The sequence below is a fragment of the Mesorhizobium sp. B2-1-3 genome (assembly GCF_006442495.1).
Taxonomy (GTDB): Bacteria; Pseudomonadota; Alphaproteobacteria; order Rhizobiales; family Rhizobiaceae; genus Mesorhizobium.
On record NZ_VFWL01000018.1, the window covers coordinates 1 to 54,830 of the forward strand.

Consider the following 54,830-nt stretch of genomic DNA (forward strand, 5'->3'; position numbering starts at 1 on the left):
GGGTGGAAGCAAGGGGTCAAGTCGTGACGGTGCGATGGAGATCGAAACCGGGCTGATACCCAGTTCAGTCAACGCAACAAACCCTACGCAGGTAAGATCTTTCAAAATTTTCGAAGGCAAGGGATGTCGCCGCGACTACGCACGGTTTTGCCCGACGAAACCGATGGGTAAATGCGACCTTGAAAGCCAGATCGAACGGCTTTCACCTGCGTGCAGAGATTTCGTCGAGAAGCATCGGTGAAGTTGCGTGGCTATTATGCTAATGTAGCTATCTCTCATTCGATGCGTCAGTCTGACGATAGGTCCTCAGCTGACCGTCTGTCGAGCATGGCCGCGGGAAATAAACATCCCTGACCGGAGCCGGTTGCGGGGCCTGTAGCTGGAGGGCCGTCGACGGGCCATGAGGAGAAAAAGGGCGAGAAACCGGGATCGCGACGCAAATCCTATGTCCGACAATCGGAACATTGCCGCTGCGATCGAGGCTTGCTACGACGCCGCGTTCGAGTTTAGGCAGTGGCCCGCAGCGCTTCAAATGCTGGCCCACTCCCTAGGAGCCACAAGTTGCGTTATCCGCACCTGCGATCCAACTCACCCGTTTCGTAGCGATCAGCGATCGCCGACCGCGCTCAGACCCGATTCGACCGAACATGCCGAATTCGCCGCCCTTTGGATCGAAAGAATCGAAGGTGCTCCCGATCCGCATGAACGTAGACCGCGCAAGAGGTTGGCAAAACTGACAGACAGCTTCGTTGTCGAGGATGAGATCACCACTCGTGATGAGCGCGAGGTTCTCCCTTATTACCAAGAAATCGCGCGTCCAGGCGACCGGGAATGGTGGGCTGCAATAGACTTCATGGTGAAGGATCGAAGGTGGATGCTCTCGATGTTTCGTGACGCTCATAAGGGGCCATTCTACCGGAATGAAGCCGAGGATTTCTTGGCGATCGTTCCGTCGATGGTTCGCATCATCAGTGCTGCGGAAAAGGTTTGGGAAACGGCAGTCGAACCGAACCTGGCCATTCTGGATAGGATGGGAAGCGCAGCGCTGTTGCTGAATTGCCGAGGCCGCGTCACCCGCTACAATAAACACGCGGAAGCTCTGCTTGGTACTGGCCTCGTTATCCACGGTGGTCGTCTCCGGGCGGCAGATCGGCCCAGTGATTCACGCTTGCAGAAATTGATCGCAGGCGTGGTCAGCCAATGCGGCGACTTGAGCGACGGGGAGCCCGTTTTGATTGCCCGCGAGGGTTCGCCATGGCTTCTTGCTGAAGCCATGGCGATGACCTCGTTCGTCCATGACCTCTTTAACGGCGGAGACGCGCTCCTCTATTTTACCGATCTTGTGGCCGAACCGGCGCTACCCAAGCAACTGATAAGGCACGCCTTTCAACTAACAGCAGCCGAAACGCGGCTGGCCTGCCGCCTTGCCGATGGCCGAGGTATCGGCGCGGCAAGCTCTGCCCTGGGAATTGGCCGTGAAACCGCCAGAACCCAGCTCCGTGCAATATTCTCGAAAACAAGCACCGGAAGTCAGGCGGAACTCGCGAAGCTCTTGTCCCGATACCAAGGGTCCTCCACGCATTGAAGTCGCGGTGTCACCCGTTCGGGTGAAGCCCTGACGGTCCAAGGGTTGCATTCTGCGCTGAATCGGGGCCGTGGCACTTCACAACAACAGGCGCCGGTCTCGATCCGATACGTCTCAAGCGGGGCGGGCGGTCAGACGATATTTGGTTTTTGCAACGGCGCGTGCCTGAATCCCTCTGGTGTCCGACTAGTGCCTTCGGGCCGAAGAGGTGAGCAGAAAACATCGCGTCCGCTATTACATTAGCAGTAGGAAATATATTGCCAAACGGCGGCGCGAGGCGGATCATCAACGCCCGCACCTCCGATCGAGAATTGGAAAGACAGGGCTGATCGGAGCTTGCCGATCGTACCGAACGCCAGGAGGTTCAGATGAAACTGCGTGCTTGCCTGCCAAGTGCAGGATGGACAGCTATTGCCTTAATGAGTTTCGGCACAGGTGCTGCCATTGCTTACGCCGCGGACAGTCCGTTGCAGTCGCAGCTTGCGGCGCCAAGAGTATCGTTGCCGGGGGAACTCGACATCACACACTGCGTCGCTCTGGCCGCTGCCGGCCAATCACTGGCCCCGCAAGACTTGAAGGCCTACGAGGAGGCCCAGCCGCCATTGTGGGATGACCTGGGCTCCCTGAGCTATCCGATCAGCACAAAGAGCGCCGATGCCCAAAAATACTTTGACCAGGGGCTGCGGTTCGCCACCAACTTCAACCACGCGGAGGCGCGACGCGCCTTCCGCAAGGCACAAAGCCTCGATCCCGACTGTGCGATGTGCTTCCTCGGCGAGGCACTGGTCCTGGGCCCGAACATCAACGTGCCGATGGATCCCACCGCAAATGCACCAGCGATCACTGCTCTTCGAAAGGCGCAGGCGCTTTCATCCGGTGCCACCGAGAAGGAGCGGGGACTGATCGAGGCGGTCGCCACGCGGTATTCCGAAGATCCCAAGGCCGATCGAAACACCCTGAACGCCGCCTTCGCCGATGCAACTGCGGCGCTTTCCGACAAATATCCTGACGATCTCGAGCTCGCTGTGCTGGCCGCAGAGGCCGGCATGGACACGCAGCCTTGGGACTATTGGCAGCCGGGCGGCAAGGAACCCAAGGGCCGCACCGCCGACCTCCAGAGGCGGCTGGAAGGCGTTCTCGCCAGGAAGCCCGACAATCCGATGGCGATTCACCTCTACATTCATCTTGTTGAGGCCTCGGATCGTCCGGAGCGCGCCGAGCCCTACGCGGACCGGCTAGCAGCGCTGATGCCGGGGGCCGGACACATCGTCCATATGCCGAGCCACATCTACTATCGCGTCGGCCGCTACACGGATTCACTGAAGTCCAACGAAGCTGCCTCGAAAGTGGACGAGACCTATCTCGCCGAAACCGGCGCTACCGGTGTCTATCCGCTCGGCTACTATTCCCACAACGTGCACTTCGTATTGGTTTCGGCCCAGCTCCTCGGTGACTCGAAGACGGTGCTTGCAGAGGCTGAGAAGCTGGACAAGTTTCTGACTAACGAGGTGGCCACGGCAATACCGATCGTGCAGCCGGTGAAGGCAGCTCCGTATTTCGCCTGGGCGCAATATGCCGAACCGGATGCGATCCTGGCTAAGACCGAGCCGGCCGGCGCGCCGCCTTACATCACATCGATGTGGCACTATGCGCGCGGCGTCGCCCTGGCCGAGAAGAAGGACGCCTCGGGCGCGCGAGTCGAGGCGGACGCCATCCACAAGATCGCTCAGGAAACCGACTGGTCGGTGCACGATGCCTGGGGAATCCCGGCATTGTCGGTCCTGCAAGTGGCCGAAGATGTCGTACGTGCCCGCGCTGCGCAGGCCGAGAATGACGTCGGCGGCTCGATAGCCTTCTGGAAGAAAGCGGTCGAAACGGAGGACACGATCCCCTACATGGAGCCTCCGTACTGGTATTATCCCGTGCGGCAGTCCCTCGGTGCCGCCCTCCTCAAGAACGGTCAGCCGGCGGACGCGGCGAAGGAGTTTGTGGCGGCGCTCCACCGCGCACGCAGCAGCGCCTGGGCACTGTTCGGGCTGCAGCAGGCGGCGGAGGCCCAAGGCGATACTGCCGCCGCAACGAAAGCCGCGGACGAACTTTCCAAAGCCTGGAAGGGCGATCCGGGCATGCTGACGCTGGAACGGCTCTGAACCTCATCCCGGACGGGACCGCTGCGGTCCGTCGACCGGGCTCCAACCAATCACCCAATTTCCGATTTGTCGGAACGTCTGCAAGCGCTTTTCTGACGTTATTCGAACGGTAGAAATCCGCATGCAGGTTCCGTACAGATGACCGATGCGACCCCAGTGATCGGCTCTGGTTTCAGTCCGATTCAGGTCCGACAGTATCCGGCTTAAGCAGCAAAACGTGGTGATCCCGACAGGAATCGAACCTGTGACCTACAGATTAGGAATCTGCCGCTCTATCCTACTGAGCTACGGGACCACGCGGCCCGACACATAGCCGCTTCCGATCGTTTCGCCAAGGGGCGGGCCGAACACAATCGGCCGGCCCCTGCCGCCGCCAGGCCTCAGGCGGCGAGCGCGGTTTCGGCCAGCTTCACCCAGTAGCTCATGCCGTGCGGGATGGCCTCGTCGTTGAAGTCATAGGCCGGGTTGTGAAGGCCGGCGGTGTCGCCATTGCCAATGAAAATGAAGGCGCCGGGCCTGGCTTCCAGCATGTAGGAGAAGTCCTCGCCGCCCATCACCGGCTGGATGCCGCGATGGACATGAGCGTCGCCGGCGACGTTTGCCGCGATATCGCTGGCAAAGACCGTCTCTTCCGCATGGTTGAAGGTTACGGGGTAGTTCGCCTGGTAATCGACCTCGATCTTGGCTCCGAAGGCCGTGGCCAGTCCGTCGCAGATGCTGCGGATGCGCTCTTCCGATTTCTTGGCGATTTCCTTGCGCAAGGTGCGCACCGTGCCTGCGATCTCGGCCGATTCCGGGATGATGTTGTAGGCGTCGCCGGCATGGAATTTGGTCACCGACACCACCACGGCTTCGACCGGGTCGGTGCTGCGCGAGGCGATCGTCTGCAGGGCACCAACCAGCTGGCTGGTGATGACGATCGGATCGATCGTGCCGTGCGGCATCGCCGCATGGCCGCCGCGGCCCTTCACGGTGATGGTGAATTCCGCGGTCGCCGCCATGATCGGGCCCGGCCGGATGGCGAACTGGCCGACCGGCAGGCCCGGCATGTTGTGCATGCCGAACACTTTCGCGATGTCGAAACGCTCCATCATGCCGTCCTTGACCATCTCGTTGCCGCCACCGCCGCCTTCTTCGGCCGGCTGGAAGATGACCGCCACCGAACCGGCGAAATTGCGCGTCTCGGCGAGATATTTCGCCGCACCCAAAAGCATCGCCGTATGGCCGTCATGGCCGCAGGCATGCATCTTGCCGGGAACGGTCGAGGCATAGGGCTTGCCGGTGATCTCGTTAAGCGGCAGCGCGTCCATGTCGGCGCGCAGGCCGATGGTGGCGCCTTCGCCCTGGCGGCCGCGAATGATGCCCACGACGCCGGTCTTGCCCAGCCCCGTCACCACATCGTCGCAGCCGAAGGCCTTCAGCTTCTCGGTGACGAAGGCGGCTGTCTTGAAGACGTCGAAATTCAGTTCCGGGGTCTGGTGCAGATATCGTCGCCAGCCGGCAACCTCGTCCTGCATTTCGGCGGCACGGTTCAGGATTGGCATGATGGTTCCATCTCGCTGTTGGGGCAGGTCCGCTGCCTTGCAATTGTGATCGTCAGGCACTTTGCCATGTTGACGTCACATAGAGTAAATAGCACCGCAACAATGCGGTCCGTTTTTGAGGGCGGACTCATTTTGCTGGCGATCGCGTAAATCTTACGGAGCCAGGGGCGACTACGGCAAGAGGCGATTTCGGATTCGATCATGCGGCACAGGCATTTCCTCAAACTATTCTGCGCGGGCGCCGTGGCGTTCTCGGCGCTGGCCGGGCCGGCGCTGGCCAATCCGGTCGTGCTGTTCGACCTGAACAGCGGCAAGATCCTCCAGCATCAGGACGCGTTCAAGCGCTGGTACCCGGCATCGCTGAGCAAGCTGATGACGGCCTATGTGACCTTCCGGGCGATAGCGGCCGGCGAGGTCCGGCTCGATTCGCCGATCAAGGTAACGAAACATTCCGCCGCCGAGCCGCCGAGCAAGATGGGCTTCAAGCCAGGCTCGGTGATGCGGCTCGACAATGCGCTGAAGATGATGCTGGTCAAGTCGGCAAACGACATCGCCATGGCCGTCGGCGAGAATGTCGGGGGATCGCAGGCAGCCTTTGCCGAGCGCATGAACGCCGAAGCGGTCCGGCTCGGCATGAACGGAACGCATTTCGTCAATCCGAACGGGCTTTATTCGCCGGACCAGTACACCACAGCGCGCGACCTGGCCGTGCTGGTGACGGCGATCCGCCGCGAGTTTCCGCAATATGCGCCGTGGTTCTCGATCGAGGGGCTTGCGGTCGGCAAGAGGGCGATCCCCAACTACAACCTGTTGATCGGCCGCTATCCCGGGGCCGACGGCATGAAGACGGGCTTCGTCTGCCCCTCCGGCTTCAACATGATCGGTTCGGCGACCCGCAACGGCCGCACGCTGGTGGCGGTGGTGCTCGGCGAGAAGTCGGCGATCACCCGTGCCGAGGCCGCGGCCAAACTGCTCGACCAGGGTTTCGATACGCCTGCCGCCGGCTCGGCCACCATTGCCACGCTGGCGCCCTACGGCGACACCATCTCGCCCAACGACATGCGGGACGAGGTCTGCAAGAAGAAGGCGCCGGCGGAGCAGTCCGAGGCGCCGCCCGCCGTCGCCAAGAACGTGCCGAAATCGCCCTACCAGGAAAAGCTCGACCATGTGCCGACGCTGGTTGCCGTCGGGCTTGGCGGCGCGACCGGCCCGACCCCGCTGGCCATGCTCGCCCAGGGCAGCCAGGAATATGCCGACGTGCCTATTCCGACCTGGCGGCCGGACAGACCGGCGCCCGGCGCCGGCCCGACGGTGGCGGGCTCGGCTGCGCAGGGCGACCAACCCGTCAAGGTTGCGAACTAGGCAATGAGCGGTTTTCCCATCCCTGTTTCCGTGCTGACCGGTTTTCTCGGCGCCGGCAAGACGACGCTGCTCAACCGGCTCCTGAAGGACCCGGCGCTGGCCGACACGGCCGTCATCATCAACGAATATGGCGAAGTGGCGATCGATCACCTGCTGGTGGAACAGGCGTCCGATGGCATCATCCAGCTTTCGGACGGCTGCCTTTGCTGCACGGTACGCGGCGAACTGGTCGACACGCTGGCCGATCTGGTCGACCGGCTGCAGACCGGCCGCATCGCCCGCCTTGCCCGCGTCATCGTCGAGACCACCGGCCTTGCCGATCCGGCACCGGTGCTGCAATCGATCATGGCGCATCCGGCACTGGTCCAGGCTTTCCGGCTCGACGGCGTCATCACCTTGGTCGACGCGGCCAACGGCGATGCCACGCTCGACGCCCATGTCGAGGCGGTCAAGCAGGTCGCCGTCGCCGACCGCATCGTGCTCTCCAAAACCGACCTGGTCGCTGGTCCGGATGGACCGGAAGCGCTGCGGACGCGGCTGCGGCAGATCAATCCGGGCGCCGAACTGCTGGCTGTCGACGATGCGAAAACGAGCGTCGCAGCGCTGTTCGACTGCGGCCTCTATAACCCGGCGACCAAATCCGCCGATGTGCGGCGCTGGCTCGGCGAAGAAGCGATGCATAACCATGATCATCATGATCATCATGATCATGACGGGCATGACCACGGGCATGACCACGGGCACGGCCACGACCACGGGCACCGGCATGATCAGCGCATTCGCACCCACTCCCTGGTGCATGACGGCCCGGTGCCGTTCTCGGCCATCGAGATGTTCCTCGATCTTTTGCGCTCCACGCATGGCGAGCGCCTGCTGCGAATGAAGGGCGTCATCGAACTCGAGGAAGATCCGTCGCGGCCGCTGGTGGTGCATGGCGTGCAGAAAATCCTGCATCCGCCGGCTCGATTGCCGTCCTGGCCGGACGGCCAGCGCGGCACCCGGCTGGTGCTGATCACGCTCGACATGCCCGAAGACTATGTAAGGCGACTGTTTGCCGCCTTCACCAACCGGCCCTCGATCGACACGCCCGACCGCGCGGCGCTGGAGAACAATCCCCTGGCGATCGCGGGACGCTGACCTTTACGACAGCTATTCGCCGCGCTCGACCAGGAAGCGGTGACCGCCTGATATGGCGGATGTCTTTACGAGATGATGACCAGAGTCGGCGCAGAACGCCGGAATGTCGATAACGGCGAGCGGATCGGTCGTTTCCAGCCAGAGCCGGCTGCGGGGCCGCATCCCGGCCAGCCGCTTCTTCGCCTTCAGCACCGGCAAAGGGCAGTTCAGCCCCTTCAGATCGTAGACGGTGACGTCGGTCACGGCGAAAAATGTCAGCCGCCGAACATGCCGAGCAGCTTGTTCTTCAGCCTCGTCACGCGGCTCTCGTCGGCACTTGCGGCCTGCGTTTCGGCCGGCGGTGCGGGCTCGGCCGGCGCTTCGATCGTCGCGGTGGCGACAGGGGCTTCCTTGGCGGTCTTGGCCGCTTCCTTTTCGGCCAGCGCCTGCGCCTTGGCGGCTTCCTTTTCGGCCAGCGCTTGCGCCTTGGCCTGCTTGGCAGCTTCTATCGCGGCCAGCCGCTGCTCCTCGGCTTTTTGCTTCGCGGCCTTTTCGGCATCGAGCGCGGCCATCTTGCGGCCGGCGGGCGAATCGATGCGGCCCATGCGCGCCGTCTCGGTGACCGAGCCGTCCGAGTTGAGCGATGGCGGGTCGATCGGCACGCGCTCGCCGCGCGCACGGCGCTTGGACCAGTCGGAGACGATGCTGGCTTCCTTGATGCCGGCGATGGTGGGCTTGGGCGCCGGCGTGCTTGCCTTGAGGGCGCCGTTGAACGCAGCCTCATACGTGCTCTGATAAGCACTGTAGGCGCTTTTCAGCGAATCCGGCTGCGTGGACGCAGGGCAGGGGCCGGTCGGATTGAATGTGGTGCCTTCGGGAGCCACCTGGTTGAAGACGTAGCGCTTCTCGCAAACGTCGACTTTCGGCGGTACCTTGGTGATCTCGAAATTGTCGTAGCCGACCTTCAGCATCTTCCAGAATTCGTAATTCGGGTCGTTGCGGTAGCGCGCCATGTTGGCGGCGGTCATGCGGAACGGGAAGGCCTGGATCTGGAACTCGGTCTGGCCGCCCTGGAAGGCATCGCGGCCGAACGCATAGATCTGCTCGATCTGGGCATCGGTCATCGAATAGCAGCCCGAAGACGAGCAGGCGCCGTGCACCATCAGGTTGGAGCCGGTGCGGCCGTTGGCGCGGTCATAGGCGTTGGGATAGCCGATGTTGAAGGACAGATGGTAGTTCGAGCGCGGGTTCATCTGCGCCGGACGCACGGTATAAAAACCTTCCGGCGCCTGGCGGTCGCCCTCGGTGTATTTCGGCCCGAGCTTGCCCGACCATTTGCAGATATCGTAGCTGGCGACCATGTCGTAGCGGCCGTTGGTCTTGGCCTTCCAGATTTCGAGCTTGCCCTCTTCCTTGAAGATGCGCGCCATCACCGAGGAGGTGCGCACCATGCCCTTGGCCCTCATGTCGGCTAGGATCTTGTCGGGCAGGGGCTTGTTGGCCTCCGGGGCAAAATCCTTCATCGACGAATCATTGCAGCCGGCAACGGCTATCGCGGTGATGAGAATTCCGGTGCGGGCAAGCTTGGCAAACATGGATAAGGCTACGTCTTCTCTTTCGGGCCAATGGCTTCGAAACGGCCGAGCCCGCATGCTGAACACAGACGGACCGTACGCCCGTTAACCTTGAAAATTCCTTACCGCAAGCCTCGGCCACCCCTCACGGCAATTCCATTGAACCGAATCCGGCGGCATTTTTGTGGCGAAATTGCTCATCGCCGCCACATTGCCGTGGAGCGTTGCCGTGGAGGCGGCTTGCGGCGGCCCGGTTGAGCCGCCAAATCGTGGTCAGAGGCTGCGGCCCATTGCCAGATACTTCTCGCGGCGCTGCTCGCGAAAATCCATGTTGGCGCCGGCAAAATCCTTCATCGTCTTGGCGATGAGATCGCCCGTCGCGGCAATCACCGTTTCGGGTGCGCGCTGGGCGCCGCCGATCGGTTCGGGAATGATGGCGTCGATGATCTTCAGTTCCAGAAGGTCCTGGGCGGTGATCTTCATGTTGGTCGCCGCGTCCTTGGAGCGCGTCGTGTCGCGCCACAGGATGGAGGCCGCGCCCTCGGGCGAGATCACCGAATAGATGGCATGTTCCAGCATGTAGACGCGGTTGGCGGTGGCGATGGCAATGGCGCCGCCCGAACCGCCTTCACCGATGACAACCGAAATCGATAGCACCTTGAGCGCAAGGCAGGCCGAGGTCGAACGGGCAATGGCTTCGGCCTGGCCGCGCTCCTCGGCGCCGACGCCGGGATAGGCGCCGGCCGTGTCGACCAATGTCAGCAGCGGGATCTTGAAGCGGTCGGCAAGCTCCATCAGCCGCACGGCCTTGCGATAGCCTTCGGGGCGCACCGAGCCGAAATTGTGCTTCAGCCGGCTCGCCGTGTCGGAGCCCTTCTCCTGGCCGAGGATCGCTACCGGTTCGCCGCGGAACCGGGCAAAGCCGCCGACGATCGCCTGGTCCTCGCCGAAATTGCGGTCGCCGGCGAGCGGCGTGAAATCGCTGAACAGGCCCTTGATGTAGTCGACGCAGTGCGGCCTGTCGGAATGGCGCGCCACCTGCACCTTCTGCCATGGGGTCAATGCCTTGTAGAGATCGCGCAGGGCATCGCGCGACCGCTTCTCGAGCCTGCTGATCTCGTCGGCGACATCGACCGCCTCGCCGTTCTCGGCAAGCTTCTTCAGTTCCAGGATCTTGAGTTCCAGATCCTGCACCGGCTTTTCGAAATCGAGGTAGTTGTACATGCTTGGGCGGACCGATACGTCGGAAGCAAAGACTGGCGGGACCCTGAAATCCGGGGCTCCGGGCGATGGAACGTCGCCCTCACATAGCGATATGAGGTCTAGTCGGCAAGCGGGTGATGATCGTTGACCAGCCGCACCAATCGCTCCTCCAGCACATGGGTATAGATCTGTGTCGTCGATATGTCGGCATGGCCAAGCAGTTGCTGGACGGCCCTGAGATCAGCCCCGTTCTGTAAGAGATGGCTGGCGAAAGCATGGCGAAGCACATGTGGCGAGACCTTGGCCGAGGCGATGCCGGCCCGGGCCGCCAGCCCCTTGAGGTCGCGAGCGAAGACCTGGCGCGAGAGGTAGCCGCTGTCCGACGCGGCAGGAAACAGGAACGGGCTGTCAGCGAAAGCGGGCACCTTGGCCCGGGCGGCGAGCCAGGCTCGCATCGCCGCGCGCGCCTTGGCCGACAGCGGCACCATGCGCTCCTTGTCGCCCTTGCCGCGCACCATGAAGAAACGGTCGTCGCGCTGCGCCACCGTCACCGGCAAGCCGACCAGTTCCGAAACGCGCAGGCCTGTCGCATAAAGCACTTCGACCAGCGCGTGCAGACGCAGCGCCGCCAGCCTGTCGCTGTCGCCGAGCCCGGCATCGCCGGCCTCCTGCGCGGCGCGGTCGATCAGCCGGCCGGTGTCGGCCTCGCTCATGGTCTTCGGCAGCGGGCGGCCTTTTTTCGGGCTGTCTAGCGTGCCGGTCGGGTCGTCGCGGCGCAGGCCCTCGGCGTAGAGGAATTTGAAGAACTGGCGGATCGCCGACAATTTGCGTGCCTGCGATGTCGGGGCGAAGCCGCGTGCGGCGATGTCGTCGAGATAGGCGCGGATGTCTTCGGCGCCGGCGCCGGCAAGACCGCCGGGGATTTCCTGCGAAGCGTCATCGAGGTCGCGGCGATAGGAGGAAAGCGTGTTTTCGGCGGCACCCCGCTCGGCGCTCATCATCTCCAGAAAGGCTTCGATGCGGGCAGCGCTGTTCATTTCCTGAAGTTTTTCTTCGGGCTCAGTTTTTCTTTGGGTTCAGCTTTTCCGCAGGGATGCGCACGCTCATTTCCGCCTTTTTCGGCTCGACGAACATCACCAACGCGAACATCGTACCATAGGCGATGCCCGCCAGAATCGCTGTTATCACGACAAGGCGAAACAGTGTCGGCATCAATCTTCGCCCGTCTTCTTGTTCTGCGTTTCCAAACCCTGTGCCCTTATGGGACGCCAATCCGGCCAATTCAAGCAAGAAGCTGAAGCGCGCCGGCAACTTCCAATGCAGCCGGTTCCTCGCTCGCGGGAGGCCAGCCTGCCTCAGTGCGCTTGACGCAACCGGGCTTTTCATGTCGATACGCCGGCAAAGAGGGCTTCGAGGCTGATGAACGCGCTACCAGCAAATCCTCCGGGCGGGAGCCATGCCGCGCTGCTGGGCAGGCTCGGCGGCCGCTCCATCGTCTTTGTCGGCCTGATGGGCGCCGGCAAGACCGCGATCGGCCGCAAGGTCGCCACCGTGCTGGCGCTGCCTTTCATCGACAGCGACCAGGAGATCGAAAACGTCTCGCGCATGACCGTTCCGGAACTGTTCGAACGCTATGGCGAAACGGAGTTCCGGGCGCTGGAGCAGCGCGTCATCCTGCGCGTGCTGGAAAACGGCCCGCAGGTGCTGTCGACCGGCGGCGGCGCCTTCATGAACGCACAGACGCGCGAGGCGATAGCGGCACATGGCGTGTCGGTATGGCTGAAGGCCGAACTCGACCTTTTGATGGACCGGGTCTCCAAGAAACAGAACCGGCCGCTGCTGAAGAGCCCCGATCCGCGTGGCGTGCTCGAGCGGCTGATGAGTGAACGCTATCCGGTCTATGCGACATCGGACGTCACCGTGCCGACCCGCGACGACCGCAAGGAAGTCATCGCGGCCGAGGTGGTGGAGGCGCTGTGCCGGCATTTCGATATAGCCCAGACCACTCCCGCGGGCGAGGTCGAACCATGAGCGCCGCTGCTGCCGTTACCGTCGAGGTCGGACTTGGCGAGCGGGCTTACGACATCCTGATCGGGCCGGGGCTTTTGTCGCACGCCGGCGCCGAGATGTCGCGCCGCCTGCCGGGCCGACGCGCCGCGGTCGTGACCGACGAAAACGTCGCGGCGGCGCATCTCGATACGCTGAAGGCCGGCTTGCTCGAGAGCGGCATCGAGCCCGCCGTGATCACGCTGCCGCCCGGCGAGAAAACCAAGAGTTTCGCGCATCTCGAAGAGGTGGTGGACGGCGTCCTGGCCGCGAAGTTGGAACGCGGCGACGTCGTCATCGCCCTCGGCGGCGGCGTTATCGGCGACCTGGCCGGCTTTGCCGCCGGCATCGTGCGCCGCGGCATGAACTTCGTGCAGATCCCGACCTCGCTCCTGGCGCAGGTCGATTCCTCGGTCGGCGGCAAGACCGGCATCAACAGCGCGCGCGGCAAGAACCTGGTCGGCGTCTTCCACCAGCCGAAGCTGGTGCTGGCCGATACTGGAGTGCTCGATACACTGCCGATCCGCGAATTTCGCGCCGGCTATGCCGAACTCGCCAAATACGGGCTGATCGACCGGCCCGAATTCTTCGCCTGGCTGGAGAAAAACTGGGCCAGCGTGTTCGCCGGCGGACCGGAGAGGGTAGAGGCCATCGCCGAGGCCTGCCGCGCCAAGGCCGATGTCGTTGCCCGCGACGAGTTCGAGACCGGCGACCGCGCGCTGCTCAATCTCGGCCACACTTTCGGCCATGCGCTGGAGGCCGCCACCCGATATGACGGCGCCCGCCTCGTGCATGGCGAGGGGGTCGCCATCGGCATGGCGCTGGCGCATCGCTTCTCGTCGCGGCTCAACCTGGCCAGTCCTGACGCCGCGGCGCGCGTCGAGGCGCATCTCAACACGGTGGGACTGCCGTGGCGGATGGCCGACATTCCGGGCGAACTGCCCGACGCCGATGCGCTGCTTGGCTTCATCACCCAGGACAAGAAAGTGTCGCGCGGCGCGCTGACCTTCATCCTGACGCGCGGCATCGGAGAGGCTTTCATCGCCAAGGACGTGCCGGCCTCGGAGGTGCTGTCGTTCCTCAGGGAGAACCACCCGAGCGCGACGGAAGGCCGGCAAGGAAGCCGCCGGGATAGGCAAGAGAGCCGTCCGGACAGGCAAGGAAGCCGTCCGAAATGAATGGGGCCGGCTGGATCGTCATCGCTGTCCTTGCCGTCCTCATCGTGTTGGCCGTCGCCATGCGCACGCGCCTGCTTGCCGCTTTCGGCTATGAACTGTCGCGCATCGAGCCGCAGCGTTCGAGCGGGGACGAGCTGCGCGGCGCCGTCGACGATTTCCGCCGTGACGGCCAGGTGGTGCGCGAGGAGCGCGATCGCATCGGCGGGTTGTTCGACCTCGAGGAGCTCGAAGTCTCCGACGTCATGGTCCACCGAACCAATATGCGCTCGGTCAACGCCGACAATGCGCCGGAAGCCGTGGTGCGCGAGATCCTGCAGAGCCCGCACACCCGCATGCCTTTGTGGAAGGGGTCGCTCGACAACATTGTCGGCGTGCTGCACGCCAAGGACCTGCTGCGCGCGCTCAACGATGTCGGCAACGACTTCTCCAGGATCGATGTGATGAAGATCGCGTCAAAGCCCTGGTTCGTGCCCGATACGACGACATTGCAGGAACAGCTCAACGCCTTCCTGCGCCGCAAGGCGCATTTCGCCGTCGTCGTCGACGAGTATGGCGAGGTCGAGGGGCTGGTGACGCTGGAGGACATCATCGAGGAGATTGTCGGCGAGATCGCCGACGAGCACGATGTCGACATACAGGGCGTCAAGCAGGAGGCGGACGGTTCCGTCGTCGTCGACGGAACCGTGCCGATCCGCGACCTGAACCGGGCGCTCGACTGGGACCTGCCGGACGAGGAGGCAACCACCATCGCCGGCCTGGTCATCCATGAGACGCAGTCGATCCCCGAGGAGAAGCAGGCCTTCACCTTCCACGGCAAGCGTTTCATCGTCATGAAACGCGACAAGAACCGCGTCGCCAGGCTCAGGATCAGGCCGGCAGGCGACAGCTGAACGGTCCATCGTGTCGCAGACACGCACAACCGCGTCATCCCTGATGCTCAACAGTCCTTGGTCGAGCGTTCGCCGACCATTGCGTCGGTGTCGGCGTCGACGGCCGCCAGGCTGACTTCATAGCCCCAGAGATGCCGGATGTGGCGAAGGGTCGCGTCGCGGCTGTCATTCTCCAGCACGACCCCATTCTTCACCTTGTGCTGTAGCCGCAAATGCCGGTCGCCGAGCAGGTCCACGTCCACAACCTGGATGTCGGGCCGGCTCGCGCCCACATCATAGCTGTGGGCCAGCGCGGCGCGTATGTTGTTGTAGCCGCGCTCGTTGTGGATCGATGCGACTTCGTAGTGCGGTTGGTCGGCTCCATCGGCCAGGACGAAGAGCCGCCATTTTCGTATCAAGGTCGGGCTGAGATACTGGCGAATGAAGGATTCGTCGCGGTGGTTGGCCCAGGCGTCGAGCAGCGTCTCAAGCCAGTCGCCACGGCCGGCTATGTCCGGGAACCAGTCGCGATCTTCGGCTGTCGGCTCGGTCGAGATGCGCTGAATGTCCTGCATCATGTCAAGCCCGAGCGCGTAGGGGTTGATGCCGGAAAACCGCTGGTCGTCGAAGGATGGCTGGAAGATCACGTTCGAGTGGTTGCGCAGGATTTCGAGCATCGCGCCTTCGGTGATCCGGCCACGGTCGAACAGCATGTTCATGAGCGTGTAGTGCACGAAAGTGGCGCAGCCTTCGTTCATCACCTGGGTTTGCCGCTGCGGATAAAAATACTGCGCAATGATACGGACGATCCTGAGGATCTCGCGCTGCCAGGGTTCGAGGACGAGGCTGTTCTTCTCAAGGAAATAGAGCAGGTTTTCCTCGGGCAGATTGAGCGATTTCTTCCGTTCCGACACGCCTTCATCGCCCGCTTCGGAGTTGTCGGCGTCCTGCGTGGGCGGCAGGGTGCGCCATAAGTCATTGTAGGAACGCTCCTCGTATTCGAGGCGCTCGCGAAGTCCCTCGCGCTGCTGCTCCGACGACAGTTTCGGCGGCCGGTGATACCGGAACACGCCTTGCTCCATCAGCGCGTGAGCGGAATCGAGAATGGCTTCCACGGCGGCCAGGCCGTGCCGCTCCTCGCACCGGGCGATGTAGCCCTTGGCGAAGTCCAGATAGCTTAGGATCCCTCCGGCATCCGTCCATTGGCGGAAAAGGTAATTGTTCTTGAAGAAGTGATTGTGTCCAAGTGCTGCATGGGCGGTCACCAAGGCCTGCAGCGCCATGGTGTTTTCCTCCATCAGGTAGACGATGCAGGGATTGGAATTGATGACCAATTCATAGGCCAGCCCGCGACCGCCTTTGCGATAGAGAAGCTCGTTGTAAAGGAAATGCTTGCCGAACGACCAATGCCGGTACATCAGCGGCATGCCGACCGACGAGTAGGCGTCGAGCATCTGCTCGGAAGAGATGACCTCCATCTGCACCGGATAGGTGTCGAGATGAAGCTGGTCGACCGCAATCGCCTCGATCTCCTCATAGACCCGCGACAGCTTTTTGAAATCCCAGTCGGATCCGGAGAAAAGCAACCCCGATTTGTTGGCCTGGCCAGCCATCCGGCACCCCTTACGCGCTCTTGGCCATAGCCGGCTGCCTGGCGAAAAGCTGGCGAAATACCGGGTAGATATCGGCCGGAGCGGCGATGCGCCTCATCTGGAAGTTCGGCCATTTTTGCTCGACGGCGCTATAGGCGCGCCAGAGCGAGGTGCCATTTTCGGTCGAGCCGAAAATATGACTTTCGCGTTCGTCGATGATCTCCACATAGGCGAAATACTGGCACAGGCGCATGAGCTTGCCATGGAGCAGTTCTATGCAGCGCTGCGAGTCGGTGGCGAAATTGTCACCGTCCGAAGCCTGGGCGGCATAGATGTTCCACTCCGTGGCCGGATAGCGTTGTTCTATGATGCGTTGCATTTCCTCCAGCGCGGTGGAAACGACCGTGCCTCCGCTTTGCGTGCAGTAGAAGAATGTCTCTTCGTCCACCTCCTGGGCCTCGTGCGTGTGGCGGATGAAGACGATCTCCGTGCGCTCATAGCGTCGGGTCAGGAACAGGTGCAGCAGAACGAAGAAGCGCTTGGCCAAATCCTTCTCGCGCTCGCCCATCGACCCGGAGACGTCCATCAGGCAGAACATGACGGCGCTGGCATTCGGCACCGGCTGCGGGTCGAAGCGATTGAAGCGGATGTCGACGGGATCGACAAAGGCAATACGCTTTCGGCGGCGCTCCAGCCGCTCGAGTTCCTCCCGCAAAGTCAAGATGCGTTCGCGGGTCGCGGCGTTTGGCGGCTTCGATTCCAGTTTGGCGAGCTGCCGGAGGATCGCATCCAGCTCCGGCTGCTTTGGGCGCCCAAGCGCGATACGGCGGGCGTGGCTGTTTCGCATCGTGCGCCCGACATTGATGTTGGTCGGTGATCCTGTTGCCGCAAAACCTGCCCGCCTTGGCTTGAATGCGAGTATCTGCTTGAGATTGAGCTTGACCAGATCCGGCAGTTCGAGATCCTCGAAAAAGAGGTCGAGAACTTCCTCGCGCGAAAGCACAAAGCGAAAGTCGTCCTCGGATGCCGTGTTTCCCGGCGACGAGGAACCTGCGCCGCCCTGCCCGGGTTTGGGCACCAGGTCACCGGGAATGAACGTCCTGTTTCCTGGCAGGATGTGCTGGCGCCGGCCGCTGTCCCTGGCATCGCTGAAGGTCGGTTCGCTGGTGCCTCTGTGAGGCATCGGCACGGCATGCCCGCTGTCCACATCGGCGATCCGGCCCGTCCTTATCTGGTCACGGATGCTCCGCTTGAGTTCTTCCCGCGCGCGCCTGAGAAAGCGCTGGCGATTGCCCAGGTTCTTGTCCTTCGGATTGAGGCGGCGGTCGATGAAGATCGGCATGGAACCATCCGGGCTTTTCTCAGCCCGCCTTGTTCACGCGCATGTACCAGTCGACCAGCCGCCGTACCTGCCGCTCGGTGTAGCCGCGTTGCACCATGCGCTGCACGAATTCATTGTGCCGCTTTTCCGTGACGCTGTCCTGCTTGGAGCCGAAACTGATCACCGGCAGAAGATCTTCGACCTGGCCGAACATGCGCTTCTCGATAACTTCGCGCAGCTTTTCGTAGCTTGTCCATGATGGGTTGCGGCCGTGGTTGCGTGCCCGGGCACGCAGCGTGAACTTGACCACTTCGTTGCGGAAATCCTTGGGGTTGGCGATGCCGGCCGGTTTTTCGACCTGCGACAATTCCTTGTCCAATATCTCGCGATTGAGGATCTGGCCCGTATCGGGATCCTTGTAGTCCTGATCTTCGATCCAGGCATCGGCATAGGCGATGTAGCGGTCGAATAGGTTCTGGCCATACTCGCTGTACGATTCCAGATAGGCCTTCTGGATCTCGTGGCCGATGAACTCGGCATAGCGCGTTGCCAGTTCCGACTTGATGAACTCGAGATAGCTCGCTTCCGTCTCCTTTGGGAACTGCTCGCGCTTGATCGCCTCTTCCAGAATGTACATCAGGTGCACGGGATCCGCGGCGACCTCGTTGGTGTCGTAGTTGAATGTCTGCGACAGGATCTTGAAGGCGAAGCGCGTGCTTACGCCGGTCATGCCCTCGTCGACGCCGGCGGCGTCGCGATATTCCTGAACCGACTTGGCCCGGGGGTCGACCTCCTTGAGGTTTTCGCCGTCATAGGCGCGCATCTTGGTGTAGAGCGGCGAATTGTCGTGCTCGGCAAGACGGGTCGAGACCGTGAACCGGCTGAGAATATCCAGCACTTCAGGTGCGCAGGGGCTGCCGGCCAGCTCGCTCTCGCGCAACAGTTTCTCGTAGATATGCCTTTCTTCGGTGATCCGCAGGCAATACGGCACCTTGACCACGAGGATGCGGTCGAGAAAGGCCTCATTATTCTTGTTGTTCTTGAACTGTTGCCACTCCGATTCGTTGGAATGGGCAACGATGATGCCCTGATAGGGGAAGGCGCCGAAATTCTCGGTGCCGTTATAGCTGCCTTCCTGGGTCGCCGTCAGCAGCGGATGCAGGACCTTGATGGGCGCCTTGAACATCTCGACGAATTCGAGCAGGCCTTGCGTGGTCCGGTTCAGCCCGCCGCTGTAGGAATAAGCGTCCGGATCGGACTGGCTGAAATCCTCCAATTGCCTGATGTCGACCTTGCCGACCAGAGCCGAGACATCCTGATTGTTCTCGTCGCCAGGCTCCGTCTTGGCTATAGCGATCTGGCGCAGCCGCGAGGGCATCAATTTCACCACGCTGAATTTGGAAATGTCGCCAGACAATTCATCAAGCCGCTTGGCCGCCCAGGGCGAGATAATGCCGTTGAGGCGACGCCGGGCTATGCCGTATTTGTCCTCCAGCAGATCGCCCATGCGATCGGGATGGAACAGGCCGAGCGGCGACTCGAAAATCGGACTGATCTGATTGCCGGCCTTGAGCGTGTAGATCGGGCGTTCCTCCATCAGTTTCTTCAGCCGTTCGGCCAGGGAGGACTTGCCGCCGCCGACAGGGCCGAGGAGATAGAGGATCTGCTTGCGCTCCTCGAGCCCTTGCGACGCATAGCGGAAATAGCCGGCGATGCGTTCGATCGTATCCTCCATTCCGTAGAAATCGGAGAAGGTGGGATACACCTTGACCGTGCGGTTGGAGAAAATGCGGCCGAGCCGCTCGTCCTTGCTGGTGTCGACCAGGTTCGGCTCGCCGATTGCCTCGACCATCCGTTCCGGCGCCGAGGCATACATTGACTTGTCTTCCCGGCAGGCAAGGAGATACTGCTGGAGGCTTATTTCCTCCTGGCCCGCGTTTGCATAAATCTCCGAAAACAGATCGAAGACGTCGGACTGGTTCTCACCCATGATGGTTGCCCTCAGAGCCATTCTGGCTGCCGCCCGGCTCATCTCATTCAACTACCGGGATGCATTGTGGTTCCCTCCACGTTGGAGAGAGAGCGTGTATCTGCATCGAACTTGGACAGCACACAGTTACAATGCTCGTCTGATATCTCAGGTGGTGATGGCCAGAGGAGACCGTCAAGGGCAAATATCGATTTCGTGAACCGAACGGCAAAGCGAGTGCATTGATGCGGCTGGTACGGTGTTGAATCAGATCGTTGAGCACTCCCAAGTCTAACGGGATGCTCGTGGTGCGTGCGGGCATTCCTCGTCTACATATCGGGCCCAACGATCGGGAGATTGCGATGATCGATCGACGAAGCCTTATTCTGGTGTCCGCGGCGACGATGTTGCCATTGGGCACATCGGTCGCATGGGGCCAGCGCCAACCCGTGCCGACAACCTTCGATTACGGGCCGGCCAAGCTCGATATCTATGCGCCGGATGGCGCACGCGGATTGCCGGTCGTCTTCTTCGTCCATGGCGGCGCCTGGCGCTCCGGCAAGCGCTCGCAGGTCAACGCGAAGCCGGCCTTCCTGCTCGCCAACGGGTTTTGCCTGGTCTCCATCGACTATCGCATGCTGCCCGAAGCGGAGGTCGCCACCCAGGCCGACGATGTCGAAAAGGCCTATGCCTATGTCCGCGCCAACATTGCCCGGCATGGCGGCGATGCCAGGCGGATCGTGGCCATGGGCCATTCGGCCGGTTGCCACCTCGTTGCGCTGACCGGCATGCGCGGCGGTCTACCGGGTGTCGCCGCGCTGCTTCTCGACGACACCAGGGCCTATGACCTCACCGCGCTTTCCAGGAATGGCGGCATGGCGGGGGCCTATGCGCGGGCCTTCCCCGATCCCGCGCAATGGGCGGCGTTATCGCCGGCCAGTTATGTAGATGGCCGCAAGCACCCGCCGACCTTCATCGCCTACTCAGGCGCTTCGGGCCGGGACGGGGACTCCAAGGCGTTCGCCGAGCGCTTGCGCGCCACCGGCACCAAGGTGACGCTGTTCGACGGCAGCGCCTATACGCACATGTCGATCAACCGCGATTTCGGCGAGGACGGCGACGCCTTGACCGGGGCGGCACTGGCATTCCTGAAATCGGCGGTTGGGTGATTGCGGCATCGAAACGGAGCTCTGAACGTCACCGCGAGGAGCGAGGAGGACCGGCCTACCAGCGCGTCTTTTCGCCGGGAGCCGCCGGTTCGATCGCCAGCGCGTGCAGGCCAGCCTTCAATTCGTCGGCCAAAAGCGCGTTGACCGCGCGGTGGCGCTCGATGCGGCTCATGCCGGCAAAATCCGGCGAAACAATGCGGACGCGGAAATGCGTCTCGCCGGTGCCGTCGAACGTAGCCTGGTGGCCGGATTCCACATGATGATGGCCGGCGTGCAGATGGCTTTCGTTGATGACGACCAGCCGCTCCGGCGAAAATGCCTTGCTCAACTTGTCTTCCATGGTTGCCTGTATGGACATTGCCGTCTCCCTTCACCACATATCGCCAGCGGGATCGCGGAAGCCGAACCGACTTCGTTGCATGCCGCGCTTCAACAAAATCGGTCCTTCGCCTGCTTTATGCCGCGATTCAGCGGTTAGGGCGATCATCGCGAAAATGTCAATTCTTGTTTCGCATCTGCGAACGCCCCATAAATGGGTTAGATGAAGCCGTATCCCAAATATTTCGAGAAGATCCGCATCCGCCAGGAGAAGGACGCGGAGCTGAAGTCGCACGCGCCGATCTGCCAGTGGGATGGCTGCAAGGAGGCGGGCACCCATCGCGCTCCGGTCGGGCGCATGAAGGAGGGCGAGTATTTCCGCTTCTGCTTCGATCATGTGCGCGAGTACAACAAGGGCTTCAACTATTTTTCCGGCGTTCCGGACACCGAGGTCGCCCGTTTCCAGAAGGAGGCGATGACCGGCCATCGGCCGACCTGGAAGATGGGCGTCAACGGCGCCTCGACGCGCTCGTCTCCCGATATGGCGCAGATGCGCTCCGGCCGCGCCGGCTACTACAACCGGATGCGCGACCCGTTCGACCTGTTCAAGGGGCCGAAGGATCCCCGGGAGGTGCGCGAGCGCAAGGCCAAGCCGCTTGAGGCCAAGGCGCTGGAAACGCTTGGCCTTGATACAAAGGCGACTGGCAAGGAGATCAAGGCGCGCTATAAGGAACTGGTGAAGCGTCACCATCCGGATGCGAATGGCGGCGACAGAGGTTCGGAAGACCGGTTCCGCGATGTGCTCCAGGCCTATCGCGTGCTCAAGCAGGCGGGTTTGTGCTGAGCGACCCAACGGTTCGTGTCGTTTTCCAACTTTCATAAGGGTGGAAAAGGCTCTAAGACCGCCCCCGGAGAAAATCGATTGCCGGCGAAATCAGTCGTTTCGCCCGTGGAGACGTGGATAGAGATGAACAAGGTCGATCGCGACATCGCCAACCTGCCCGACACCACGGTGTCGGTGAAGGACAAATTCGGCTTCGACTCCAAGATGGTGGTGCCGGCCTATTCGGTCACCAGCGAACATGTGCCCGACATCGATCCCGACTATCTTTTCGACAAGGCGACGACGATGGCGATCCTCGCCGGCTTCGCCTACAACCGGCGCGTCATGGTCTCGGGCTATCACGGCACCGGCAAATCGACCCACATCGAGCAGGTCGCGGCCCGCCTCAACTGGCCTTGCGTGCGCGTCAATCTCGACAGCCATGTCAGCCGCATCGACCTCGTCGGCAAGGACGCGATCGTGGTCAAGGACGGCTTGCAGATCACCGAATTCCGCGACGGTATCCTGCCTTGGGCTTATCAGCACAATGTGGCGCTGTGCTTCGACGAATATGACGCCGGCCGTCCGGACGTGATGTTCGTGATCCAGCGCGTGCTGGAATCGTCGGGTCGGCTGACGCTGCTCGACCAGAGCCGCGTCATCCGTCCGCATCCGGCGTTCCGGCTGTTCTCGACCGCCAACACGGTCGGGTTGGGCGACACCACCGGCCTCTACCACGGCACCCAACAGATCAACCAGGCGCAGATGGACCGCTGGTCGATCGTCACCACGCTGAACTACCTGCCGCACGACAACGAGGTGAACATCGTGCTGGCCAAGGCCAAGCACTATCGCGACGGCAAGGGCAAGGACATCGTCAACAAGATGGTGCGCGTCGCCGACATGACGCGCTCGGCGTTCATCAATGGCGATCTGTCGACCGTGATGAGCCCGCGTACCGTCATCACCTGGGCGGAGAATGCCGAGATCTTCGGCAATATCGGCATGGCGTTCCGGCTGACCTTCCTCAACAAATGCGACGAACTGGAGCGCTCGGTGGTGGCCGAGTTCTACCAGCGCGCCTTCGGCGAGGATCTGCCGGAGAGCGCCGCCAATGTGGTGCTGGGCTAAGCAGAGCCTCGATGGCGGGTCCGGGCGACAATACGCGCAACAAGTCGAAGACGGGCTCTGAAGCCGACAGCTTCAAGCGTGCCGTCACCGTCTGCATGCGCGCCATCGCCGGCGACAAGGAGCTGGAAGTCGGCTTCGCCAAGGACCGCCCGGCGCTCGCCGGCAGCCGCGCCCGGCTGCCGGAATTGCCCAAGAAGGCGTCCAAGACCGACATAGCCATCACCCGCGGCCTCGGCGATTCCATGGCGCTCAAGCGCGCCTGCCATGACGTGCGCATCCACAGCAGACTGGCGCCGGAAGGCAAGGCGGCCCGCGCCATCTACGACGCGGTCGAGCAGGCGCGCGTCGAGGCGATCGGCAGCCGCGCCATGCAAGGGGTCGCCGACAATATAGGCTCGATGCTGGAGGACAAATACGCCAAGGCCAATCTCGTCGACGTCAAGGACAAGGCCGACGCCCCGATCGAGGAGGCGCTGGCGCTGATGGTGCGCGAGAAGCTGACCGGCCGGCCGATCCCCAAGAGCGGCGAGCGGCTGGTCGAGCTCTGGCGCCCCTGGGTAGAGGAAAAGGCCAGCGCCGACCTCGACGGGCTGTCGTCCAAGCTCGACGACCAGCAGGCCTTCGCCCGCGTCGTGCGTGAAATGCTCGCCTCCATGGAAATGGCCGAGGAACTCGGCGACGAGCAGGAGACAGAAGATTCAGAGGACAATGACGACAACCAGCCGCAAGGCGAGGAACAGAGCGAGGAAGGCGGCGAGGACGATTCCGGCTCCGAACAGTCGCAGTCCGAAGATGCCGAGGCTTCCTCTGACGACGAGCAGTCGGCCGAGACCGAAGCCTCCGACGCCACTGCCGACGATTTGTCCGACGACGACGATGCCGATGCCGAGACGCCCGGCGAGGCGCGCCGCAACGACAACCCTTTCACCAACCTTCCGAAGGAGATCGATTACAAGGTCTTCACGTCAGCTTTCGACGAGACGGTGGGGGCGGAGGAGCTTTGCGAGGAAGAAGAGCTCGACCGGCTGCGCGCCTTTCTCGACAAGCAACTCGCCAACCTGTCCGGCGTCGTCGGCCGGCTGGCCAACCGTTTGCAGCGCCGCCTGATGGCGCAGCAGAACCGGTCGTGGGATTTCGACCTGGAGGAGGGCTATCTCGATCCGGCACGGTTGGTGCGCGTCGTCATCGATCCGATGCAGCCGCTGTCTTTCAAGCAGGAGCGCGACACCAAATTCCGCGACACGGTGGTGACGCTGGTGCTCGACAATTCGGGTTCCATGCGCGGCCGGCCGATCACCGTGGCCGCCACCTGCGCCGACATTCTGGCGCGCACGCTGGAACGCTGCGGCGTTTCGGTCGAGATTCTGGGCTTCACCACACGCGCCTGGAAAGGCGGGCAGGCCCGCGAGAAGTGGCTGAAGGACGGCAAGCCGCCGAATCCGGGTCGGCTGAACGACCTGCGCCACATCATCTACAAGTCGGCCGACCATCCCTGGCGGCGGGCACGGCGCAATCTCGGACTGATGATGCGCGAGGGCCTGCTCAAGGAAAACATCGACGGCGAGGCGCTGCTGTGGGCGCATAACCGGCTGATCGCCCGGCCGGAGCAGCGCAAGATCCTGATGATGATCTCGGACGGCGCGCCGGTCGACGATTCGACGCTGTCGGTCAATCCAGGCAATTATCTCGAGCGCCATCTGCGCGCCGTCATCGAACTGATCGAGACGCGCTCGCCGGTCGAGCTGCTTGCCATCGGCATCGGCCATGACGTCACCCGCTATTACCGGCGCGCCGTCACCATTGTCGATGCCGAGGAACTGGCCGGCGCCATGACCGAGCAATTGGCTTCGCTGTTCGCCGAGGAAAGCGCACGCGATACGCGGCGGGGCGGCATGCGGCGCGCCGGATGATCTTTTCGCACGGCGGATTTCGACAAGCACTTTTCGCCGCCATCGCCCTGTTTGCCGGTGCAGCCCCGGTGCCATCCAGTTCGGCCGGCGCGACCTCGGTTGAACCGGTCGAGGTCTCGGCCCGCCCGATCACCGAATTCCGTATAGGCCGTGCCGACAAGCAATTCGGTCCGCTCGAATTCGTCGGCGGGCTGGAGATGACGTCGCCGTCGCGCGATTTCGGCGCGCTGTCGGCCTTCCGTTTCCTGAAAGGCGGTCGCGACTTCGTCGGCGTCGCCGATACCGGATTCTGGTTCTTCGGCACCGTGACCCATGATGCGGACAAGCGCCCGTCAGGCATCGGGGACTTCCGCATGGAACAGATGGTCGATGCATCGGGCCAGCCGATCGACGAGAAATCGGAAGTCGATGCCGAGGGGCTTTCCGTCAAGGACGGCATTGCCACCGTGGGTTTCGAGCGCAACCATCGCGTCGCCCAGTTCAAAATTGGCCCCGACGATATGAAGGCGCCGTTCAGGCAGATGGATTTCCTGGTTCCGGCATGGGAGCTGCGCCGGAACCGAGGCTTCGAGACCGTCACCCACGCCAATGCCAATGGCCGCCACCAAGGCGGCCTGGTCGTGGTGTCGGAAAAGAGCTTGGACAAGGGCGGCAACATCTATGCCGCCATCATCGAAGGTCCGCACAAGGGCGTCTTCACCGTCAAGCGCAACGGCGATTTCGATATCACCGATGGGGCTTTCCTGCCGGATGGCGACCTTCTGCTGCTGGAGCGCAGTTTCACGATGGCAGGAGGCCTCAAGATGCGGCTGCGGCGCGTTGATGGCGAGACCGTGGAGAAGGGCGCGGTCGCCGACGGTCCGGTGCTGCTGGAAGCCGATATGGGCTACCAGATCGACAATATGGAAGGGCTCGACGTCTGGACGCGCGAAGACGGCGCGCTGATGGTGTCGCTGATCTCCGACGACAACCACTCGATCCTGCAGCGCAATCTCTATCTGGAATTCATTTTGCACCAGGACTGATCTGGCGCTCCAGCTGCGAAGCTGAAGTTGAAGGTATTCAACGCCGGCTTCGATTTGGTCGGAGGCCTTCCCCCACTCCGTCGAGCGCAACTCGACGGAGTGGGGGTCGACTATTCATCAAATGACGGCGTCCGCTCAGGGTCGCGAGCCGTTGGTGGCGATCCAGATGACATGACGCGCGCCGCGCTTGCCGTTGGCGCGCGTGCTCACCTCCTCGACCGCGAAACCTGCCTGCTTCAGCCGCCGGGTGAAGCCGCTGTCCGGCCCTTGCGACCACACGGCAAGCACGCCGCCGGGCTTCAGTGCGGTGCGCGCTGCCGCCAGACCCTGCAGGCTGTACAGCGCGTCGTTGGATTTGTGAACGATGCCGTCCGGGCCATTGTCGACATCGAGCAGGATGGCGTCCCAGACCGCGGGCCGGGATCTTATAAACTGCCCGACATCGGCCTCCCGGACGATGACGCGCGGATCGTCGAGACAGCCACCAAACAGTTCGGCCATCGGCCCTCGCGCCCACGCGATGACCGCCGGCACCAACTCCGCGACAGTGATTTCGGCATTCTCGCCCAACTCGGCGAGAGCGGCGCGCAGCGTAAAACCCATGCCAAGCCCGCCGATCAGCATTCTCGGCTGTCTGCGGCCGGCGATCCTCCGACAGGAGAGCCTGGCCAACGCTTCTTCCGAGCCGCTGAGGCGGCTGTTCATCAACTCGTTGGTGCCCAGCATGATCGAGAATTCGGAACCGCGCCGCTTGAGCCGAAGCTCCTGCGCGCCATCCGGGGTTTTCGCGGAGTCCAGCTGGATCCAGGGAATCACGGCCTAGACCGCAGCAACAGCCGGCTGGCTCCAGCGGGCGGCGAGCAGCCGATAGGGGATCAGTGCCACGACGGCGATGATCAGCTTCACGCTGAGGTCGCCAAGCGCCCAGGAGACCCAACGCATGGCCTCGACCGGCAGCACGCCCATCAGCGGCGCCGTTTCCAGCGCAAAACTGTCGCTTGGGCCAGCGAAGGCGAAAGCCGCGGAGAAAGCGACGCTGAAGAACACGACGGTGTCGAACACCGAGCCGACCAGCGTGCCGACGATCGGCGCCCGCCACCAGCTCTGTCGGCGCAGACGGTTGAACACGGTCACGTCTAGCAATTGCGCGGTGAGGAAGGCCGCGCCGGACGCCGCCGCGATGCGCACCAGCCGGTCGGCGGCGGTCTCGAACTCGATGAAACCATGGCGGAACAGGAAGGGCGGCACGAGGACCGAGCAGACCACCGCCGTCATGAAGCCGACAAAGACGATCCGGCGCGCCACGGCAGGCCCGTAGCGGCGGTTGGCAAGGTCCGTGACCAGAAAGGAGAACGGGTAGGTGAACGCGCCCCAGGTGAGCAGGTCGGCCAGCGACAAGCCGCCGATCCGACCCTGCATCGGGAACTGCACGAGGATATTCGATGCCACGACGACAAGCGCCATGGCGGCCACGAAGGGCAGGTATCGCGAGAAGGAAGTCATTTTTTTATCCTGGGTAATGGAACCAGCGGAGCGTCATGCCGAAACCGGATCGCGCTCGCTTTGTTCGAGCATCGGATTTCCGAAACCGCCTTGCGGACGGCGACCCGATGTCCAAGGCCAACAAGAGGTTGGCCAGGGCGGTTGTCCCCCGCCTGAAGGCAGTTTACGCGGCAGCCTGCTCGGCGAGCTTCTTGGCGATCTGCTTCTTCAAGAGGCGCGCGCGCTGCGACAGCTCCTTGACGTCAGCCTTGGCCAGGAAGGCGTCGAGACCGCCGCGATGCTCGACCGAACGCAGCGCGTTGGCGGAAATGCGCAGGCGCACATTCTGGTTCAGCGCTTCCGAAATCAGCGTCACATTGACGAGGTTCGGCAGGAAGCGACGCTTGGTCTTGTTGTTGGCGTGGCTCACATTGTTGCCGGTCTGGACTGCCTTGGCAGTGAGTTCGCAGGTGCGGGACATGGTTCTAACCTTCAGTTCTCTCGGGGACCTGCCAAACCTTCGTGCCCACGCCGGGTGGCGCGCGGTTCTGGTCAAGCGGCCTTATGGAAAAAGTTGGCGTTCCATAGTTGCATTTCGCCCATGCGTCAAGCTCCAGCCTGGCCCAGCGGCATTTCATACTAAGGCCGGAATTCGTCGTATAAGCGGTTCCATAGGGACATGCCAGACCGGAGTTGTCCGCCTCCGGTTGAAATCAAGGATCCGATCGCGCCATGCTTCGCTTGCCCCATGCCCTTGCCGCCGCGCTGGCCGTCGCCTCGCCGTCGCCTGCGACGGCCGCCTCGCCGCAGTCCTTCAGGGGCGAATACACAGTGTCGTTTCTGGGCCTTTCTATCGCGAAATCAAGCTTTTCAAGCCATTATGAGAACGGCGTCTACTCGATCGACGGCAGCGTTTCCGCGGCTGGTCTCGCCAAGCTGTTCGATGACACGCGCGGCACGATCTCGTCCAAGGGTACGATTTCGGGCCAGAAGATGGTGCCGCAGGCGTTCCGCGCGGACTACACTTCCGGCAAGAAAGCCTCCGCCATCGACATTCGTTTTGCCAATGGCAACGTCATCTCGACGACGGTCGTTCCCGCGCCGGAAAAGCGCGATCCCGACAGTTGGGTGCCGCTTGGCGCCGGCGACCTGGCATCGGTGCTCGATCCGATGGCGGCAACCGTCATCCATGCCGGCAGCCTCGACAAGGTCTGCGGCCGCACCGTGAGGCTGTATGACGGCGAGATGCGCGCCAACCTGACGCTGAGCTACGCTTCAAAAGGGTCGATCTCGGTGCCCGGCTACAAGGGCGACACCGTCACATGCCGGATGGGTTTCGAGCCGGTGGCGGGCTACCGCAAGGGCCGCAAGGCGCTCAACTACCTCAAGAACAAAAGCCGCATAATGGTGACATTTGCGCCGCTCGGCCAAACCGGGGTATATGCGCCGATCCGCGCGACGGTCGGGACGCAGATCGGCACCTTGACCATCAGCGCCAGGCGTTTCGAAGCAATACAATAAGGCGCCACGCGCGCCGCTGGAGACAGAATGGGGCGCGCGACACTGATCGGCTTTTCGGCCGTGGCCATGTGGGCACTGCTGGCGTTGCTTACGGACGCATCCGGCAAGGTGCCGCCGTTCCTCTTGTCGGCGATCACCTTCTCGATCGGCACCGGGGTCGGGCTTTTCGCGCGCCTTTTCATGTCGGCCGCGGATAAAAGCCAGAGGATACCTCGCCAGGTCTGGGTGATCGGCATTGCCGGCCTTTTCGGCTACCACTTTTTCTACTTCACCGCGCTGCGCAACGCGCCGGCGGTGGAGGCCAGTCTGATCGCCTATCTGTGGCCGCTGCTGATCGTGCTCGGCTCGGCGCTGATGCCGGGCGAGCGGCTGGCCTGGAACCATATCGTCGGCGCGCTGCTTGGCCTTGCCGGCACCTTCCTCATCGTCACCAAGGGCGGCGGCCTCGCCTTCGACGCGCGCTATGCCTTCGGCTACGCCATGGCTGCCGTCTGCGCCGTGCTGTGGTCGTCCTATTCGCTCCTGTCGCGGCGTTTCCCGTCAGTGCCGACCAGCATCGTCACTTGGTTCTGCGCGGCGACCGCGCTGTTGTCGCTTGCCTGCCATCTGGCGCTGGAAGAGACGGTGCTGCCCGCGAGTGCCGGGCAATGGCTTGCCGTGCTCGGGCTCGGCCTGATGCCAGTGGGGGCAGCCTTCTATGCCTGGGATGTCGGGGTCAAGCGCGGCAACATCCAGGTGCTGGGCGCGGCAAGCTATGCCGCGCCGCTCCTGTCGACGCTGGTGTTGATCGCGGCCGGCGTCGCCGAACCGTCGCTGCGCATCCTCGCCGCTTGCGTGCTCATCACCGGCGGCGCTGCCCTGGCGGCAAAGTCGCTGTTCCTGCGCAAGCCCGCTGCTTCCGAAAGCGGAGCCGGTGCATCCGAAAACGGAGCCGGGGCATCCGAAGGCGGAGCCCGGGCGTGACGATGCCGTTTCCAGGCGGCATCGACGCCAACGCCAATGCGACGCTGATCTTTTCGCTGGTGGCGGCGGTTGTCTACGCCTTCACATCAGGCATGGCGCCGACGCTCGCCCGTTCGGCGGCAAAAACGCTCGCCGTGGCCATGCTTGCCGTGCTGGCGGCGATGCAGGGCGGGCCGCTGCTACTGGTCGCCGCTCTTGCGCTGAGCGCCATCGGCGACGCCTTCCTGTCGCGGGATGGCGAAAAGATGTTTCTGGGCGGGCTGGGCAGCTTTCTCGCCGCGCATATCGTCTACGTCGTGCTGTTCCTGCGCAGCGGCGGGGGGATGGGAGTGCTGGGGGCCGAACCTTGGCGCGCGGCAATCGCACTTGCGATGGCGGTATTCGTTATTCTCATGCTGGCGGCGCTGTGGCGCCGCGTCGGCCCGGCCCTGCGAGCGCCGATCGCGGGCTATGTCGCGGCCATCCTCGCCATGGGCATTTCGGCGCTGACGACGAGCAGTGCCGCTGTTATCGGCGGTGCCGTGCTGTTCATGGCGTCCGACGCGCTGCTGGCCACGGAACGCTTCCTGGCGGCCGCCATTTCGCCACATCGCGCCTGGATGCGTTTGGCGGTCTGGGTGCTTTACTACGCCGCGCAGCTCGTGATCACGCTTGGTTTCCTGCTGCGCTAAGGGTTTCCGGCTGCGTCAGAGCTGTTTAGGCCGCCAACCAGGCTCCGCCAGTTCAAACGCCGCAAAGTCGAAGCCCGGCGCCACGGTGCAGCCGACCAGGGTCCACTCGCCCAGGCTGCGCGCCGATTGCCACCAGCCCGCCGGCACGACGATTTGCGGCCGCTCGCCGGCCGCAAGCTCGATGCCGAGCACCTGCTCGATCACCCGGTTAGCCTTTGGGCCGCCTTCTTCCCATATCGACAGCGCCAGCGGCGCGCCGGCGTAGAAGTGCCAGGCCTCGGCTGCATCCCTGACGCGATGCCAGGCGGAAACCTGGCCCTGCTCCAGCAGAAAATAGATCGCCGTCGAGTGGCCTCGAGCTCCGCCGCCACCGTCGCGAAAGGTTTCCGTGTACCAGCCGCCTTCCGGATGCGGCTTCATGCCAAGGATGACGATGATTTCTGCGGAACTCGTCATGGTTTCGACCAGTGTCGCTTGGCCTAGAAATTATCCTTGCGCTTGCGGATCTCGGCAAAAACCTCGACATCCGACGCCTTCTCCATGCCGAGATGCCTGCGGATTGCCGGATCGTGCCAGCGCAGGAAAGGGTTGGTCGACAATTCCTCGCCGATCGTGGTCGGCAGCGTCGGCTTGTTATCGGCGCGCAGCGCTTCAATTTTTGCCGCGCGTTCCTTCAATGCCGAATTGGTCCGGTCGACGCTCAGCGCGAAACGGGCGTTGGCGAGCGTGTATTCGTGCCCGCAATAGATCACGGTCGCGGCAGGCAGTGCCGCGAGCTTCTTCAGGGATCCATACATCACCGGCGGCTTGCATTCGAACAGCCGCCCGCAGCCGAGCGCGAACAGCGTGTCGGCGGTGAACGCCACTTTCGATGCCGGCAGGTGATAGGAGACGTGGCCGGCGGTGTGGCCGGGGGTGGCGATCACTTCGATGCGCTCCTCGCCGAGACGCAGGATCGAACCGTCCTCGACAGTGTCGTCAATGCCGGGAATCTTGGCCTTTTCGGCTTCGGGACCCACGATGCGCAGCTTGAAGCGCTGCTTCAGCGCCAGATTGGCCTCGACATGGTCGGCATGGTGATGCGTGGTCAGGATCATCGTCGGCGTCCAGCCGGTGCGCTTGACCGCAGCCAGGATCGCCGCTTCTTCCGGCGCATCGATAAGCGCGGTCTGACCGCTTTTGGGGTCATGCACCAGCACGCCGAAATTGTCGCTGCGGCACATGAACTGTTCGATTTCGACCGCCATCGCATCTCTCCATCTTTCGCCGCAGACATAGGACGCCGACGCGCGGATGTCATCCCGGAGATGACTAATGTCAGGATGTCATTCGACATCCGGGATCTCGGGACGTCGCGGCCTTTTGTTGAAACCCGCCGATATCGCGGCTACATCCCTGACATGCATTCCGACATCGTCGATCTCCGCTCCTTCTATTCGACAGCGCTCGGTCGCTTCGCCGAGCATTCGATCACCATGGCCTTGTCATCGATATGGGCCACCGTGCCCAATGAGCGGCTTGTCGGGCTCGGCTACACCTTGCCTTGGCTGGAACGGTTCGGCAGCGACGCCGAGCGGGTGTTCGCCTTCATGCCGGCGACGCAGGGCGCCGTGGTCTGGCCGGCGGCGGGACCGACGGCGACGGCTCTGGTTTTCGACGAGGAACTGCCGCTGGTCGATTCCTGCATCGACCGCATGCTGCTCGTGCATTCGCTCGAGCATGTCGAAAACCCGCGCGAAACGCTGAACGAGATCTGGCGCGTGCTGTCGCCGGCCGGCCGGGTGGTCATCGTCGTGCCCAACCGGCGCGGCGTCTGGGCGCGGTTCGAGCACACGCCGTTTGGCAATGGCAGGCCGTTCTCGCGCGGTCAGCTCACCGAGTTGCTGCGCGAGGCGAATTTCACGCCCGCCGCCTGGTCCGACGCCCTGTTCTTTCCGCCATCGCGGCGGCGTTTCATGATGCGCTTCCACAATATGGTGGAGCGCGCCGGCCGGCGGCTGTGGCCGATCTTTTCCGGCGTCATCGTGGTCGAGGCGCAGAAGCGGCTCTATCAGGGCGTGCCGGCCGCCCAGCGCGCTTCCCGACGGGTTTTCGTGCCGGTGCTTTCGCCGCATGCAGCAACGCGGCTCGGCCGGCGAATAGAGACCGGGGGCACGACATCGCCGGGTCCGCGAATGACACCTTCGTGATCATGCCAGAAACTTGCGCCGGACGGCATTTCGCGACCTATCTGTCGCTGACGGGCTCGCAGCCTGGCTGAGTGACCGGTGGCGTCACTACACTTCATCCGGTTTTCAGCACCGCTTTTGAACGCAAGGACTTCAGCTCATGGCCGATTATCCGGACAATGATGCCTCTGCCCGGCCTATCGCTGCGGTCGAAGCTTCGAGCCTGCGTGATCAGGTGGCAACCATCAAGCTGGCGCTTGCCGGGTCGCCGGTCCGCAAAGGGCTACGCTGGGCCTCCATCGGAATGGTTGCCGTCATTGTCGCGACCTCGATCGGCCAGGTTCTGCTCAACCGCTGGAACCAGCCTTTCTACGATGCGCTTGCACGCCGCGACATGCAGGCCTTCCTGCACCAGCTCGCCGTTTTTGCCGCGATTGCCGGTGGGCTTCTTGTGCTCAATGTCGGCCAGACCTGGCTCAATCAGACGATCCGGCTGAAGCTGCGCGAGGCGCTGACGCTCGATCTGATCGATGGATGGATGCGGCCGGCGCGCGCTTTTCGCCTGGCGCATGCAGGCGCCATCGGGGTCAATCCCGACCAGCGCATGCAGCAGGACGCGAGCCATCTTTCCGACCTGTCGACGGATCTTGGCGTTGGCCTGCTGCAATCCCTAATCCTGCTCGCCTCCTTCGTCGGCGTGTTGTGGGAGCTGTCCTCGGGCTTCGTCTTCCATGTCGGCGGGACATCGCTCGCCATACCGGGCTACATGGTGTGGGCGGCCATCCTCTATGCCGGAACGGCTTCCTGGCTGAGCTGGCTGGTCGGACGGCCACTGATCCACCTCAACAGCGACCGCTACACACGCGAGGCGGAGCTGCGTTCCTCGATGGTGCGCGTCAACGAGAACATCGATGCCATCGCGCTCGCCCGAAGCGAGCCCGATGCCAGGCGGCGGCTGGAAACCGACCTGGGCACCGTGCTCGGCGCCATGCGACGCATCTATAACGCCCAGATCAATCTCGCCTGGGTGACGGACACCTATGGCTGGATCACCGTGGTGGCTCCCATCCTGGTCGCTTCGCCGGTCTATTTCGCGGGCGATATCAGCTTCGGCGGACTGATGATGGCGGTCGGCGCCTTCAATCAGGTCCATTCTTCATTGCGTTGGTTCATCAACAATATCGGCAGCATCGCCGATTGGCGCGCGACGCTGATGCGCGTCGCCGATTTCCGCATTGCGCTGGATGAGACCGATGTGCTGCACGGCCAGGAAAGGCGCATCGAATTCGGCGAGAATGCAAACGGCAAGCTGACCTTCGAGAAACTCGAAGTGGCCTCGCCGGAGGGCTGCACGAGGCTCGCCGACCAGCATGTCGAGATCCACGCCGGCGAACGCGTCATGCTCACCGGCGAGCCTGGCGCGGGCAAGACGCTGTTCTTTCGCGCCATTGCCGGCCTGTGGCCATGGGGGAGCGGGCGCATCGGCATGCCGGCGGGAGAGACGCCCATCTTCGTGCCGCGCACGCCTTACTTCCCAACCGCCACGCTGCGCGAAGTGCTCGACCGCGTGGACGGGGTTGCGCCGGCAAGCGATGCCGATATCTCAGCCGTGCTGGCCGAGATCGGCCTGGAACACCTGTCGTCGTCGCTCGGCCGCAGCGCGCGCTGGGAGCATGAACTGGCCGACGACGAACTGCGCCTGCTGGCCTTTGCCCGCCTCGTGCTGCGCCAACCAAAATGGGTGATCATCGATGAGGCTCTCGATGCCTTCGACGGACCGACACTGCGGCGGGTGTTGTCGATGCTGGAGAAGCGGCTGGGCGGGGCGACGATCTTCAATATAGGCCGCGGCCAGCACAACAATCAATTCTTCCCGCGCGCACTGACCATCGTGAAGGCGTCCGGCGTGCCGGCTCTGAAGCCCGCGCGCATAAGGGCAGGCGCGATCGAGCCGCCGCCGGCCGCTCCTCGCCCCAAGAAATAGCACTTCCGGCATCTATTCGGACCAGCCCGCGCCACGCCACGTGGCAGCTTTATTTCGCCGTGATCGCGAGGGAAGATCGCACCGGAAACATAGCTTGAGCCGGCCATGCTTGATGCTCTCAGCCTGCTTGCCTGCCTGGCCTGCACCGAGGCCGCCGTGACTGCGCCTGCGCCGGACAGCCTGGCCGTTGACGTCGAATTGGTGCTGGCGGTCGATATCTCATTGTCGATGGACGAGAAGGAGTTCGCCCTGCAGCGCGCCGGCTATGTGGAGGCGCTGCGTCATCCCGACTTCGTCAAGGCGGTCCGCGCCGGGAACGCCGGTCGCATCGCGCTCACCTATTTCGAATGGGCCGGCACCGTGCGCGACGACGCGCTCATCGGCTGGCAGGTCATCGACGGCGCCGAGAGCGCCAACGCCTTTGCCGACAAGATAGCGGCCCGTCCGTTCCGCAGCTTCCGCGGCACGTCGATCTCCGGCGCGCTCGCCTTCGGCGCGGGGCTCTTCGACCGCACCGCTTACGAAAGCGAACGCAGCGTCATCGATATTTCCGGTGACGGACCAAACAATATCGGGCTGCCCGTCACCGCCACGCGGGATGCGGCAAACGCCAGAGGCATCGTCATCAACGGCCTGCCGATCCTGATCAATCCATCGCCCACCTTCAGCCATCTCGACCGGTATTACGCCCAGTGCGTAACCGGCGGGCCGGGCTCCTTCGTGCTGCCGATTTATACAGCCGCCGAATTCTCGACGGCGATCCGGCGCAAGTTGATCCTCGAAGTGAGCGGCGTTCAGAACGAGACCAGGATCATTCCCGCCGAAGCCGAGGCTCCGATCGACTGCCTGCAAGGCGAACGCGACAGACGGTTCTTGTCGGATCCGTATTTCCCGGAGCTCGATCGCTGAGCCTTCGCCGGGCTATGCGTCCCAACCTGCTGATGACCTTCGTCGCAGAGATCAGCCTGCAGCTCGACTTCGCCCGAAAAGGGGGTGTCATAGCCACCTCCGGGATGGCCCCTATCGCTTCAACAAGAACACCGCTTGCTGGCCGAAGAAGTTCCAGAACCACCATGGCATTGACAGGCCGATCTTCTGGCCGTTGGCGTCGAGCGCGGTCGCCCTTTCCACGGTCGCGCCAAGCTCCTCGCACAGATTGACGAAGTCGCGGATGGTGCAGAAGTGGATGTTCGGCGTGTCGTACCAGGAATAGGGCAGGTCCTTGGTCACCGGCATGCGGCCCCTGACGAACAGCGACAGGCGCACCCGCCAGTGGCCGAAATTGGGGAAGGAAACGATGGCGTGTTCGCCGATCCTGAGCAGTTCGTCGAGAACGAGCTTCGGGTTGCGGGTCGCCTGCAAGGTCTGCGACAGGACGACGAAATCAAAACCCTTGTCGGGATAGAATTCGAGATCCTTGTCGGCGTCGCCCTGAACGACGGAAAGGCCGCGCGCCACGCATTCGTTGACACCGCGCTGCGACAGCTCCAGTCCGCGGCCGTCGATCTGCTTGGTTTCCTGCAAAAGCTCGAGCAGCGAGCCGTCGCCGGAGCCGACGTCCAGCACCCGCGATTGCGGCGGGATCAGACCGGCGATCACCTCGAGATCGACGCGCTGGGCGCGGTTGACGCTCATGGCTTGCCCCTTGTCGTGGTGCGTGACCCTTGATGGACAGGTCTGCAATTTTGCGGGGTCATGCACCGAGCCCTCTCGCTCGCGCGGCCGAGCCGATGAAGCCATTGATGGCGGCGAACAGTTCCGGCTCGTCAAGCAGGAAGGCGTCGTGCCCGCGATCGGTCTCGATCTCGACGAAGGACACCGACGCGCCGGCGGCATTCAGCGCATGGACGATCGAGCGGCTCTCCTCTGTCGGAAACAGCCAATCCGAGGTGAACGAAACCAGGCAGAAGCGTGTCTTGGTGCCGGCAAAAGCATCGGCCAGCCTGCCGCCATGGTCGGCGGCGAGGTCGAAATAGTCCATGGACCGCGTCATGTAGAGATAGGAATTGGCGTCGAAGCGGTCGACGAAAGTCATGCCCTGGTGACGCAGATAGCTCTCGATCTGGAAGTCGGCGTCGAAGCCGAAGGTCAGAGCTTCGCGGTCCTGCAGGTTGCGGCCGAACTTCCGGTGCAAGGCGGCTTCCGACAGGTAGGTGATGTGGGCGGCCATGCGCGCCACGGCGAGCCCCTTTTCCGGGCGTTTGCCGTGGTCGAAATACTTGCCGCCATGCCATTCTGGGTCCGCCATCACGGCCTGCCGGCCGACCTCGTGGAAAGCGATGTTCTGCGAGGAATGACGCGCGCCGGTGGCGATCGGCAGCGCCGAGAAAACACGCTCCGGATAGCTCGACGCCCATTGCAGCACCTGCATGCCGCCCATCGACCCGCCGAGCACGCAAAACAGTTTTTCGATGCCGAAATGGTCGATCAGCATCTGCTGGGCACGCACCATGTCGCGGATGGTGATGACCGGAAGGTCGAGCCCATAGGGCTTGCCGGTGGCGGGATTGGTGGAGGCCGGACCGGTGGAACCGAGGCAGCCGCCGATGACGTTTGAGCAGATGACGAAGAAGCGGTTGGTGTCGATGATCTTGCCGGGCCCGATCAGCACTTCCCACCAACCCGGCTTGCCGGTCACCGGATTGGTGCTGGCCACATGCTGGTCGCCGGTCAATGCGTGGCAGACGAGAATGGCGTTGGAACGGGCGTCATTCAGCGTGCCGTAGGTCTGGTAGGCGATCTGGAACGGCGACAGCAGCGTGCCGGCGTCGAGCTTGAGCGGCTTGTCGGCGCCGAAGCGCACGACCGGGCTCGACGGTTGGTCTGCCTCGTTGTTGGTTCTGCCAGCGCGCTGAGCGGCCATCTCGTCTCTCTTGCTGCACCTTGCCTTTGCGGAAATCGCTGCCGATCTCCGCGCCGCCGATGCGTTCGTCCGGCCGATCGCGGACAACAAAAAACCGGCATTGCCTTCGCAAAGCCGGTTACGTCGCGCAAACGGCCCTTTAGCGAATTGTTTAACGTGGCTGCAAGCCGACCGGCCAAATCACCACGGAACTGTCGATGCCCTTCTAGAACTCACCTGCCTCGCCGTCAATGCCGCTTGCTGGCACCACTGCCACCTCTCGACATTGCCGGCCATGGCTTGTATTTCCGCAGCGGCTTCCAGGATGGAGGCGTTCTCGACGGATTTTGCGATATGAGCCAGACCTCGGACAAGGCACGTCCAACCCCGCGCGCGGGCATCATGGACATCCAGGCCTATGTGCCGGGCAAGAGCTCGGCCCCCGCCGGGGTGGACAAGGTCCACAAGCTGTCGTCGAACGAGAACCCGCTCGGCCCCTCGCCGAAGGCAATCGAGGCCGCGCGCGAGGTCGCCGCCAAGCTCGACGTCTATCCCGACGGCACCGCCCGGCGCCTGCGCGAAGCAATCGCCGAGGTGCATGGTCTGAACGCACAGAACATCATCTGTTCCAACGGCTCCGACGAGATCCTCGGCCTGCTGGCGCAGACTTATCTCGCCCCCGGCGACGAGGCCATATTCACCGAACACGCCTTCATGGTCTACAAGATCTACATCCAGTCGGCGGGGGCGACGCCTGTCGCGGTCAAGGAGACCGAGGAGCGCGCCGACATCGATGCGATCCTGGCGGCCGTCACGCCACGTACGAAGATCGTGTTCCTCGCCAATCCCAACAATCCAACCGGCACTTACGTGCCGTTCCAGGAGGTGCGCCGCCTGCATGCCGGCCTGCCGAAGAACGTGCTTCTGGTGCTCGATGCCGCCTATGCCGAATATGTCAGGCGCAACGACTATGAGGCCGGCATCGAGCTCGCGGGCAGCTCTCAGAACGTGGTCATGACCCGCACCTTCTCCAAGATCGGACTTGGCGGGGCGCGGATCGGATGGATGTATGGGCCGATGCACATCGTCGACGCGATCAACCGCATACGCGGTCCCTTCAACGTCAATGCGACGGCGATCGAGGCCGGCATCGCCGCCGTCCGCGACCGCGCCCATATCGAGCGCAGCGTCGCGCATAACGAGACCTGGCTGGCCTGGCTGAGCGAACAGATGACCGGGCTCGGGTTGCGGGTGACGCCGAGCGTCGGCAATTTCCTCCTCATTCATTTTCCCGACGACGGCAAGCATTCGGCCGCGGCGGCGGACGATTATCTCACCCAGCGCGGCTACATACTGCGGCGTGTTTCGGGCTATGGCTTTCCCAACGCACTGCGTATGACGGTCGGCACCGAAGAGGCCAATCGCGGCGTTGTCGCGGCACTCACGACATTCCTGAAAAGCTAGAACGCCATGGCATCACCGATGTTCGAAAAGATCGCGCTGGTCGGTATCGGCCTGATCGGCTCGTCGCTGGCCCGCGTCATCCGCCGCGAGGGCCTGGCCGGCCATGTCGCCATCTCGACGCGCAGCGCCGCGACGCTGGTGCGGGCGCAAGAGCTTGGGCTGGGCTCCTCCTACGCCATAGATGCCAAGGAAGCGGTCCGCGATGCCGACCTTGTCATCGTCTCGGTGCCGGTCGGCTCGTCCGGCGCGGTGGCTCAGGAGATCGCGCCGGCGCTGAAGAGGGGCGCCATCGTCACCGATGTCGGCTCGACCAAGGCTTCCGTGATCGCACAGATGCAGCCGCATATACCCGGTGGGGTGCATTTCATTCCCGGCCATCCGCTGGCCGGCACGGAGAAATCTGGGCCCGATGCCGGTTTCGCCGATCTGTTCGACAACCGCTGGTGCATTTTCACCCCGCTGCCGGACACGGATCCGGACGCGCTGGAAAGGCTTTCCGAATTCTGGCGCCGTTGTGGCGCCAACATCGACACGATGGATCCGCAGCATCACGACATGACGCTGGCCATCGTCTCGCATTTGCCGCACATCATCGCCTACAACATCGTCGGCACCGCCGATGACCTAGAATCGGTGACCAAGACGGAAGTCATCAAATATTCCGCTTCCGGTTTCCGCGACTTCACGCGCCTCGCCGCCTCCGATCCGACCATGTGGCGGGACGTGTGCCTGCACAACAAGGACGCGATCCTGGAAATGCTGGCGCGGTTCTCGGAGGATCTGGCTTTTCTGCAGCGGGCGATCCGCTGGGGCGACGGCGACAAGCTGTTCGACCTGTTCACCCGCACCCGCGCCGTGCGACGCTCGATCATCGAGGCCGGCCAGGACATCGACGTGCCGGATTTCGGTCGCCAGGCGGTCGAGCATCCGGCGAAAAACTAGGCTCCTTCAGGCCAGGTCGCCGCCATCATCGCCAGTGTCTCGGCACGATCGGGCGCGCCCAGCCTGCCGCCGAAGCGCTGGCATTTGAGCGCCGCGGCCGCGCTGGCAAAGCGTAGCGCCTGCTCGATCGGCATGGCTTGCGCCAATCCGGCTGCGAATGCGCCATGAAAGACGTCGCCGGCTGCCAGCGTATCCACCACCTTGACCCTTGGCGCAGCGACGTGGCGTACGCAACCGGCCTGCCTGTCATGCCACCAGGTTCCAGCCCCGCCGGCGGTTACCGCGACGAAAGCGTCGGTGCACGAGGCAAGGTCGGCGCATGCGGTCTGCGGGTCCACCGCCTGGCCGCAGACGATGCGCGCCGCCGGTTCGGAGGCGACGATGTGCGAGGCGAGCGGCAACAGCCGCTCCAGCACTGCCAATGGCGCGGTGTCGGCATCGAGGATCCCGGGGCGGCCGGCAGCGCGCGCGGCGCTGAGCGCCAGCGCTGCCGCACCCGGCCAGCGCACATCGGCCAGCACGGCATCGAAAGCCGTGAGATCGGCGACCGGCAAGCCGTCGGGATCGGCCTGAGCGCGCTGATCGTAGCCCGGCACCCGGAAAGCCAGCCCGACGCAGGAACCCCCGCGGTCAAGGCCGAGCACCAGCCCCGGACGTTCCCGCGTGCCGCGATGCACGAAGGAAATAGACGCACAGCGCGCGACGATAGCCATGCAGGCGCGCCCGCCTTGTCTCGACATGCGCGAACCCCGGCCGCCATATCAACGAACCATAGCCAAACACCCAAAAATCGCCCATATCGCCGTGCCTGATTGCGTAAGAATGGCAACACCACACCGGAATCGGTGTTTTTTCCGTCCATCTCTGTCTACCTATTGTCGTTGCCAGAATCGACAGCCCGCCCACAGCCCCCATGCGTGAACGAGAACCGCAGCATGACGTCCACTGACGAACGCCAGCCGAAGCATCGCCGCCGCCTGTTCTGGCTTGCAGCGTTTGTCATCGCGCTGTTCGCCATCTACAGCGGCGGCTGGTTCTATCTCGCCGACAGGGTCCGGAGCGAAGCCGACAAGGCGATCGCCACGCTCAACAAGAGTGGCATCGAGGCCGGCTGCGCCAATCTCCAGGTCAGCGGTTATCCCCTGAGCTTCGCCGTCTCCTGCGACAATCTTGCTTATGAGGACGACGCCAAGAACCTTGCCGCCTCTGCCGGCTCCTTCAACGCCGTCGCCCAGATCATCCAGCCGCTGTCGCCGGTCGCGGACCTGCGCGGTCCGCTCAGGACCTCGGTTCCGGGCATGGTGCCGCTGTGGATCGACTGGGATGATCTTAAGGCCAACGTCAAGCTCTCATGGCCGCTGCCGCGACGCATTTCGCTCACGGCCGAGGGCCTGTCCGGCCAGACCGATCCGGCCGACGACACCGATCCGGTGCAACTGTTCAGCGCCGGCAAGGCGGCGGGCCAGCTGCAGCCGAACGGCAGGGATATCGACTATATCGGCAGCTTCGGCGATCTGGAGATCGACCCCGATGCGATCGGGGGCCGCGTCCTGCCGCCGCTCGACGCCAGTGGCGAGGCGACGCTGAAGAACGGCCTGGCCCTGATCGGCACGCAACTGAAAAGCCTGCGCGGCCAGGCCGTCGAGATCCGCAGGCTCGATTTGTCGTCGGGCACGGCGCACGTCACCGTTTCCGGGCCGCTGTCGGTCGACGCCGAGGGCCTGGTCGATGCCGATCTGATGATCAGACTGAAAGACCCGAAAGCCGTGGCCGCCATTCTCGGCGCCGCCATACCCGAACAGAAGAACCAGATCGAACAAGGCTTTGCCGCCCTGGCGCTGCTCGGCAACGAACCGTCGATGCCGCTCAAGGTGGTCAAGGGCAAGGCCTCGCTCGGCTTTATCCCGCTGGGCAAGATCAAGCCGGTCGACTAAGCATCCCCAATGGACAGACCGGCAAAACTCCTGAGCGTCGGCGCGCTGACGCTCGACACCATTCTTCGCGTCGAAGCGCTTCCCATCCATCAGGGCAAGTTCATGGCCGCCGATGGCGTCCAGATCGCTTCCGGCATGGCCACGAGTGCCGCCTGCGCCGCACGCCGGCTGGGCGCCGAAGTGTGGCTTTGGGCGAGCGCCGGCGATGATCAGGTCGGCGACCAGTTGATATCAGGCATCGAGGCGGAGGGCGTCGATTGCAGCCTCATCCGTCGCGTTGCCGGAGCGCGCTCGGCGCTGGCCGCGATCCTCGTCGACGGCCAACGAGTTGCGGGACGAGGTCATCGCCTATCTGCGTGAGCGCGAGCTGGTCACCAATGTCTATCTCGAGCGCATGCTCAATGTCCGCCTTGACGGCGGCGGCACGGTCGAGGCCGTGGCCTATATCGTCGACCGCAATCATGAGCAGTATGCCGGTGCGCTCGATGCGGCCCACGCCGCTGATGTGGTGCGCGGCGCTGTCGGCCAGTCCGGCAATAATGAGGATTATGTGTCGAGCACGCTGGACCATCTCCGGGCGCTCGGCATCCGCGATCACTGGTTGGAAGACGTGGCGAGGCGGATCGCGCCTTTGTGAAGCGCTGGCTTGCGGAAAAATCCGGCGAGGTCTTTGACCTCGATGCGGCGAGACCTAGGTTAGGCTCCGACTCTCAACGGGCGATAGCCGCCCAATCCCACCAACACGGAGATCAGCCTTGCAGAAACGCCGTCTCGGTCGCACCGACCTTTCCATCGCGCCGCTGGTTCTGGGCGGCAATGTCTTCGGCTGGACCGCCGACGAGAAGACGTCGTTCGACCTGCTCGACCGCTTCGTCGGCGCCGGCCTGAACGCGGTCGACACAGCGGACGCCTATTCGCGCTGGGTGCCCGGCCACGAGGGCGGCGAATCGGAAACCATCATCGGCAAATGGATGAAGGACCGCGGCAACCGCGATAAGGTCGTGGTGATCACCAAAGTGGGCTCGGACATGGGGCAGGGCCACAAGGACCTGTCCGCCGCTTACATCGAAAAGGCCGTCGATGCATCGCTGAAGCGGCTTCAGACCGAGTTCATCGATCTTTATCTGTCGCACTGGCCGGATCCAACCACGCCCTATGAGGAAACCCTCGGCGCCTATGAAAAGCTCCTCGCCAAGGGCAAGATCCGTTATGCCGGCTGCTCGAATCTCGACGCCGGCCAGTTGCGCGCCGCGCTCGACGTGGCAAGCCTGCGCAGCCTGCCGCGCTATGAAGTGCTGCAGCCGGAATACAATCTCTACGACCGCTCGTCGTTCGATGGCCCGCTGCGCGATCTCTGCATGGCGGAGGACATCGGCGTGATCACCTATTTCAGCCTGGCCAAGGGTTTCTTGAGTGGCAAATACCGCAGCGAGGCCGATCTCGGTCAAAGCCCGCGCGGCGGCGGCGTGAAAGATTACCTAAATGCGCGCGGTATGCGCATCCTCGCGGCACTCGACGCGGTGTCCGCCAGGCATTCGGCCAAACAGGCGGAAGTGGCGCTTGCCTGGGTCATTGCCCGGCCGGGCGTCACCGCGCCTATCGCCAGCGCCACCAAGCCTGAACAGATGGACAGCCTGATCAAGGCGGTGTCGCTGGAGCTGAGCGCCGACGACATGGCCGAGCTCGACAAGGCGAGCGGCTGAGCCGTCAGCAGCGCGCACGATCGTCCAAGGCGGTCGCCCCGACCTTGCCATACCGTCATTGACGCTTGGCAAGACAGGAGGCGCGGATGGCAGGCCCGCTTTTTTCGCAGCCGGATATGTGGCGTCAGCTCGTTGCGCTGATGCTTGCCGCCACGGCCGTCATGGGCAGCCCGGGACCGGCGACGATAAGCGTCACCGCCGTCGGCGCGGCGTTCGGCCTGCGCCGTTCCCTGAGCTACGCCTTGGGGGTCATCCTGGGCACGATCACCGTGCTTCTGGTCGTGGCAAGCGGGGTGAGCGCCATGCTTGCCGCGATGCCGCCGCTCGCGCCGCTGCTTGTCGCGGCGTCGGCTGCCTATATCCTCTATCTCGCGTTCAAGATTGCCAGCGCGCCGCCCCTGGCGGCGGATGCCGGCGAGGCCGCGCGACCGACATTCACCGGCGGGTTCCTGCTGGCGTTGGCCAACCCGAAGGCTTATGTGGCCATCGCCGCGGTGTTCGCCGGCGCGTCCGCGGATTCGGGCGCCGGCGCCATCGGCACCGGGCCGAAGCTGACCGCTCTCGCATTCATGATCGTCGCCATCCATGCCGTGTGGCTGCTTGCGGGCGCTGCTTTCGCGCGCTTTCTTCGCAGGCCGGTGGCTTCGCGCATCATCAATCTGGTCTTTGCCGCGACGCTGGTGCTGACGACCGCACTGGCTGTGTTCGCTTGAACGTTGCGCGAGCCGCCATCGGCGCGCCGAAGGCCGCACTTCAGGCTTTGGCGCCGAGTTCGCGCAGCCGCTTGACCGCCGTCGGCGGCAAGGCGGGCGGATTGGGTGCACGGGACGCGTCGATGAGGAACTGGTCGCAGGCGGTTTCGGTTTCGCCGATCAGCCGCCGCATGAATTCCTCCTTGTCCAGGCCCGGCGGGATCGGCGGCAGGAAGCGCGCCTTGATGGTGCCGGGATAGCGCAGGAACTTGCGGCGCGGCCAATAGAGGCCGGCAACATGGGCGACCGGCACCACGGGAATGCCGAGCTGCGCATAGATTTCGACGATGCCGTATTTGTAGGCGGGTTCGTCGCCGGGCGCGCGGCGGGTGCCTTCGGGATAGATGATGAGCTGCCGCGGGTTGCGCGCGATTTCTTCCTTGGTCGCCGCAACCACCGCCTTCAGCGCCTTGGAGCGGCTGCCGCGGTCGACCGGGATCATGCGCATTTTCAGGATGTACCAGCCGAAGAACGGAATCCAGGTCAGCTCGCGCTTCAGGATGTAGAGTGGATCCTGGAGATAGGGGAAGAAGGCGATCGCGTCCCAGAAGGACTGGTGCTTGGGCGCCAGGATGAAGGAACCTTCGGGCAGATTTTCCACCCCGATGATGTCGCTCTTGGTCCCGGCGATCTTGTCGTAGAGCCACATCGAGGTGCGCGACCAGAATTTCGGCACGAACCAGGCGCGATGGCGCGGCGACAGGAAATAATAGGGAGTCCAGAGGATCATCTGGACGATCAGATTGACGTAGAAGACGAAGTTGAACGCCAGCGATCGGACTTGGAGCATTGGGGGAGGCCCGGTAAGGAGGTGTGCGTTGGTTACACCAAGCGGGCGCAAAAAGGAAATGGCCGAAGATGCCCCCGAACGGCGCCGAAAGACGTTTCGGCTTCGCCCACGGCCCAGCCGCGCTACATCAGCCGCGCCAGTCTTTCTTTCAGGCGCGGGGCGGCGAAGTCAAGAAATGCGCGCAGCTTGACCGGCAGCAAGCCGTGGCCTGCGTGCACCAGGCTTACCGGCCAGGGTTCCGGTTCGAACTCCCGCAGCAGCACGCGCAGCGCGCCTGACCGCACCGCCGCGTCGACCTGGTAGGACAGCACCCTCGTCAGCCCGACGCCGGCGAGCGCCGCATCGATCGCAGCTTCGGCGGTGTTGACCTGAAGCCGCGAGCGGACCCGAATCGGCATCTCGGCCTTCCCGACGGTGAAGCTCCATGTCGAGAGCGCGCCCGGCCCTTCGAAGGTAATGCAGCTGTGGGCCTCGAGGTCCGCAAGCGCCGTCGGGGCGCCGCGTTCGGCCAGATAGCCGGGGCTCGCGCAAACGACACGGCGGATCGTACCGATCCGCATGGCGACAAAACTGGAGTCGGGAAGCCGGCCGATGCGGATGGCGAGGTCGAAATGGTCCTCGACCAACCGGGTTATGCGGTCGGCCAGCGTCAGGCGGATGTCCACGTCGGGATAGGCGGCGAGGAAGCCGGTCACGACCGGCAGCACGTGCAGGCGGCCGAAGACGACCGGCGCGGTGATGGCCAGTTCGCCCGTCGGGGCGCTGTATTCGCCGGCCGCCATGCGCTCGGCCTCGCCGACCTCGCCCAGGATGCGGCGGCAGGCGGCAAGATAGGCCTGGCCCGCATCGGTCAGCGTCAGCCGGCGGGTGGAGCGGTTCAGAAGGCGGGTCTTGAGATGCCGTTCCAGGTCGGAAACCTTGCGGCTGACCGTCGCCAGCGGAATGCGAAAACGGCGCGCGGCGGCAGACAGGCTGCCGGCCTCCGCCGCGGCGACAAAAAGCGACATGGCTTCGAGCCGGTCCATCGATTCTTCCGGAAATTGGAAGGATAGATTACAAATATGGCATCTACATCTGCTTGATGGAAGCCTCCATGTTGGGCGTGACGCAGACGGCCTGGGTCAAGAAAGGAATTGTCATGTCGCAAGATCGCCCGCCGCTGCCGCCATTCACCGCGGAAACCGCCGCGCAGAAGGCGCGCATGGCCGAGGATGCCTGGAACTCGCGCGATCCAGCCCGTGTCGCACTTGCCTATACGGCGGACAGCCGCTGGCGCAATCGTGCCGAGTTTCTGCAAGGCCGCGATGCCATCCAGGCTTTCCTGACGCGCAAATGGAGCCGGGAGCTCGACTACCGGCTGATCAAGGAGGTCTGGGCTTTCCACGGCAACCGTATCGCCGTGCGTTTCGCCTATGAGTGGCACGACGACAGCGGCTCCTGGTTCCGCAGCTATGGCAATGAGAACTGGGAATTCGACGAACACGGGCTGATGCGGCTGCGCATCGCCAGCATCAACGACCTGCCGATCGGCACTGCCGACCGTAAATATCACTGGCCGCTCGGCCGGCGGCCCGACGACCATCCGTCGCTGTCGGAACTCGGGCTCTAACCCCTCCGGGCAAGAAAGGCTATCGATGGGCGCGCATGCTTTCACCAGCGACGTGGCTTTCACGCCGACCGTCAAGGCGATCCAGGCCCGCAAGGGCTCGCGCCAAGCCTATTCCCGGGTCGAGGAGCGCGGTGGCTGGCAGTCGGTGATTACATCGGACCTTGCGGCCTTCATCGAGATGCAGACCAGCGTCTTCCTGTCGACGGCCAACGGCGTCGGCCAGCCCTATATCCAGCATCGCGGCGGGCCCGCCGGCTTCCTCAAGGTGCTCGATGAAAAGACGATCGGCTTCGCCGATTTCGCCGGCAACAGACAGTTCATCACCCAGGGCAATCTGGCCGACAATCCGCAGGCCTTCCTGTTCCTCATCGACTATGCCCATCGCCAGCGCGTCAAGATCTGGGGCAGCGCGCGCGTGGTGGAGGGCGACGCCGAGCTGACGGCGAGGCTGATGCCGCCGGATTATGCGGCGCGGCCCGAACAGGTCATTCTGTTCACCGTGGCGACCTGGGATGCCAATTGTCCGCAGCACATTCCGCAGCGTTTCGAGGCCGCCGATGTGGCGGCGGCGCTGGCCGAACGGGACAGGCGGATCGAACGGCTCGAACAGGAAGTCGCACGCCTGCGGCAGGCGCCGGGATCCGTCGTCACCAAATGACGAGCAGGTTCAGCTGCCGGCGGCGATCTCGGCCAACGCGATGCCGTCCGGCGTCGGCTTCACCGGAACGATGCCGCGCGCCAATGCCAGCAAATATTTATTGTATTCGGTGAACAGCACGCGCAATGCCCGCGGCTTGGTCAGCCAGCCGCCATTGTCGAGATTGCTGTTGACCACCGGATAGGGTTCGAGCTTGGCCTTGTGCAGCAGCCGGCCCATTTCCAGCAGGCTGCGCGGCATGTGGTAATTGTTGGTGACGAGGATCACCGTGCCATAGGCATGGCTCTCGACCCATTTGGCGCTTTCCTCGGCATTGCCGATCGTGTCGAGCGCGGCGCGGTCGATGTCGACGCAGCAGGAAAACAGCCTGATGTCACCGCCGGTCGCGGCCTGAAGCTGACGCCGGCTGGCGGAGGGATGCACACCGCTAATCAAAAGCCGCGCGCCCTTGCCGGACGCCAGCAGTTCCATCGCCGCATCGAGGCGCGATTGGCCGCCGGTCAACACGATGATCGCGTCTGCCTTGGCCGGGTTGGCAGGGGTGGTCAGATGGCTGACGGTGTTGGCGAACCAGCCGAAGCCGCCGGCAAACAGGGCGACCAGGGCAAGCAAGGCGAAAGAAGAAACGCGCAGCATGGCCGAAACACGGCCGCGTCCATGCGGACGCGCCGCCAACGCCGGCATCGGTCCAACGGTACTGGTCGAGTCCCGCACCTCCATCATGGCATGGTTAATCCCGAAATGCGGCCTTTGGTAGGTAAAAATCGCAATTTGCGTTACGGCGGTTCTTCATGCGTGATCGATCCTGGTCATTCGACGTCGTCATGCTTCAGGCTGGCGCACGTCGATGTCGCTGAGATAGGCGACGACGGTGGCGTGCGAGGTTGCAGCCGTCAGCGCGCCGATGACCAGCACCATCAGCACGACACCGAGATAGCCGGCCGAGCCGATGGCGAAGTTGCCGAATAGCGCAGTCGCCTGGTCGGCCTGCGGGGTCGCCATGTTGCGCGAGGACCACCAGGAAAAGACGATGAAGACGGCGACCGCGGCGGCTCCGCCGGCGGCCGCGCCCTTCATGCCGGTGATCAGGAAATGGCGGCGGAACTCGCGGGCGATGAAACGCGCTTCGGCGCCGACGAAATGCAGCACCTCGATGATGTGGCCGTTGCCGGCCATGGCGCCGCGCGTGGCGAACACCACGGTCAGCACCGTCGCCGAGAGCATCAGCGCCAGCACCGCGATACCGATGGTCACCGTGGTGCGGGCCATGGCCACCAGCCGGTCGACCCAGGTGCGGTGATCGTCAAGCGATGCGCTTGGCAGCTTCGGCGTGATCGCGGCGCGCATGGCGGTGAAATCGGGCGGGTTGTTCTCGTCGATGGTGACGATGATCAGCCGCGGGACCGGCAGCTCGTCGATGTTGAGGCCCGAACCCAGCCAGGGCTCCAGCAATCTGGCGGTGGCGTCGCGGTCGATGATCCTGGTCGCCTTCACGCCGGGGAATTCGCCGGCGATCTGCGAGGCCTGGGCAAGAGCTGCCTCCATGTCGAGGCCGTCGACCGGCTTGATCTGGATCGTCGCCTCGCGCGAGATCTGGTTTTCCCAGACCGAGGCGGTGTCGCGCACCAGGGTAACCGCGCCGAAGGTCAGGCAGGACAGGAAGGTCATGATGGCGATGACCAGCACCAGGGCGCGGCCGGCGATGTTCTGCGCCGGCACGATGGGCGCCATCTTGCGCTGGACGCGCGGCCTTGGCGCGGCCGCTTCGTCGGCCTGTGCGTCGAGGTGTTCGGCGGAAAGCTCAGTCATAGATATCAAGCCTCCCGCCGGCCAGGATCATGCGGCGCGCATCGACCTGCTCCATCAGGCCGAGATCGTGGGTCGCGATCACCACGGCGGTGCCCAGGCGGTTGAGTTCGATGAAGAGCCTGAGCAGGCGTCGCGCCAGCGGCGGATCGACATTGCCGGTCGGCTCGTCGGCCAGCAGGATCTCCGGCTGCTCGATCAGGGCGCGGGCGATCGCGGCCCGCTGCTTCTCGCCGCCCGACAGGACCGGCGGCAGCACATGCATGCGTTCGCCGAGCCCGACCCATTTCAACAGCTCGGTGACGTCGGTGCGATAGCTCGCTTCCTCGCGCCCGCGCACGCGCAAGGGCAACGCGACATTCTCATAGGTGGTCATGTGGTCGAGCAGGCGGAAATCCTGGAACACCACGCCGATGCGGCGCCTGAGATGCGGCAGTTCGGCGCGCGAGATGCGCGAGCGGTCCTTGCCGAAGATGGTGATCAGCCCACGCGTCGGCTTCAGCGACATGAAGAGAAGCCGCAGCAACGTCGTCTTGCCGGCGCCCGAAGGCCCGCTCAGGAACTGGAACGAGCGCTCCGGTATGTGCAGGGAAATGTCGCGGAGGATTTCCGGACCCATGCCATAGCGGAGGCCGACATTTTCGAAGCGAATCACTTTCGGCGACCTGAAATTCCTAGAGCGTGATGCCGAAAAGTGTGAGGCGGTTTTCGGGCGACATCATGCTCTATCACTCTAATTCGGAGGCGGATTCAGATTTCAGGTCGATTTGACCTGAAATCGGAATCCGTCGGCGGCAAGCCGGCCTGTTCTGGGAAAAGACCATCGGCCGGCATGGTTAACCGGCGGTTAATTAGCGGGTTGTTTCGGCTCGTCACAAGGGCTCCGGTGGGGAAGCATTAACCATTTGCCTTTACGCAAAAGAAACGAAAAGCGAACGTGCTGCAATGCTGGGGCCATGATGGCTGAGGATCGAACCGCGCGCCCGGTTTCCGGCGAAATCATGACCGATCCGCCGGCAAATGCCGCGCCGGAGCGTATCCTGCGCGCTGGCGCGGCGGATATCGTCGATGCCGACTATGTGGTGGTGCCGCGGGCCGCGCCCCATGCCGAGGCCATTTCACCGCGGCGCGTGATGTCCATGCCATCCCTCGAAGGCATGGACATGCTGCGCAAGCCCGAGCCGCCGCCGGTGCGGCCACCGGCGCCGCGCGGCGGGCCGATCTTCTGGATCGCCGGTATCGGCGCCGTCTTTGCCGCCTTCTGGGTTTCCGGCGGGCACGCACTGGTGCGCCAGGCGCCGCCCCTCGCGGGCGGACCGGGCTCGGCGTTGAGCATTTCAGGGGTGACGTCCCGCGTGGACGCGTCTGGGGCGAACCCCGTGCTGTTCGTCGACGGCGAGGCCGCGAATGACGGTGCAAGTCCGGCGACGCTGCCGCCGCTCGAGATCCGCGTCACCGGCAATGACGGGCGCACAACGCGCTATACTTTGGGGACATCCAGCCGCTCATTGGCGCCAAGTGAAAGATTCGGCTTTGCCAGCCGGCTCGACGTCCCTAGAAACGGCGTAAGGACGGTGTCGGTCACCTTCGCGGAATAGCATGTGCGACAGGTGAGGCCGGCCCGCAAACGGCTGATGTCAGCGCTTCCTGTGCGCGAAGGCCTTTGAAAATCTTGAAGGGACGAAGAATGCCAGTTGTGCGCGGCAAGGACATCGAGGTCCTGTTTTCGGCGTCGGCCATCGCCCGACGCAATCTCGAACTCGCCAAGGAGATCGCCGGGCACGACTATCACGATCTTCTGGTGATCTCGGTGCTGAAGGGCTCGTTCATCTTCGCCGCAGACCTTATCCGCGCCATGCATGATGTCGGCCTGTCGCCAGAGGTCGAGTTCATCTTCATCTCCAGCTACGGCGCCGGCACCACAAGCGGCGAGGTGAGGGTGCTGCGCGACATCGACAACGAGGTCGCCGGCCGCGACGTGCTTCTGATCGACGACATTCTGGAGTCGGGCAAAACGCTGAGCTTCACCCGCGACCTGATGCTGTCACGCGGCGCCAGAAGCTGCGCCATCGCGGTGCTGCTCGACAAGCGCATGCGTCGCCAGACCACCCTCAATGCCGATTATGTCGGATTCGACTGCCCCGACTATTTCGTCGTCGGCTACGGCATGGATGTCGCGCACGCCTTTCGCGAACTGCCGTTCGTCGGCGTCGTCAAAGGCGATGCGTGAGGCAGCGGCAAATACTGAAAAAGGCCTTAACGGCTTCAAGAAAATAACCCATGCCGGAGCGCCGGGCCCTTCAGAAAAAGTCAACGTTTGCTCGCCAAACATGCCGGCCATGGCAAAGCTTCTGATCGTTGAGGACGATGAGTCCGTCCGCACCCTCGCAGCCCGGGCGCTCGAACGCGCCGGGCACGCAATCGACATCGCCGCCGACGGCGCGCAAGGACTGGCGCTGATACGCGCCGCGAAGGGCGGCTACGATCTCGTCGTCTCCGACATCCGCATGCCCGAGATGGACGGCATCGAGATGGCGATTGCAGCTTCGGCATTTTTCCCGTCGATGAAGATCCTGCTGATGACCGGCTATGCCGATCAGCGCGAGCGCGCCGAGGAACTGAACGGCATCATCCTCGACGTCGTGCAGAAGCCGTTCACGCTGGCCGAAATCCGTTCACGCGTCGAACGGGCGCTGAGCATTTTCGCCTGATCAGGCGGGATCGGCAGCGACGAGTACGGGGAGCTTGCGCCGTCCGGTGTTGAGCGCAAGCAGGCCGGCGCCGATGATAAGGGCGGCGCCGATCACGGTCGTCGACCGCGGCACTTCGGCGAAGAACAGAAAACCCCACAGCGGCGACCACAGGATGCCGGTGTATTCGAAGGTGGCGACGCGGTTTGCCGGCGCCATCCGGTAGGCCTGCGACAGCAAGATCATGCCGGCGGAGGCGACGAAGCCGCAGGCGGCCATCTTGAGGAAATCCGGCAGCGTCGGCCACAGCCAGGGCCGCACCAGGAATTCCAGGCTGGGATGGGCGGCATGATTGATGCCGGCAAGCCAGAACAGGCTTGCGACCAGTGCGGCGCCGGCGAGATAGGCACCGTTCTGGTAGAAAGCCATCACAGTCGAAGATTCGGTGTCGCCGATCTTACGCGCCATCAGTTGCGAGAAGCCGTAGAGCACCGCGGAGCCCAGCGACAGCAGCGCCGCCCAGTCGAACAGTCCCGCACCCGGGCGCAGCATCACGACGACGCCAAGCAGCCCGATCAACACGGTCGCCAGCGCCTGCCAGGAGACCCGTTCGCCAAGATAGGGCCCGGCCAGCACCATGATGCAGAGCGGGGCCATGAAATAGAGCGCCACGGCATCGGCCAGGGGCAAGGCGGCGATGGCGAGGTAGTACATGGTGTAGGAGGTGAACTGAATGAAGGCGCGCATGGTCAGCATGCCGAACCGCCGCGACAGGATCGCTCGCAGCCCGACATCGGCATGGACGAGGACAATCAGGATCGGCAGGGCGACGATCGCGCGGATGGCCATCACCTCGGTCACGGAGTAGCCGCCCGACACCGCCTTGACGAGCGGGTCTTGCAGCGAGAAGACCAACACGCCCAGGCACAGGCTCAGCATGCCGAGCACCATCCGATTGCGCATGAGGATCCCAAGCTCCCGTACCAGGGCGCAAGCAAGCTTGCAGCAAGCTAAAAAGAACCCGCCACCGTTTCGGGCAGCGGGCATGAGTGAGGACTCTTGATTGGGCCGTGGCCGAATCCTCAGCCACATATCCAATGGGTGTAGCAACTATCATCCCGTGTTTGACATGTTGCAAACGAATTGGAATGATACCAGCAATCAAAATTCCTTATGGCGGACGGGATGCGACCCACTCTCGACAGCGATCTCCTGCGCACCTTCGTGGCCATTGTCGAAGCAGGCAATTTCACCAAGGCGGCCGAGCAGGCCGGCCGCACCCAATCGGCGGTTTCGATGCAGATGAAGAAGCTCGAAAGCGTCATCGGCGACAGCCTGTTCGAGCGCGGGTCGCGCGGCGTGGCGCTGACGCGGCGCGGCGGCGAGCTGATTGTCAATGCCCGCCGCATCGTCTCACTGCTCGACGAGACGGCCGCGTCGATGGCGGCGGCGCCGCTCGGCGGGCCGGTGCGGATCGGCATTCCGGAAGAATACGGCCATGCCATCCTGTCGCGCGCGCTCGGCGCGTTCTCGAAGCGTCACACCAAGGTCGAGGTCACCGTGCGCTATGCCCATTCGGGGGCGCAGATAGCGGCGCTTGCCGCCGGCGAACTCGATCTTTGCGTGGTGTTCGAATGGCAGGATCCTTCAGGCGGCGAAGTGCTGATGAACGATCCGACGGTGTGGGTGACATCGATCCTGCATAACATGCATGAGGAGCGTCCGGTGCCGATCGCGCTCTATAACCGGGCCGGCTGGTGCAAGGATTTCGCCATCAAATCGCTCGAGCAGCGCGGGCTCGGCTATCGTGTCGCCTACACCAGCGACACGACCGGCGGCCTGAAGCTTGCCGTCACCTCGGGACTGGCGATCGCACCGATTTCGCGCAGCAACATTCCGGACGGCTGCCGCGAGTTGACGTCCGCCGACGGTTTCGGCGACATCGATTCCTCGAATGTGGTGATGCATCGCAACCCGAATGCGTCGGGCGAGGCGATCGACGGCATGCAAGAGGCGATCCGCGAGGCGTTCGTCAACAGGCAGACTCAGCCGGCCGCATCCTCGTAGAAATGCAGCCGGTTGCCGAACGGATCGGCAACCGACACCTCGCGGGTCTTCCACGGCGTCTCTTCCAGGCCCGGCCTGGCGAAACGGTATGCTCTGCCGATCAGTTCGCGATGCAGGGCGGCGATGTCCTCGACCTTGATGCGGATGGCGATGCCGGGCGCGCCGTCGCCATGGTGTTCGCTCAGATGCAGGATGCAGCCGTCACGGCCGACCGCCATGTAAAGCGGCGCGTTGTCGTCAAAGCGGTGCTCCCACAGCACCTGGAAGCCGAGGAAGCCGACGTAAAACTCGTGGGCCTTGGCAATGTCGAAGATGCGCAGGATGGGCGTCACTGTGCCGAGTTTGGGCATGATGTTGCAGCCGCTCCCAGCGGATGCCGCGGCGGCGATCCCTATTTCAGTTCCAGCAGCCGTTCCAGATAGCTGCGCTCGATATCGGGGCTGAGCGCATTGCCGAGCCGCTTGCGGATCGCTTCCAGGATCTGGCGGGCGCGCTGCACGTCGATCTCGTCCGGCACCTTCACCGAATCGCCGAAATCGGGACCCTGGCTGGCACGCGGCCGGCCGAGCGGATCGCGATCGGCGTTCTGCTGGCGACCGCCTTCCTGGCTGCCGCCTTCGTCGCCCTGCATCGCCTGCATCTGCTTCATCATGTCCTTGGCGCCCTTGCGCAGCGCCTCCAGCGCGCGCCCCTGGTGGCCAACGGCCTGATCACCTTCACCATCGCCCAGGGCCTGCTCGGCATTGCCCATTGATTTGCCGGCCTCGCCAAAGCCTTCATTGGGCTCCATGCCCATGCCCTCGAGCCCCTTCTTCAACTGCTCAAGGTCGTTCTTCAGCTGGCCTTGGCCTTCCTGCAACTGCTTCAGCGCATCGGCGAATTCCTGCGGCGTCATCGGC

Annotated in this window: 57 protein-coding genes, 1 tRNA gene, 2 pseudogenes and 1 riboswitch (1 of these 61 running past the window's edge); of the genes and pseudogenes, 32 read left to right on the forward strand and 28 right to left on the reverse strand. The window is 63.6% G+C overall.

The features are described 5' to 3' along the window. The 3 genes from FJ973_RS31170 to FJ973_RS24315 form a co-directional block, all read left to right on the forward strand. Positions 1-241, forward strand: a 241-nt coding sequence (locus FJ973_RS31170) for a hypothetical protein (RefSeq protein WP_210239954.1), incomplete at its 5' end; no start/stop codon positions are given. Positions 242-445: 204 nt separating this feature from the next. Then, entirely contained in the window at positions 446-1,585 is a 1,140-nt protein-coding gene (locus tag FJ973_RS24310) for a helix-turn-helix transcriptional regulator (RefSeq protein ID WP_140558080.1), read from the forward strand. Positions 1,586-1,953: 368 nt separating this feature from the next. After that, the gene (locus FJ973_RS24315) at positions 1,954-3,735 is read left to right on the forward strand and encodes a hypothetical protein (RefSeq protein WP_140558082.1); all 1,782 of its coding nucleotides are present in this window, start codon (positions 1,954-1,956) and stop codon (positions 3,733-3,735) included. Between the two features lie 218 nt (positions 3,736-3,953). On the opposite strand, the gene FJ973_RS24320 is transcribed toward FJ973_RS24315, so the two are convergent. Further along, positions 3,954-4,030, reverse strand: a tRNA-Arg gene (locus tag FJ973_RS24320). Between the two features lie 85 nt (positions 4,031-4,115). Then, the gene (locus tag FJ973_RS24325) at positions 4,116-5,279 is read right to left on the reverse strand and encodes a M20 aminoacylase family protein (RefSeq protein ID WP_140558083.1); all 1,164 of its coding nucleotides are present in this window, start codon (positions 5,277-5,279) and stop codon (positions 4,116-4,118) included. A gap of 201 nt (positions 5,280-5,480) precedes the next feature. Here FJ973_RS24325 and FJ973_RS24330 point away from each other — a divergent pair, with 201 nt between their 5' ends. Then, entirely contained in the window at positions 5,481-6,641 is a 1,161-nt protein-coding gene (locus tag FJ973_RS24330; RefSeq protein ID WP_140525774.1) for a D-alanyl-D-alanine carboxypeptidase family protein, read from the forward strand. Positions 6,642-6,644: 3 nt separating this feature from the next. Beyond that, complete coding sequence (locus FJ973_RS24335) at positions 6,645-7,778, forward strand: GTP-binding protein (RefSeq protein ID WP_140525773.1); 1,134 nt, start codon at positions 6,645-6,647, stop codon at positions 7,776-7,778. Between the two features lie 12 nt (positions 7,779-7,790). Here FJ973_RS24335 and FJ973_RS24340 read toward each other — a convergent pair whose 3' ends face one another. From FJ973_RS24340 to FJ973_RS24360, 5 genes are all read right to left on the reverse strand, one after another. Further along, entirely contained in the window at positions 7,791-8,021 is a 231-nt protein-coding gene (locus FJ973_RS24340) for a sulfurtransferase TusA family protein (RefSeq protein WP_181170949.1), read from the reverse strand. Between the two features lie 11 nt (positions 8,022-8,032). Further along, positions 8,033-9,352, reverse strand: coding sequence for a murein L,D-transpeptidase family protein (locus FJ973_RS24345; RefSeq protein ID WP_140500750.1), 1,320 nt, complete (start codon positions 9,350-9,352; stop codon positions 8,033-8,035). Between the two features lie 252 nt (positions 9,353-9,604). Further along, positions 9,605-10,555 (reverse strand): acetyl-CoA carboxylase carboxyltransferase subunit alpha, encoded by a 951-nt coding sequence (locus FJ973_RS24350; protein ID WP_140558087.1) that lies wholly within the window; start codon positions 10,553-10,555, stop codon positions 9,605-9,607. A gap of 98 nt (positions 10,556-10,653) precedes the next feature. Further along, positions 10,654-11,571 carry a site-specific tyrosine recombinase XerD gene (locus FJ973_RS24355; protein ID WP_140513912.1) on the reverse strand — a complete coding sequence of 306 codons (918 nt, stop codon included), beginning with the start codon at positions 11,569-11,571 and terminating at the stop codon, positions 10,654-10,656. A gap of 22 nt (positions 11,572-11,593) precedes the next feature. Then, positions 11,594-11,746, reverse strand: coding sequence for a histidine kinase (locus FJ973_RS24360; RefSeq protein ID WP_140513945.1), 153 nt, complete (start codon positions 11,744-11,746; stop codon positions 11,594-11,596). A gap of 207 nt (positions 11,747-11,953) precedes the next feature. Here FJ973_RS24360 and FJ973_RS24365 point away from each other — a divergent pair, with 207 nt between their 5' ends. Genes FJ973_RS24365 through FJ973_RS24375 form a run of 3 tightly spaced genes read left to right on the forward strand, consistent with a single transcriptional unit; the run spans position 11,954 to position 14,648 of the window. Then, entirely contained in the window at positions 11,954-12,565 is a 612-nt protein-coding gene (locus FJ973_RS24365; RefSeq protein ID WP_140500753.1) for a shikimate kinase, read from the forward strand. After that, the gene (gene aroB, locus FJ973_RS24370; protein ID WP_224655979.1) at positions 12,562-13,758 is read left to right on the forward strand and encodes a 3-dehydroquinate synthase; all 1,197 of its coding nucleotides are present in this window, start codon (positions 12,562-12,564) and stop codon (positions 13,756-13,758) included. The genes FJ973_RS24365 and aroB overlap by 4 nt, the downstream gene beginning before the upstream one ends. Next, positions 13,755-14,648, forward strand: a complete 894-nt coding sequence (locus FJ973_RS24375; protein WP_140558088.1) for an HlyC/CorC family transporter — start codon at positions 13,755-13,757, stop codon at positions 14,646-14,648. Before aroB ends, FJ973_RS24375 begins: the two co-directional genes overlap by 4 nt. A 47-nt stretch (positions 14,649-14,695) precedes the next feature. On the opposite strand, the gene FJ973_RS24380 is transcribed toward FJ973_RS24375, so the two are convergent. Genes FJ973_RS24380 through FJ973_RS24390 form a run of 3 tightly spaced genes read right to left on the reverse strand, consistent with a single transcriptional unit; the run spans position 14,696 to position 19,530 of the window. Then, positions 14,696-16,240 carry a SpoVR family protein gene (locus tag FJ973_RS24380; RefSeq protein ID WP_140558090.1) on the reverse strand — a complete coding sequence of 515 codons (1,545 nt, stop codon included), beginning with the start codon at positions 16,238-16,240 and terminating at the stop codon, positions 14,696-14,698. A gap of 10 nt (positions 16,241-16,250) precedes the next feature. Further along, entirely contained in the window at positions 16,251-17,561 is a 1,311-nt protein-coding gene (locus FJ973_RS24385; protein WP_140525767.1) for a YeaH/YhbH family protein, read from the reverse strand. A 19-nt stretch (positions 17,562-17,580) separates the two neighbouring features. Next, positions 17,581-19,530 carry a PrkA family serine protein kinase gene (locus FJ973_RS24390; RefSeq protein ID WP_140500854.1) on the reverse strand — a complete coding sequence of 650 codons (1,950 nt, stop codon included), beginning with the start codon at positions 19,528-19,530 and terminating at the stop codon, positions 17,581-17,583. Between the two features lie 341 nt (positions 19,531-19,871). Here FJ973_RS24390 and FJ973_RS24395 point away from each other — a divergent pair, with 341 nt between their 5' ends. Beyond that, positions 19,872-20,678: an alpha/beta hydrolase gene (locus FJ973_RS24395; RefSeq protein ID WP_140500758.1), complete on the forward strand. Its 807-nt coding sequence runs from the start codon at positions 19,872-19,874 to the stop codon at positions 20,676-20,678. 55 nt (positions 20,679-20,733) lie between these two features. Here FJ973_RS24395 and FJ973_RS24400 read toward each other — a convergent pair whose 3' ends face one another. Beyond that, on the reverse strand, positions 20,734-21,036 hold the full coding sequence (locus FJ973_RS24400; protein WP_140500759.1) for a BolA family protein: 303 nt from the start codon (positions 21,034-21,036) through the stop codon (positions 20,734-20,736). A gap of 183 nt (positions 21,037-21,219) precedes the next feature. Here FJ973_RS24400 and FJ973_RS24405 point away from each other — a divergent pair, with 183 nt between their 5' ends. The 4 genes from FJ973_RS24405 to FJ973_RS24420 all read left to right on the forward strand — a co-directional run bounded on the left by FJ973_RS24405 (position 21,220) and on the right by FJ973_RS24420 (position 25,885). After that, positions 21,220-21,840: a J domain-containing protein gene (locus tag FJ973_RS24405; protein ID WP_140500760.1), complete on the forward strand. Its 621-nt coding sequence runs from the start codon at positions 21,220-21,222 to the stop codon at positions 21,838-21,840. A gap of 123 nt (positions 21,841-21,963) precedes the next feature. Next, the gene (gene cobS / locus FJ973_RS24410; protein ID WP_140500761.1) at positions 21,964-22,950 is read left to right on the forward strand and encodes a cobaltochelatase subunit CobS; all 987 of its coding nucleotides are present in this window, start codon (positions 21,964-21,966) and stop codon (positions 22,948-22,950) included. An 11-nt stretch (positions 22,951-22,961) separates the two neighbouring features. Next, positions 22,962-24,860 carry a cobaltochelatase subunit CobT gene (gene cobT / locus FJ973_RS24415; RefSeq protein WP_140500762.1) on the forward strand — a complete coding sequence of 633 codons (1,899 nt, stop codon included), beginning with the start codon at positions 22,962-22,964 and terminating at the stop codon, positions 24,858-24,860. Then, complete coding sequence (locus tag FJ973_RS24420; RefSeq protein ID WP_140558091.1) at positions 24,857-25,885, forward strand: esterase-like activity of phytase family protein; 1,029 nt, start codon at positions 24,857-24,859, stop codon at positions 25,883-25,885. The genes cobT and FJ973_RS24420 overlap by 4 nt, the downstream gene beginning before the upstream one ends. Positions 25,886-26,020: 135 nt before the next feature. On the opposite strand, the gene FJ973_RS24425 is transcribed toward FJ973_RS24420, so the two are convergent. From FJ973_RS24425 to rpmB, 3 genes are all read right to left on the reverse strand, one after another. After that, positions 26,021-26,701 (reverse strand): hypothetical protein, encoded by a 681-nt coding sequence (locus FJ973_RS24425; protein ID WP_140500764.1) that lies wholly within the window; start codon positions 26,699-26,701, stop codon positions 26,021-26,023. Positions 26,702-26,704: 3 nt separating this feature from the next. Then, positions 26,705-27,388, reverse strand: coding sequence for a queuosine precursor transporter (locus tag FJ973_RS24430; RefSeq protein ID WP_140558092.1), 684 nt, complete (start codon positions 27,386-27,388; stop codon positions 26,705-26,707). A 163-nt stretch (positions 27,389-27,551) separates the two neighbouring features. Then, positions 27,552-27,848, reverse strand: coding sequence for a 50S ribosomal protein L28 (gene rpmB, locus FJ973_RS24435; RefSeq protein ID WP_140500766.1), 297 nt, complete (start codon positions 27,846-27,848; stop codon positions 27,552-27,554). Between the two features lie 251 nt (positions 27,849-28,099). On the opposite strand from rpmB, the gene FJ973_RS24440 reads away from it, so the two are divergent. The 3 genes from FJ973_RS24440 to FJ973_RS24450 are packed head-to-tail and all read left to right on the forward strand — an operon-like array spanning position 28,100 to position 30,522. After that, a complete protein-coding gene (locus FJ973_RS24440) occupies positions 28,100-28,888 on the forward strand; it encodes a DUF3108 domain-containing protein (protein WP_140500767.1) in 789 nt (262 codons plus the stop codon). Positions 28,889-28,915: 27 nt separating this feature from the next. Then, a complete protein-coding gene (locus tag FJ973_RS24445) occupies positions 28,916-29,851 on the forward strand; it encodes an EamA family transporter (protein WP_140558094.1) in 936 nt (311 codons plus the stop codon). After that, on the forward strand, positions 29,848-30,522 hold the full coding sequence (locus tag FJ973_RS24450; RefSeq protein ID WP_140500769.1) for a lysoplasmalogenase family protein: 675 nt from the start codon (positions 29,848-29,850) through the stop codon (positions 30,520-30,522). Before FJ973_RS24445 ends, FJ973_RS24450 begins: the two co-directional genes overlap by 4 nt. Positions 30,523-30,537: 15 nt before the next feature. On the opposite strand, the gene FJ973_RS24455 is transcribed toward FJ973_RS24450, so the two are convergent. Both FJ973_RS24455 and gloB read right to left on the reverse strand, forming a co-directional pair. Next, the gene (locus FJ973_RS24455) at positions 30,538-30,978 is read right to left on the reverse strand and encodes a cupin domain-containing protein (RefSeq protein WP_140500770.1); all 441 of its coding nucleotides are present in this window, start codon (positions 30,976-30,978) and stop codon (positions 30,538-30,540) included. A 23-nt stretch (positions 30,979-31,001) separates the two neighbouring features. Then, positions 31,002-31,769, reverse strand: coding sequence for a hydroxyacylglutathione hydrolase (gloB, locus tag FJ973_RS24460; RefSeq protein ID WP_140558095.1), 768 nt, complete (start codon positions 31,767-31,769; stop codon positions 31,002-31,004). 153 nt (positions 31,770-31,922) lie between these two features. Between gloB and FJ973_RS24465 the strand changes: the two genes are divergently transcribed. The 3 genes from FJ973_RS24465 to FJ973_RS24475 all read left to right on the forward strand — a co-directional run bounded on the left by FJ973_RS24465 (position 31,923) and on the right by FJ973_RS24475 (position 35,583). Continuing rightward, a complete protein-coding gene (locus FJ973_RS24465; protein ID WP_140525413.1) occupies positions 31,923-32,711 on the forward strand; it encodes a methyltransferase domain-containing protein in 789 nt (262 codons plus the stop codon). A 139-nt stretch (positions 32,712-32,850) separates the two neighbouring features. Further along, positions 32,851-34,674: an ABC transporter ATP-binding protein/permease gene (locus FJ973_RS24470; RefSeq protein ID WP_140558097.1), complete on the forward strand. Its 1,824-nt coding sequence runs from the start codon at positions 32,851-32,853 to the stop codon at positions 34,672-34,674. 105 nt (positions 34,675-34,779) lie between these two features. Continuing rightward, entirely contained in the window at positions 34,780-35,583 is an 804-nt protein-coding gene (locus FJ973_RS24475; RefSeq protein ID WP_140558098.1) for a DUF1194 domain-containing protein, read from the forward strand. Positions 35,584-35,694: 111 nt separating this feature from the next. Here the strand turns inward: FJ973_RS24475 and metW are convergent, their stop codons facing one another. After that, complete coding sequence (gene metW, locus FJ973_RS24480) at positions 35,695-36,309, reverse strand: methionine biosynthesis protein MetW (RefSeq protein ID WP_140558100.1); 615 nt, start codon at positions 36,307-36,309, stop codon at positions 35,695-35,697. Between the two features lie 58 nt (positions 36,310-36,367). Further along, complete coding sequence (locus tag FJ973_RS24485) at positions 36,368-37,537, reverse strand: homoserine O-acetyltransferase (protein ID WP_140513895.1); 1,170 nt, start codon at positions 37,535-37,537, stop codon at positions 36,368-36,370. 119 nt (positions 37,538-37,656) lie between these two features. Next, positions 37,657-37,734: riboswitch (SAM riboswitch) on the reverse strand. 136 nt (positions 37,735-37,870) lie between these two features. Here FJ973_RS24485 and hisC point away from each other — a divergent pair. Together hisC and FJ973_RS24495 are read left to right on the forward strand one after the other, a co-directional pair. Continuing rightward, positions 37,871-38,980, forward strand: a complete 1,110-nt coding sequence (gene hisC, locus FJ973_RS24490) for a histidinol-phosphate transaminase (RefSeq protein WP_140558101.1) — start codon at positions 37,871-37,873, stop codon at positions 38,978-38,980. Between the two features lie 6 nt (positions 38,981-38,986). Continuing rightward, positions 38,987-39,922, forward strand: coding sequence for a prephenate/arogenate dehydrogenase family protein (locus FJ973_RS24495; RefSeq protein WP_181170950.1), 936 nt, complete (start codon positions 38,987-38,989; stop codon positions 39,920-39,922). Here FJ973_RS24495 and FJ973_RS24500 read toward each other — a convergent pair. After that, positions 39,919-40,635 (reverse strand): PfkB family carbohydrate kinase, encoded by a 717-nt coding sequence (locus FJ973_RS24500; RefSeq protein ID WP_348642403.1) that lies wholly within the window; start codon positions 40,633-40,635, stop codon positions 39,919-39,921. The genes FJ973_RS24495 and FJ973_RS24500 overlap by 4 nt on opposite strands. After that, complete coding sequence (locus FJ973_RS31780; protein ID WP_348642404.1) at positions 40,553-40,837, reverse strand: gamma-glutamylcyclotransferase; 285 nt, start codon at positions 40,835-40,837, stop codon at positions 40,553-40,555. The genes FJ973_RS24500 and FJ973_RS31780 overlap by 83 nt, the downstream gene beginning before the upstream one ends. Before the next feature lie 20 nt (positions 40,838-40,857). Here FJ973_RS31780 and FJ973_RS24505 point away from each other — a divergent pair, with 20 nt between their 5' ends. The 5 genes and pseudogenes from FJ973_RS24505 (at position 40,858) to FJ973_RS24525 (ending at position 44,272) form a co-directional block, all read left to right on the forward strand. Continuing rightward, positions 40,858-41,856, forward strand: a complete 999-nt coding sequence (locus tag FJ973_RS24505) for a DUF2125 domain-containing protein (RefSeq protein WP_140513891.1) — start codon at positions 40,858-40,860, stop codon at positions 41,854-41,856. Positions 41,857-41,865: 9 nt separating this feature from the next. Beyond that, positions 41,866-42,174, forward strand: a pseudogene (locus tag FJ973_RS24510) (PfkB family carbohydrate kinase); the annotation flags it as partial. Between the two features lie 7 nt (positions 42,175-42,181). After that, positions 42,182-42,493 (forward strand): annotated as a pseudogene (locus tag FJ973_RS24515) (gamma-glutamylcyclotransferase); the annotation flags it as partial. 118 nt (positions 42,494-42,611) lie between these two features. Next, positions 42,612-43,559, forward strand: coding sequence for an aldo/keto reductase (locus tag FJ973_RS24520; RefSeq protein ID WP_140558105.1), 948 nt, complete (start codon positions 42,612-42,614; stop codon positions 43,557-43,559). Between the two features lie 86 nt (positions 43,560-43,645). Then, positions 43,646-44,272 carry a LysE family translocator gene (locus FJ973_RS24525; RefSeq protein ID WP_140558107.1) on the forward strand — a complete coding sequence of 209 codons (627 nt, stop codon included), beginning with the start codon at positions 43,646-43,648 and terminating at the stop codon, positions 44,270-44,272. 40 nt (positions 44,273-44,312) lie between these two features. On the opposite strand, the gene FJ973_RS24530 is transcribed toward FJ973_RS24525, so the two are convergent. Together FJ973_RS24530 and FJ973_RS24535 are read right to left on the reverse strand one after the other, a co-directional pair. After that, positions 44,313-45,101 (reverse strand): 1-acyl-sn-glycerol-3-phosphate acyltransferase, encoded by a 789-nt coding sequence (locus FJ973_RS24530; protein WP_140558108.1) that lies wholly within the window; start codon positions 45,099-45,101, stop codon positions 44,313-44,315. Positions 45,102-45,223: 122 nt separating this feature from the next. Beyond that, positions 45,224-46,126 carry a LysR family transcriptional regulator gene (locus FJ973_RS24535; RefSeq protein ID WP_140558110.1) on the reverse strand — a complete coding sequence of 301 codons (903 nt, stop codon included), beginning with the start codon at positions 46,124-46,126 and terminating at the stop codon, positions 45,224-45,226. Positions 46,127-46,239: 113 nt separating this feature from the next. On the opposite strand from FJ973_RS24535, the gene FJ973_RS24540 reads away from it, so the two are divergent. Both FJ973_RS24540 and FJ973_RS24545 read left to right on the forward strand, forming a co-directional pair. Continuing rightward, complete coding sequence (locus tag FJ973_RS24540; RefSeq protein ID WP_140525422.1) at positions 46,240-46,710, forward strand: DUF1348 family protein; 471 nt, start codon at positions 46,240-46,242, stop codon at positions 46,708-46,710. A gap of 25 nt (positions 46,711-46,735) precedes the next feature. Beyond that, positions 46,736-47,368, forward strand: a complete 633-nt coding sequence (locus tag FJ973_RS24545) for a pyridoxamine 5'-phosphate oxidase family protein (RefSeq protein WP_140558112.1) — start codon at positions 46,736-46,738, stop codon at positions 47,366-47,368. 9 nt (positions 47,369-47,377) lie between these two features. Here FJ973_RS24545 and FJ973_RS24550 read toward each other — a convergent pair whose 3' ends face one another. From FJ973_RS24550 to ftsE, 3 genes are all read right to left on the reverse strand, one after another. After that, complete coding sequence (locus FJ973_RS24550; RefSeq protein WP_140558113.1) at positions 47,378-48,091, reverse strand: YdcF family protein; 714 nt, start codon at positions 48,089-48,091, stop codon at positions 47,378-47,380. 99 nt (positions 48,092-48,190) lie between these two features. After that, the gene (locus tag FJ973_RS24555) at positions 48,191-49,177 is read right to left on the reverse strand and encodes an ABC transporter permease (protein ID WP_140558115.1); all 987 of its coding nucleotides are present in this window, start codon (positions 49,175-49,177) and stop codon (positions 48,191-48,193) included. Then, entirely contained in the window at positions 49,170-49,829 is a 660-nt protein-coding gene (gene ftsE / locus FJ973_RS24560) for a cell division ATP-binding protein FtsE (RefSeq protein ID WP_027023302.1), read from the reverse strand. Before ftsE ends, FJ973_RS24555 begins: the two co-directional genes overlap by 8 nt. Positions 49,830-50,130: 301 nt before the next feature. Here ftsE and FJ973_RS24565 point away from each other — a divergent pair, with 301 nt between their 5' ends. From FJ973_RS24565 to FJ973_RS24575, 3 genes are all read left to right on the forward strand, one after another. Then, a complete protein-coding gene (locus FJ973_RS24565) occupies positions 50,131-50,772 on the forward strand; it encodes a hypothetical protein (RefSeq protein ID WP_140558116.1) in 642 nt (213 codons plus the stop codon). 89 nt (positions 50,773-50,861) lie between these two features. After that, positions 50,862-51,404 (forward strand): hypoxanthine phosphoribosyltransferase, encoded by a 543-nt coding sequence (gene hpt, locus FJ973_RS24570; protein WP_023677924.1) that lies wholly within the window; start codon positions 50,862-50,864, stop codon positions 51,402-51,404. A gap of 109 nt (positions 51,405-51,513) precedes the next feature. Beyond that, a complete protein-coding gene (locus tag FJ973_RS24575; protein ID WP_181170951.1) occupies positions 51,514-51,885 on the forward strand; it encodes a response regulator in 372 nt (123 codons plus the stop codon). Here the strand turns inward: FJ973_RS24575 and FJ973_RS24580 are convergent, their stop codons facing one another. Further along, positions 51,886-52,827, reverse strand: coding sequence for a DMT family transporter (locus FJ973_RS24580; protein ID WP_181170952.1), 942 nt, complete (start codon positions 52,825-52,827; stop codon positions 51,886-51,888). It lies immediately after the preceding gene. 222 nt (positions 52,828-53,049) lie between these two features. Between FJ973_RS24580 and FJ973_RS24585 the strand changes: the two genes are divergently transcribed. Then, complete coding sequence (locus FJ973_RS24585) at positions 53,050-53,931, forward strand: LysR family transcriptional regulator (RefSeq protein WP_140558119.1); 882 nt, start codon at positions 53,050-53,052, stop codon at positions 53,929-53,931. Here the strand turns inward: FJ973_RS24585 and FJ973_RS24590 are convergent. Both FJ973_RS24590 and FJ973_RS24595 read right to left on the reverse strand, forming a co-directional pair. Next, on the reverse strand, positions 53,910-54,281 hold the full coding sequence (locus FJ973_RS24590; RefSeq protein WP_140558121.1) for a glyoxalase superfamily protein: 372 nt from the start codon (positions 54,279-54,281) through the stop codon (positions 53,910-53,912). The genes FJ973_RS24585 and FJ973_RS24590 overlap by 22 nt on opposite strands. A 41-nt stretch (positions 54,282-54,322) precedes the next feature. Next, a protein-coding gene (locus FJ973_RS24595; RefSeq protein ID WP_140558122.1) for a TIGR02302 family protein crosses the window boundary here: on the reverse strand, positions 54,323-54,830 show its end. It continues 2,087 nt past the right edge of the window; the window shows 508 of its 2,595 coding nt (coding positions 2,088-2,595); its start codon lies off the right edge, out of view; the stop codon is at positions 54,323-54,325.

Bases quoted from the DNA above. Each gene is read 5' to 3' on its own strand.
- FJ973_RS24335 (WP_140525773.1), top strand. From the start codon at position 6,645: ATGAGCGGTTTTCCCATCCCTGTTTCCGTGCTGACCGGTTTTCTCGGC.
- FJ973_RS24390 (WP_140500854.1), bottom strand. From the start codon at position 19,530: ATGGGTGAGAACCAGTCCGACGTCTTCGATCTGTTTTCGGAGATTTAT.
- FJ973_RS24550 (WP_140558113.1), bottom strand. From the start codon at position 48,091: ATGATGGAGGTGCGGGACTCGACCAGTACCGTTGGACCGATGCCGGCG.
- FJ973_RS24455 (WP_140500770.1), bottom strand. From the start codon at position 30,978: ATGACGAGTTCCGCAGAAATCATCGTCATCCTTGGCATGAAGCCGCAT.
- FJ973_RS24350 (WP_140558087.1), bottom strand. From the start codon at position 10,555: ATGTACAACTACCTCGATTTCGAAAAGCCGGTGCAGGATCTGGAACTC.
- FJ973_RS24465 (WP_140525413.1), top strand. From the start codon at position 31,923: ATGCATTCCGACATCGTCGATCTCCGCTCCTTCTATTCGACAGCGCTC.
- gloB (WP_140558095.1), bottom strand. From the start codon at position 31,769: ATGGCGGTCGAAATCGAACAGTTCATGTGCCGCAGCGACAATTTCGGC.
- FJ973_RS24590 (WP_140558121.1), bottom strand. From the start codon at position 54,281: ATGCCCAAACTCGGCACAGTGACGCCCATCCTGCGCATCTTCGACATT.
- FJ973_RS24565 (WP_140558116.1), top strand. From the start codon at position 50,131: ATGATGGCTGAGGATCGAACCGCGCGCCCGGTTTCCGGCGAAATCATG.
- FJ973_RS24315 (WP_140558082.1), top strand. From the start codon at position 1,954: ATGAAACTGCGTGCTTGCCTGCCAAGTGCAGGATGGACAGCTATTGCC.
- cobT (WP_140500762.1), top strand. From the start codon at position 22,962: ATGGCGGGTCCGGGCGACAATACGCGCAACAAGTCGAAGACGGGCTCT.
- FJ973_RS24400 (WP_140500759.1), bottom strand. From the start codon at position 21,036: ATGTCCATACAGGCAACCATGGAAGACAAGTTGAGCAAGGCATTTTCG.
- hisC (WP_140558101.1), top strand. From the start codon at position 37,871: ATGAGCCAGACCTCGGACAAGGCACGTCCAACCCCGCGCGCGGGCATC.
- cobS (WP_140500761.1), top strand. From the start codon at position 21,964: ATGAACAAGGTCGATCGCGACATCGCCAACCTGCCCGACACCACGGTG.
- FJ973_RS24470 (WP_140558097.1), top strand. From the start codon at position 32,851: ATGGCCGATTATCCGGACAATGATGCCTCTGCCCGGCCTATCGCTGCG.
- FJ973_RS24365 (WP_140500753.1), top strand. From the start codon at position 11,954: ATGAACGCGCTACCAGCAAATCCTCCGGGCGGGAGCCATGCCGCGCTG.
- FJ973_RS24575 (WP_181170951.1), top strand. From the start codon at position 51,514: ATGGCAAAGCTTCTGATCGTTGAGGACGATGAGTCCGTCCGCACCCTC.
- FJ973_RS24475 (WP_140558098.1), top strand. From the start codon at position 34,780: ATGCTTGATGCTCTCAGCCTGCTTGCCTGCCTGGCCTGCACCGAGGCC.
- FJ973_RS24355 (WP_140513912.1), bottom strand. From the start codon at position 11,571: ATGAACAGCGCTGCCCGCATCGAAGCCTTTCTGGAGATGATGAGCGCC.
- FJ973_RS24380 (WP_140558090.1), bottom strand. From the start codon at position 16,240: ATGGCTGGCCAGGCCAACAAATCGGGGTTGCTTTTCTCCGGATCCGAC.
- FJ973_RS24540 (WP_140525422.1), top strand. From the start codon at position 46,240: ATGTCGCAAGATCGCCCGCCGCTGCCGCCATTCACCGCGGAAACCGCC.
- FJ973_RS24395 (WP_140500758.1), top strand. From the start codon at position 19,872: ATGATCGATCGACGAAGCCTTATTCTGGTGTCCGCGGCGACGATGTTG.
- FJ973_RS24330 (WP_140525774.1), top strand. From the start codon at position 5,481: ATGCGGCACAGGCATTTCCTCAAACTATTCTGCGCGGGCGCCGTGGCG.
- FJ973_RS24530 (WP_140558108.1), bottom strand. From the start codon at position 45,101: ATGCTCCAAGTCCGATCGCTGGCGTTCAACTTCGTCTTCTACGTCAAT.
- FJ973_RS24375 (WP_140558088.1), top strand. From the start codon at position 13,755: ATGAATGGGGCCGGCTGGATCGTCATCGCTGTCCTTGCCGTCCTCATC.
- FJ973_RS24445 (WP_140558094.1), top strand. From the start codon at position 28,916: ATGGGGCGCGCGACACTGATCGGCTTTTCGGCCGTGGCCATGTGGGCA.
- FJ973_RS24495 (WP_181170950.1), top strand. From the start codon at position 38,987: ATGGCATCACCGATGTTCGAAAAGATCGCGCTGGTCGGTATCGGCCTG.
- FJ973_RS24485 (WP_140513895.1), bottom strand. From the start codon at position 37,537: ATGGCCGCTCAGCGCGCTGGCAGAACCAACAACGAGGCAGACCAACCG.
- FJ973_RS24545 (WP_140558112.1), top strand. From the start codon at position 46,736: ATGGGCGCGCATGCTTTCACCAGCGACGTGGCTTTCACGCCGACCGTC.
- FJ973_RS24405 (WP_140500760.1), top strand. From the start codon at position 21,220: ATGAAGCCGTATCCCAAATATTTCGAGAAGATCCGCATCCGCCAGGAG.
- FJ973_RS24525 (WP_140558107.1), top strand. From the start codon at position 43,646: ATGGCAGGCCCGCTTTTTTCGCAGCCGGATATGTGGCGTCAGCTCGTT.
- FJ973_RS24345 (WP_140500750.1), bottom strand. From the start codon at position 9,352: ATGTTTGCCAAGCTTGCCCGCACCGGAATTCTCATCACCGCGATAGCC.
- FJ973_RS24500 (WP_348642403.1), bottom strand. From the start codon at position 40,635: ATGGCTATCGTCGCGCGCTGTGCGTCTATTTCCTTCGTGCATCGCGGC.
- FJ973_RS24440 (WP_140500767.1), top strand. From the start codon at position 28,100: ATGCTTCGCTTGCCCCATGCCCTTGCCGCCGCGCTGGCCGTCGCCTCG.
- FJ973_RS24325 (WP_140558083.1), bottom strand. From the start codon at position 5,279: ATGCCAATCCTGAACCGTGCCGCCGAAATGCAGGACGAGGTTGCCGGC.
- FJ973_RS24555 (WP_140558115.1), bottom strand. From the start codon at position 49,177: ATGACTGAGCTTTCCGCCGAACACCTCGACGCACAGGCCGACGAAGCG.
- FJ973_RS24585 (WP_140558119.1), top strand. From the start codon at position 53,050: ATGCGACCCACTCTCGACAGCGATCTCCTGCGCACCTTCGTGGCCATT.
- FJ973_RS24580 (WP_181170952.1), bottom strand. From the start codon at position 52,827: ATGCGCAATCGGATGGTGCTCGGCATGCTGAGCCTGTGCCTGGGCGTG.
- FJ973_RS24310 (WP_140558080.1), top strand. From the start codon at position 446: ATGTCCGACAATCGGAACATTGCCGCTGCGATCGAGGCTTGCTACGAC.
- FJ973_RS31780 (WP_348642404.1), bottom strand. From the start codon at position 40,837: ATGGGGGCTGTGGGCGGGCTGTCGATTCTGGCAACGACAATAGGTAGA.
- FJ973_RS24420 (WP_140558091.1), top strand. From the start codon at position 24,857: ATGATCTTTTCGCACGGCGGATTTCGACAAGCACTTTTCGCCGCCATC.
- metW (WP_140558100.1), bottom strand. From the start codon at position 36,309: ATGAGCGTCAACCGCGCCCAGCGCGTCGATCTCGAGGTGATCGCCGGT.
- FJ973_RS24535 (WP_140558110.1), bottom strand. From the start codon at position 46,126: ATGGACCGGCTCGAAGCCATGTCGCTTTTTGTCGCCGCGGCGGAGGCC.
- hpt (WP_023677924.1), top strand. From the start codon at position 50,862: ATGCCAGTTGTGCGCGGCAAGGACATCGAGGTCCTGTTTTCGGCGTCG.
- FJ973_RS24505 (WP_140513891.1), top strand. From the start codon at position 40,858: ATGACGTCCACTGACGAACGCCAGCCGAAGCATCGCCGCCGCCTGTTC.
- FJ973_RS24430 (WP_140558092.1), bottom strand. From the start codon at position 27,388: ATGACTTCCTTCTCGCGATACCTGCCCTTCGTGGCCGCCATGGCGCTT.
- aroB (WP_224655979.1), top strand. From the start codon at position 12,562: ATGAGCGCCGCTGCTGCCGTTACCGTCGAGGTCGGACTTGGCGAGCGG.
- FJ973_RS24385 (WP_140525767.1), bottom strand. From the start codon at position 17,561: ATGCCGATCTTCATCGACCGCCGCCTCAATCCGAAGGACAAGAACCTG.
- FJ973_RS24360 (WP_140513945.1), bottom strand. From the start codon at position 11,746: ATGCCGACACTGTTTCGCCTTGTCGTGATAACAGCGATTCTGGCGGGC.
- rpmB (WP_140500766.1), bottom strand. From the start codon at position 27,848: ATGTCCCGCACCTGCGAACTCACTGCCAAGGCAGTCCAGACCGGCAAC.